Here is a 43,647-nt window from a genome sequence, read left to right as displayed (position 1 = left end):
GCGCCCTCTCGGAACTCTGGTCCCACTGCGCGCTCGCCAGGAAAGTCGCCTGAGGGCGGCACGCCGGAACACGCCATCCCGAACACGAAGGCCCGGATCGCACGATCCGGGCCTTCGTCGTCTGCGTCTCGGCGAGACGCCGCTCGATGAGCGAACGCTACTTCACGCCCGACTTTTCGGCGATCCAGTCGCGGACGCTGGAGACACGGGTGTAGACGCCATAGGCGTTCGCGTGGCCGCAGGCGATGTTGGAGTCCATCGGGCCCTCGCCCCAGCTGACGATGCCGACCTGAACCGGTCCGCCATCGCGCATGGTGAAGAGCGGGCCGCCCGAATCGCCGTTGCAGGCGTCGCGGGCACCGTCGGGAATACCCGCGCAGATCATGTTCGGCGTCAGCGGGTCGCCCATGGTCTGGGCGATCAGCTTCGTCGCCTCGTCGATGCCATTGTCGGAGATCCGCATGCGGCGGCCATAGTCGCTGAGAACGAGCTTCAGGTCGCGGGCATAGATCTCCTTGATGCCGGCATTGCAGGCATCGTTCGGGAAGAGTTCGAGATCGGCCTGCATCAGCGTGTCGGGAAAACCGCCATCGGCCATCTTGCCCCAGCCCGTGACCACGGCTGCGCCAGCCTCGACATCCTCGGCGGTCATGCCGATTGCCGGCTGGGTGGCCGGCCGCGAAAGGCGAATCAGGCCGACATCCTTGTCGAACCCGCGCGGATCGTAGCCCTCGTGCACGATGACCTCGGCGGCGGGAATGCGTTCGCCGTCGACCAGCGCCGTTGCGCCCACCAGAATGACGACGCTGGCGGGATCGATCGCCCGACCATAATCGTAGATGCAATGGGCGGCCGTCAGCACCCATTCGGGCGAAATCAGGCTGCCGCCGCAGAACTGGGCGTCAAGCTGCGTGAGCGGATCCTCGCTCAGATAGTCGGCCGTCAGCAGCGCCACCTGAAACGGCCAGGCACCGTCCTCGGCAGCCGTGCCGCCGATCACGCGCTGGTTCTCGCCACTTTCCCTCGCGGCCTTGCGAGACGCCGGCACGCGGCTCATCGGTGACGCCTCGGGCTTCGCCGGCTGCACCTCCTGCGCGCTGGCCGCGGTCAATGGCCCGACGCCGGCCGCGAGCGGCGCCACGCCGACGGCAAACACCGCCGCGACCGCGGCCGCGATCGTCCTGTTCATGAGCATCGAAAAAACCTCCTGAGACTGTTGTCGTGCGCGGGCTCCGACCAACGGCGCCCGCCATTCCGCCATCAAACCCCGGCCGGTGACGGAACGGAAGCGATTTGTCGAGACCAATAGTGGAAGATTTACGGCGTCAGGGGGCGCCCGTTCCTCTGCGGCACGGGCGACTCGACAACTCTTCGGCGACCAACCGCAACTTGGTATGCGTGTTCCGCGCATCACGAATTGGTCATGATTTGCCTGTTCTGTGCGCTCGCTCAATGGGCTTGGGAGAATTTTTTCATGAACAGACTGCATGCAACCTTGTTGACGGCCGCCTTCTTCTCGGCCAGTGCCTTTCCTGTGGTAGCCTTCGCGCAAAGCGCGGCGGGCAACACCGGCACTGGCGAAGCGCCGCGCGCGTCGATCGAGGCACCGGACCTGTCCAGTCGAAAGGTGATCGACCGCACGCCGAAGGTCGAGGCCGACGAAGCCAGCCGGAATCTGGCGATGCCCACCGAAGAGGAACTCACGAAGGGCTTCGCGACACGCGCGCGCTCCAAGGACGGCACCGTGCGGGAGATAGCGCCGGATCCGGAGCTGATCGAACAGATCAGGTCCTTCATCCAGGGAACGTCGACGATCATCGACAAGCCCGGCCTGGCTCCCGAGGAGGAGCTCGACGAGGCCTCGCGTCAGGTCTTCGGCGAGGACGACCGGGTCCAGATCACCGACACCAGGAAGTACCCGTTCAACACGATCGGGCAGATCTGGTCGAAGAACAGCAAGGGCGAATGGAGCATCTGCTCGGGCACGATGATCGGCAAGAGCGCCGTCCTCACCGCCGCGCATTGTCTCTACAGCCATGACGACGGCGGCTGGCTCGCGGATTACGAGTTCTATCCGGGGCTGAACGGCCAGAACGACGCGCCCTATGGCGGCTTCGGTTTCGTCGACGCCTACATTCTCGAGGGCTACATCACCAATTACCAGGGCTTCTACGGTTCGGTCGTGCCCTGGGATCTGGCGGTGCTGATCCTCGACAAGCCGGCGGGCGAGACGGTCGGCTGGATGGGTTATGCCACCTACGATCCGGCCTATCCCTTCACTGCCAACATCATCGGCTATCCCGGCGACAAGCCGGTCAGCACCATGTGGGGCACGGCCTGCCCGGTCGACCCCGCCACGGCGACGGAGAACAACTTCTCCTATCTGTGCGACACCTATCCCGGCTCGAGCGGCAGTTCCGTCTACGAACTCAACGGACAGACCAAGGATCGCTTCATCGTCGGCGTGAACATCGCCGAAACGCCGACCGAGAACATCGCGCTGCGTCTCAACAAGCCCTACTTCCAGTGGGTGAACAACATCGCCAAGGCGAACTGACCACCCAGGCGATTGCAAGCAACGCGGCGGCCGGAGCGATCCGGCCGCCGCTTTCGTTCTGGTTTCAGGTTGCACGGCGACCGCAGCTTTGGTTCACTGAGGCGAGCGATGCAGGCAGCGCGAAGGGGACGGGGATGCGGAACGGTGGCGCGGCACTCTTCGGGGCCTTGGTCGTTGCCGCGCTGTCCGTCACCCCGGTCGCCAAGCTCTGGGCGGACACCGGGGAAGCCGGGGCGTGGAACGAGCGCGTGCAGATCTTCCACGATGCCTCGAAGCGGTCCGTTTTTCGCCTGGCGGTGCGTGTCTGGGACGCCGAGCCCGCGAAGGGACTCGATTTCCTTTGGGAGCCGGACCAGGGCAGCCCGCTCGAAGTGGGCGCCGACGGCAAGCTCGGCGGGCACGGCACGTTGACTTGGCGGGTGCGTGGCTCGGCGAGCTACGATCCGGGCGCCGTCCATTCCGTCTATACAGGCCGAATGAGGGACGGGCGCCCCAACGGCGAAGGTCGATGGGAGAGGCGTTCCGGCGAAAGCTACGAAGGCTTCTGGCGCGATGGGGTGCTCGACGGGCCGGGCATCCATGTCGACGCGGCCGGCAACCGCTACGAAGGCCAGTTCCGGCACGGCAAGCCCGATGGCAAGGGCCGCCACCTGGCGGTCAATGGCGAAATCTTCGACGGTGATTTCGCCGGCGGACTGCGCCACGGCACGGGAACGACCATCCTGCCCGGCGGAACGCGCTATGTGTCGACTTGGGCGATGGGCGTCGAGACGAGCAAACGCCCGAGCCTGCTCGCCGACGCCGATGGCGGCGGGCTCATGCGGATCCAGACCAGCCAGGACGCCGCCGCGCGCACGGAGTTCACGGTGACGGTCGACCAGCGGATGAACCAGCTCAGCGAAACCCGCTACCAGCATCTGATGCGCGCGGAGGACATCGCGATCTACCCGCTCAGCGTCCAGGTCAACGCGGCGTGGAACGGCAATGGCGACATCAGCGAGGATGCGCTCGTGTTCATGGCGGCGGCAGAAGACACGTCGCCGGTGTTCCTGGAGAGCCGACTCGCGACCACGGACAATTCGCGCGTGCGGCTGGACGGCGTACAGATCGAAGTGGCGGGCAGCGAAACCTACCTAAAGCCGATGCTGTCCCTGCAACAGCATTTCGGCTGCGTCGGCTTCCGGCCGAGCTTCTCCTTCGTCAACCATGGCTGGGGCGAGGTCGAGGACGCGCGCGCGACCATCCGTTTTACCGGCGAGCGCAGCTACGAGGCCGATCCGCCGCCGCAACCCGAAACGAGGCCGTTCGAGGTTCCGGTCGGAGGGTTCGATCTGGGGATCGACGTGTCGGTGAGGAACGCCCTGATCGAGGCCGGCGTGGACGTGACGGCGCTGGAGACGAAGCGCTTTCCGTGCCCGTCCGACGACCAGTTGGGAATCTGCCGCGGACAGGTGTTCAACAACGTCGATTTCGGCGAGATCGCTGGGCTGGTTTTCGGTGAGGACATGATCGCGACCCGTGCGGTGGGCGAACTGTCCTATCGCTGGGCCGACGTCGGCGGCACGCGGTACGACGTGACGGAGCCGTTCTCGGTCGACATCAATCTCGCGCAGATCGAGATCGATCGCAGCATGGCGGAATGCGGCGACGCCTTTGGCCTTTCACCGGAAGCGTTGCGCTATATCGAGGTCGAGTTGCCGCTCGATCAGTCGAATTATGCGATCGACCTGCCGGTGCGCGGCAACAGGAACGTGCGCGATTACACCGCGCGCCTGAAAATGTTCGCCGAAAAGAGCTCCGTGCACCGGTTCCAGACCGCAGCCCGTTTCGAAGACGGCAGTGTGCGCCGGAGCAAGCCGGTAACGCTGTTCTATTTCCGGCCGCGGGAGAACTTCTATGCGCCGACGATGCGTCTCCCCGCCTGCTATCTGAGCGGCGGCGGTTGCTGAGCGGCGGCCTTGCCCGCTTCGAACAGGTTGGGGAGTGGGACGAGACGGGCAAAGAAGGTGCCCTGGGCAAAGGTTCGAATTTCGAGCAGCGCCCCGGATGCGCGGTCGGACGACTGGTCGAAGATGAAGTTGCCGAGCGAGTGGGCAAGCAGCGTGTCGCCACCGGCAAGCGCCTGCATCGTCGTGCTGGCGATATGGGAATGCCCGCCGACGAGCGCGGCGAAGGAACGGCGCGACATATCCTGGGCTAGGTCTAGTTCGCGCCGGCCGGGCGACGTCGCGTATTCGTCGCCCCAGTGGACGAAGCCGACGAGGGGGCGATCGGCCGGGCGATCGGCCAGGCCTACGAGCAGTTCCGGCGTGACCAGGTCGGCATCGCGCGTTCCGTTCTGGCCGATGTCCGTCAGCGCCACGATGTCGAGGCCGGCCAGTTGCAGCACGCCCCCCTGCCCGGCATGCGCGATGCCGGCCGCGTCGAGCGCCTGCCTCGTCTCGTCAAGGCCCGCCTCTCCGAGGTCGAGCGCGTGATTGTTGGCGAGGCTCGCCGCCACCACGTTCAGGCGCTGCAGCCAGGGAATGGCGAGGTCCTGCGGCATGGCGAGCGTCATGGGATCGAGCGAACCCGGAACGTTGGGCAGGATCACGCCTTCGAGGTTGACGAGCAGAGGCCGGCCGGCCGTGCGCGACAGGACGGCATCGGCGATGGCTTCGGCCGCCGCTTCGCGCAGGAACAGATCCTGCATGGCGCGGCCGAAACTGGTGTCACCGGCGAGATAGACCAGTTGCGAGCGCGGCCAGTCCGGCGCTGGCATGGCGTCCGGAAAGCGACCGTAGAGCACCACCATGTAGCTTGTCGTCTCCGCGACCGGGCGGAAATCATATTCCTGGCCGTTTTCGTTGGCGACGACGAGCGGCACGGCGCCGCGCGCACGTTGCAGACTTTCCTGCACCACGAGCGCCGCAATCGAATCGGCATGGCTCGACTGATGCAGGCCGGCGATCTGGTCGAGGTCGCGGGCGGCCAGAACGTTCAGCGTCTGCTGGTCGCGGCTGCGCGCTTCGTGATGCGGCAGGAAATGGGAGAAATCGGTCGACTGGACGACCAGCGTTCCCTCGCCCGCGAAGGGCGCCAGCAGTTTCGCCATCGCGTCCCAGTCGGCCCGCTTGCCACGCACGGAGGCCGCCACCGGCAGCACAGGCACGTCGGGAAACAGGGCATGGACGAAGGGCAGCAGCGCCTGCAGGCCATGGTCGCGGCCAAAGAGGCAGGAGGCGCCGTCGACGAGACCGGGGGCCGCCTCGACCAGCGCGGATGCCGACGCGCGGTCGGTCGGAACGGTTCCGAAGACCGTCTCGACATCGCGCAACGTGGTCGCGAAGGGCTTGCGCGTGCCGCGAAAATGATCGGGAAAGACCAGCAGGATGCGTTCGTATCGCGTGCCGGTCGCAGCCTTCAGTCCTTCCGCGATCAGATGTGGCGCCAGCAGGTGGTGCGGAACCGTGACGCCGGTGAGCGGCACGGCCAGGGGTTCGATCGGCTCGGCGGCCCGGAGAGCGTCGCGAAACAAGCCGTCTTCCGCGTAGATCGAGGGGAAAGCGGGACCTTCGCCCGCGCAATCCTGCGCCAGAGCCACCGCGGGAAGGACGAGCGCCGCCAGAACCGCGGCCAGGCGGCGCATCAGGCGGTGCCCGGTGGTCACGGCTTCGCCACCACGAAATTGTCGACCCTGGAGATGTAGTACTCGGGCGCCTGGCGCGACGCCGTGAGCCGGCGCACCTCGCGGTCGATGAAGTCGGCGAGCGCCAGAAGACGCACGCCCTCGCCGGTCGGATCGGCGCCGCCCTTCATTCCCTGGAGCAGCGAATAGGTGAAGACGCCGTGGCCCAGTTCCGGCAGTTCGGCCGCGGTGTTGTTGGCCGCGGTGGCGGAAAACACGATGATGCGTGCGTCCTCGGCGTCCTTCTCCAGACGCGGATTGAAGGAATTGGCGGCGTGGCAGGTGTCGACCAGCATCAGGCGACGGCCCTTGGCGCGTTCGACGGCGCGCTGGATCGTGTCCCAGCCGACCAGCGAGGAGCGTTGCCAGCGATCGGGCGCGCGCTGACGACCATCGGTCGGGATGAAATAATAGTCCTCGTCGATGTTGATGCCGTGTCCTGCCACGAAGATGATGGTGGTGTCGTCGGGACCGGCCTGGCCAAGGAAATCCTCGATCTCGTCGAGAATCACATCCGATTCCGGCTCCATCGCGTCAACGAACAAGGACGTCTCGCGCGCCGCCTTCGTCTCGGCAAGCGCGTCGGCATTGGCAAAGACCAGCGTCTTCATCTTCCTGAACAGCGGGCGCGTGCGCTGGTCGACGAGACGGACGAACTCGGCGGCATCGTCCACCGGATAGGACAGGTTGCAGGAGCGGCCGCCGCAGGCCTGCGGCAGGAAGGGATAGTCCTCGACGCCGATCGCGACGACGAAGAGCGTGCCGGCGGCGCGTTCGGTCTCGCGCAGGCGGCCGATGGCCTTGACGGATCGTTCGGTGAGATAGCCGAACTCGTTCAGCCCGGCGATGGAGAGCTCATTCTCGCCCGCCTGGACGGGAACCTCGATGATGATGCGGTCGGCCTCGCCGCCGGTGACGGCCCGCGTTTCGAAGCCGTCGATGCGACGGTCGTTGGACAGTACGGTGAACTCCGAGACGCTGGCGCCGGCTTCGCCCGCGCCGGTGATCTCCACCGAGACGAAGCCTTCGCGCGGGGTTTCGGCCTCGACGACGCGGACCTGGAACTCGGGCGGCTTGCGGCCGAGCAGCCGGTCGAGCTCGGTGTCGACGCCGCGCAGTTCGCGCACCGCGGTCTCTGCATCGGCGAGGATCAGGGCGCGGCGGACGATCTCGGGGCTGAACAGATACTGTTTCAGCTGGCGGGCGCGGACGAAGCGCGCCTCGCTGTCGCGGCCCTGGTTGACGTGCCAGCCGACCAGCGCGTCGCCGTCCGGAGAGGAATAGTAATAGCCCTGCGGCACCCAGATGATGAAATCGCCAGCGGCGAAGAACATGGTGGCGACGAGCTTGCGGGTCTTCAGGTTCCAGAGCTTCAACGTCTGGTCGTCGCTGCCGGTGACGAGCAGGCCTGCGCCCGGCGCCTCGGCCATGGCGTGGATTTCTCCCGAATGGCTGTCGTCGAGCGTGGTGGCAAAGCCGCCGGTCTCGCGGTCGTGGAGGGTCAGCGTTCCGTCGCTGCCGCCGGTGACAAGGCTGCGGCCATCCGACAGAAGCGTGAAAGCCGAATGCAGGAAGCCGCTGGAGGCGTCGGCGGCGATGCGTCCGATCATCCTGCCGCCGTCGCGAATCTCGAGCACATCGTTCGGGACGACGCTTCCCTCGCTTGCCGTCGCGGCCAGGGAAAAGCCTTCCCGGGCATGGACGGCACGCTGGAAGCCATCCACATCCGTCGTCGCGCGCGGGCGCTCGAAGAAGCGTCCCTCACCCGGAAGCGGCATGACGTTCGACAGCGAGCCCTGACGCTCGGGACATGCCGGCAGGGCTGGACAGGGATCCTCCTCCCCCCACGCGATGCTCGAGCCGTCCGGCAGGACGCCGACGGCCATCACCGGACCGCCAATCCCCTTCAGCTCGGCGACCGTGTCGCCGGTTGCTGGGTTCCAGACGCGGATTTCCTTGCGCGATCCGCCGGCGGTGGCGACGAGCGTCCCGTCAGGCGAGGCCGCACTGGCCCAAACGGTGTCGTCATGGCCGGCATAGGCCGCTTCTTCTCCTTCGCCGAGGCGCCAGAGCACCTGATCGAAGCGCCCCGCACACCGATAGCCGCAAGAGATGACGAGCAGGCCGCCGGCTTCGGCGAAGGTCAGCGAGCCGACCGAAAACCCGCGCGGGGGCAGCGTCTCGGCAAGGCTTCCGTCATCCGCGCGCCAGATCTGAACCTGCCCATCATCCGCTCCCGTTGCAAACAGCGAACCGTCTGGCGAAACGGCGAGCCCGCGCAGCGGCACGTCCTCCAGCATGCCGGACTCCGGCATCTCCATCGGGTTCATGCCTGCCAGGTCCCACAGGCGGAGGCCGTAGTCGGCGGTGATGGCGACGAGCCGCGTTCCGCCGGCCGCGAATGCGATTTTCTCGATCCGCAAGGAATCGCCGTCGAGCCGCGTCTCGGGCTGCCAGGCACCGGCCGCGTCCATCTGCCAGAGGTAGACGAAACCCTCCTGTCCGGCGGCGGCGATGCGCTGGCCGTCGGGGGAGAAGGCGACGTCGTAGACGACCCAGGGATTGCCCTTCAGCACCGCCACGAGACGTCCGCTGCGGACGTCGAAGAGCCGCACGTCGCCATAGGGCGGGCTGTCGCCGGCCGACGGGCCGAACCATCCGCCGGCCGCGATGGTCGTCCCGTCCGGCGAGACGTCAACGGCGAAGATCTTGCCTTCCTGCCCCGGACCGATCTGGCCGCGGATCGTGCGCAGCGACACGCCGGACTGCCAGTCCCACACGCGAATGGTCTTGTCGTCCGACGCGGAAACCAGAAACTGCCCGTCCGGCGTGAAAGCGATGTCCTTGACGAAGGCGCGGTGGCCGCCGGTGTCGAGATCGAGGTGGAAGTCCACCGCGTCCTGCGCACGCAGCGGCACAACGCCGGTCGCGGCGAAGACGAAGGCGAGAAAGACGACCGTCGCCGCGCGCAGCCCGAACCGCAAAAAAACGGAAACGGGCGACACGCTATCGTGCCGCCGAGACATAATCCTCGAGCGGCTTTGCCAGATTGGGGGAGCCACGACGCCGCTCCTGCCGGATATGGCCGGCGAAGTAGCCCCAGAAGGACTGGGCGAAATCGCGGAAATAGGCTTCGGCGACGTCCTTCGAGCAGAGCCCGCCATCGACGCAGAAGGACACGCGGTTGAGGAAATAGACGATGCGGTCGAAGGATTCCAGGAACTCGTCTGACGACATGGTTCCGCCTTCCGCCTTCATCGCCTCGATGCCGATGCGTTCCTGGAAGATCGCCAGTTCCTTCGGCGTGGTCGACCTCCCGAGATCGGCGGAAAAGCGTGCGTTCAGCTCCGTCAGCCGACGCTTCAGCGAACGCTGGGCGGCCTGATATTCGGGCTGGTCCCAAAGCTCGACGAGTTCGAGCGTACGTTCGATCCGCTTTTCCTCGCGCGCCTGCATGTACTGGTAAACGGAGAAGATGGTGCCCAGAACGAGAAGTATCCTGAGGGCGAAGCCGCTCCAGGCGTAGGAGAGCATGCGCCAGTCGCCGTCGGTGAACGGATTGTTCTCGCGCTTCTCGACGTCCTCGACCTCGGGAAACGCCTCCGTTCGCTCCGCCAGCCGTGTCGCGGTGGCCGCGACCTTGCCGGGGGCCGCGCTCACTGGCAGCTTCTCAGGTCGACGGTCGAAACCGGCGCCTGGATCGCGCCTGGGGTCTCGAGCCGGGTCTTCAGGCAGTCGAGTTGTCGCCTCGAGACGAAGAACTGAAGGTCCGGTTCCGGCGGCGCGGCGGTGAGCGACGGCAACGCCGCGATGATGCCGCGCTCCTGCTCGCAGCCCGTCAGATCGATCGCGATCGCCCCGCCATCGTCGCCGGTGGCAAGGATCTCGTACTGGGAGAGAAGACAGGCCGCCAGGGGAGGACTGATGACGACCTCGCTGGCGCAGAGACCGCAGGTCCCTTGCGCCGCTGCCGAGCCGAGCGCGATGGTCCCCGCAACCAGACCGGCGGCAATTCGAACGAGACGCGTCATCGACGATGTTCTCCGCCCTTGCGATCGCCACGCACATCATTATGTGCCATCGCCAATGTTTCCGCCAAAGGGACCACGAGCGCAAGGGCGCCCGTGGTCAAGTGTGCTTCAAGGACGCGGCGCCGTCTGTACGGGATAGATCGTAACGGAACCGCGCTGCTTGTTCTGGCGGTCGGAAAGCGATTTTCCCGCGCGTGTCGCCATGCCGGAATCCATCTCACCAATCAGATCTGCGATGCTTTCGGGTAACGGCCCTCGTGTCATCGCCCGCACCCCAGGCTGCCCCAGGTAGGAGAGATCGAGTGTCGCCTTCAGCGGCACCACCTCGGATGCCACGGCCACGATCAGTTCCTTGCCATAGCTATCTTCGGTGAACTCGATGAACTCGTCGTCCATGGTCGCCGAAGGCTGCAACCGTTCCTTGCCCATGAAGCCAATGGAGTAGTCGCTGCCGATGTAGAGCACGTTGATGTCGACCGCCGAGCCGGTGTTGTTGGTGGCCCGAAGATGCACACGATCGCCGGGCAGGCCGACCGGGAGATTGGTCGTTTCGATCGGTACCTCCTCCCCGGTTCCCTGGCGACGCAGCGTGAAGGTTATCTCGACGTCCTGCGGGCCATAGTCCGACCCTTGGCCGATCCGGGCCAAGTTGGTCGCGCGGTAGATGCGGGCGAGATACTGCGCGATGGCGTCGCCGATGGCCGCGGTGTCGTCGCTCTCCATCGTGATCGAGGGCGGGCGGCGTCCTTCCTCCAGCGACAGCTCGCCAGACTCTGGCAGGAACCAGAGTGTCGGGAGCGTGCTGGCTCCAAGGCCGGCGTCATCCAGACTGGCTTCGGCCATCACGGCCAGCCGAAGATCCGCCGGCTCGCCGGGCGCGACAAGGGCAATCCGCATCGGCCGGTTCTGGTCCTCCGCCAAGGCTTCGAGCAATTCGTTGACCATGGCGACCCGCTCCGGATGCGCGTCCGAAGCAACCGGCCTCGCAACGGTGAGCGTGAATTCGAAAGTGGCCTCCACCATGCGTGCATAGGCGCCAGCGGGGATGTCGCCCAGGGTCTTGACCGTCAGGCTGGTCGCTTCCAGTTCGTCCTCGGTCAACGCGATATCGACTTCGTCCGCTTCGTCCTGCACCGGCGGCGACGCCATCACGAGACGGCTGGTGAAGTTGTCGGCGCGATCGACCTGAAGATACCCGATCGCCTTGTCGATCGTGTCGCCCGCCTTCTCCAACAGGGCGAGCCGCGTTCCGGGCACCAGCCCGTTGAGCAGGCCGCCGGAGATGGTGACGCCGCTGTCAGCCACACGGACGGGCCACTGCGGAATGAACTCTTCCATCTCCATGCCGAAGACCGGTGCGTCGAGATCGCCCTCGAAAAGCGGCGTGGTGGAGGTGCGATTGATCGACGTGTAGTGCTGGAGCACGCCCTCGGCCAGTTGCCGATATGTGACCGACGGGTTTTCGGCCAGGCGCGAGAAGATGGTGTGCGTGAACAGCCCGTATTTCGTCGCGCCTTCCGCACCCTTCGGCAGAGGCATTTCCGGCGTCGTCTCGTTGGTCTGCGCGGCGAAGAAGGCGACCATGCCGCCCTTGCGGGTGGATGCCGCTCCAGTTGGTTCGATCCGCACCGGGGCTTCGCGCGCCATGACGTCGCGCGACGTCGCCGCCTCGTAGAGAACCTCCGGCGGCATGCCGACCGATTCGGGGTCGATCTTGCGCTCCTGGACATCGTCGCCAGGGGCCGCGCGGGTGGCAGTGCCCGAGTGGCAGGAATCGAAGACCACCCAGACGAAGGCGCCCTTCTCGCGAATGCGATCGAGGGCGTCGCCGACCATGTCGTCCACCAGGACGTTCGGCATGCCCTGGGTGCGGTCGACCCAGCGCCCGGTATCCTTGGGCAGGAAGATCTCGTCGAGGCCGTCCAGCTCGCTGGAGGGATCGGCCGCCGTCTGCTGGAAGCCGTGGCCGGAAAACTGAAGGTAGAGGAAATCGCCCGGCTCAGCCTTCTGCGCCATGTCGTCCAGGGTTTCGACGATCGACGCCAGCGTCGGTTCGCGACCGCCATCGACGTCGTCGGCCAGGATGGCGACGTTGGCCGGATCGAACGGAACCGGCGACTGGTTGAGCAGGTAGTCCCGAACCAGCAGCGCGTCGTTGCGCGGGCCCACGAGCCAGGTGTTTCGCGGCAGGTGCGGATACTCCGTCACGCCCACCACCACCGCGTAATTGGTGCGCGCCAACGCGCTGCTCGCCATCGGTCCCACGAGTGACGCAGCAAAGGCCACGCTCGCCATGAGCGCCTTCGCGCCAGGTCCAAAAATCATGCCGTCATTCTCCCAAGCCACTTCAACTGCCCCAACGTTAACATTGGTGTTGGCGAAATGGGGCTGTTTTTAGGAGCGGAGACCAAACGGACAGCAATGCGAGCCGCCGAGCAGCCCGGAACCTTGCGATCGGCAGCGCGTGGGAGGTCAGCTTTCCGGCTTGTAGCCCATGCGCAAGCCGCCCCAATGACGGCCGCGCACGAAGATTGGCGCGGAGATGTCCTTCATCAGGACGTAGTTTCCGCCGCCCATGTCGCGCCGATAGGTCTGCAGCAGGAAAGGCCGCGTGTTGCGCCCGGCGCCGAGGCCCGTACGGTCGTTGAAGATGCGATGGTTGCGGCAGTTCGCGGCGTTCCACACCGGGTCGTCGCCCGGCGGCTGCGAATAGACGAGATTGTGGGTCGGCAGGTAACCGTTGCGATCGATCGCCGCGCAGAAGACGATTCGGTCGTTGAGCTTCAGCACCGGCTCTTGCACGGCCGGCAGCACCCGATCGGTAAACGCGGTGAACCGCGTCAACACCTGCTCGGGGTTGGTGCCAGGGACCGGGCGGTAGTCCTCGTCGAAAAGATCGCCAAGGCCGATCTGGCCGGAACCGACAGCCGCCTCGAACAGATCGGCCACCTCGGACGCCTTTTCCCGCACCAGGTCGATGAAGAAGGTGTCGGGCGTCTCGATGCCGGATTCGGCGATGAAGAGGATCAGGTTTTCCGAAATGTCGAGGATCGCCTTCGAGCTTTCGCCCGCGTCGTCGAGCTTGACGTGACAGTCCCTGGCCATGCCCACCAGCTTTCTCAGTTCGTCGCGGACATTCTCGCTGGAACGGATGTTGAGCTGAACCGGATCAGACATGCCGACGATGCGGTCGGTCAGCGTCTCGACGCTGGCGACCAGCGACTTGATGGTTTGCGTCGTGTCGGCCGCCTGGCCGGACGATTCCATTGCCGCCTCGGCGGTGACGGCGCTTCGCCGCGATTGGGCGAAGAGGTCCTCGAGCGTGCCTTCCAGCGACGCGAGGCTGACTTCGTTCTGCTTGGCGAACATGCCGATCTGGTCGGCCAGCGCCTTGACCGCCGCGCCGATCACGGCAAACCCCTTGCCGGCGTCGCCGAGGCGGGCGGCCTCGATCGAAGCGTTGAGCGCGACGAGCTGGGTTTCACGCGAGATTTCGTTGATCGACGCGCTCGCCGCGCTCACCTGGCGGATGGTGTCGGAAACGCGTGCCAGCGATTCGGTGAAGGTCAGCACACCCTTGCTCAGCGACTGAAGCTGCTCGACGGAGCTGCCAATCGTCTTGGCCACGGTGTCGGCGCTTTCCGCCAGGACGGCACGGGTCGCCTCGGCGGAAGATTTCGCCTCGTTCATGCTTTCGGCAAGCCGACGGTTCGTGTCCCCCGTCTGGCGGGCGGATGCGACGACGGCACGCAGTGATTCTTCCTGAATGCGGCCGAGGCCGACCATGTCCTCGACGAGGCCGGCGATGCCGGCGATTTCCAATCCGAGCCGGCTGGCGCGCGGGCCGATGGCGGAAATGTCGGTCGCCAATGGCGACGCGATGGCCCGCTCGGGCATGATCGAAGAATTGACGACGTTCATGGTAGCTCCCCACCCTTGTCTACAGGTTGTAGCAAGTTGGGTGTTTCGAAACTGTTAACCCTGGTTGCAGCGGGCCGATGCGCAGCCTTGACGCGAGGCATGGCCCGTGTCGGCGCCCACGGGACGGCCCCCTGGCAGGCTTGCAGAGCGCGGACCGGTGGCGCACATAAGGGAAATGTCGGCGCGCCCCGTGGGCGGGCATGGGCCGAAACCAGGATGGGCGGATGAACGACCGGACGACGTTGACCCGAAACCAGTTGCTGGTGCTGGAAAAACTCGAAGCGGCCCGAGGGCCGGTCAGCGCCTATGCACTGCTCGACGGGCTGCGCGAGGAGGGTTTCCGCGCGCCGCTTCAGGTCTATCGCGCGCTCGACCGGCTGACGAAGGCCGGAATGGTTCACCGGCTCGAGAGCATCAACTCGTTCGTCGCCTGTTCGGAGCATCACCACCACGCCGACGCCCTGACCGCGTTCGCCATCTGCGAGAACTGCGGACAGGTCGCCGAGCTTTCCGATCCCTCGATCGGCAAGCGGCTCGGCGACTGGGTGTCGGCCACCGGCTTCAAGGCCGACAGGGCCGTGATCGAGTTTCGCGGGCTGTGCAAGGATTGCGCCGCCGCAAAGGGCTGAGCAAGCCAGTCCGCGACGTCAGACCGTCGCCTTCAGCAGGCGACGGCAAGCCCCTTGTCGTCGTTCGGGATCTGGATGTCGATCTCGAGGGTCGAGGTGGTCTTGCCCCGATCCATGGTGATCTGAACCTGATCCTGGTCGATCTGGATGTGCCTGCCGATCACCGCCATGATCTCCTCGCGCAGCACGGCGACGAGGTCGGGCTTGTTGCGGTTGTTGCGCTCGTAGGCGAGCAGCAACTGCAGGCGTTCGCGCGCGACAGGCGCGCTGGCGCGGCGCTTGAAGAGCGATAGGAGTGTCATGCCGCCTTCCTTCTGAACAGCCGGTCGAAGATTCCCCGCTTGTCGAACGGGAGCACGACAGGGAGGTTCTCACCCTCGAGCCGGCGTGCAGCGTCCTTGTAGGCCTTGGCGGCCGGGTTGGTCGGCTCGTTGAGCGTCACCGGGGCGCCGACATTCGAGGCACGCAACACGCCCTGGCTTTCGGGAATGATGCCCAGCAGCGGAACGGACAGGATCTCCAGCACGTCGTCGATGGCCAGCATCTCGCCGCGCGCGGCGCGTTCGGCATCGTAGCGCGTGACCAGCACGTGCTTCTTCAGTTCCTCGCCCCGCTCCGCCTTCATGGTCTTGGAATCGAGCAGGCCGATGATGCGATCGGAATCGCGCACCGAACTGACTTCCGGGTTGGTGATGATGACCGCCTCGTCGGCGAAGCGCATGGCGAGCTGCGCGCCACGCTCGATGCCGGCCGGGCTGTCGCACAGCACGTAGTCGAACACCTGGTTCAGCCGCGCGATGACCTCGGACACACCTTCCTCGGTCAGGGCATCCTTGTCGCGGGTCTGCGAGGCCGCGAGCAGGAACAGCGTATCGATGCGCTTGTCGCGGATCAGCGCCTGCGAAAGCTTCGCGTGCCCCTGAATGACGTTGACGAGGTCGAACACCACCCGCCGTTCTGCGCCCATGACGAGATCGAGATTGCGCAGACCCACGTCGAAATCGACGAGGGCCACGCGCTTGCCGGTCTGTGCGAGCGCGGCGCCCAGAGCAGCCGTCGAGGTCGTCTTCCCGACGCCCCCCTTGCCCGACGTGACTACGACTACCTTGCCCATTTCGGAGTTTCTCCAATCCTTATCACTTGAGGGGTGCGATGACGAGCGCGCCGCCGTCGAGGCAGGCCTGGACCGCCGCGCCGCGATGGCCGGGTTCCATGTCTTCGGCAGTGCGGTACCAGCCATTGACGGCCATCAGTTCGGCTTCGTTGCGGCGGCAGAAGATGCGGGCCTTGTCGTTGCCGTCGGCTCCAGCCAGAGCCCGCCCGCGCAATGCGCCATAGACGTGGATCGAGCCCGAAGCGACGATTTCCGATCCCCAGGCAACGTCGCCGAGTACGATCACGTCGCCCTCCATGTGGACGATGGACGAGCCGGAGCGTACCGGCGTGTCGATCGTCAAAGTCTGGCCGGACCGTGCGACGACCGGTTTGATGTCTGCGACCGGGGCAGCTTCCGCCGTCGGCGCGGCGCCTCGGGCGAGCAGTCCGTCAAGGGTGGCTTCGCGCGCTCCCGTCAGCAGGGGCGGCAAGTCGATGGTCGCGGCTTCGGCCTCCATGCCCTCGATCGCATAGACACGGATGTTGCGGGCGGCGAGCGCGGCAACCAGACCGGCCACATCGTCTGCGGCCGGCTTCAGGGCGCCGAGATCGAGGACCACGGGCCGCCCGGTGAAGAAGCCGGGCGAGTTCTCGATCCAGCGGTCCAGACCCTCGATCCATTCGCCGAGCGGCGCCTCGGGCGCCAATGCGAAAGCCACGAAGGAGCGGGCGCGAAAACGGATCGCTTTCTTGTCGATGGGGGCGGCACTGGTCACCGAGTCGATTCCTTACTTCTGCGTTAAGGATTGGGGCCCCGATGGTTAACAACTGGTTAACGCGAAGCCGGAAAGGCGAACGGAAACAGCATGCGCAGCCACGACCAGCCGCCGCAGCAAGGACTGCGTAAACGCGGCCAGATCCGGGGATTGCAAGCGGCCCACGCGCATGCGGCGTCGACAGCGTCGGCCTCCGGCGGCCAGACAAACAGGGCAGAACATCGCCCTTGATAATATACCAACTGGTTGGTATATATCTCGGTAATCAACCTTTTGGAGCACCCGATTTGGCAAGGCCCGCCAACCCACAAACCCGCACGCGGCTGCTCGACGCCGCCCTTGGCGTCATCCGAGCCAAGGGCTACGCGGCAACCACGGTCGACGACATCTGCCAGGCGGCGGGGCTATCAAAGGGATCCTTCTTCCACCATTTCGCGTCCAAGGACGATCTGGCCGTGGCGTCCGCCGGGCACTGGTCTGAAGTGACCGGTGCGCTTTTCGCGGGCTCGGATTACCACCGGCATGAGGATCCGCTCGACCGGCTGCTGGCCTATGTCGACCTGCGGCGGCAGCTGATCCGGGGGACACTGCCCGAATTCACCTGTCTCGTCGGCACCATGGCGCAGGAAGCCTACGAGACCAGCCCGGACATCCGCGACGCGTGCTGGGCCAGCATCCATGGCCATGCCGAAACGCTGGTCCCCGACATCCAGGCGGCAATGGACGCGCAGGGCATCGACGCGGGGTGGACCGCCGAGAGCCTGGCGCTGCACACGCAGGCCGTGATTCAGGGTGGCTTCATCCTTGCAAAGGCGAGCGGCGATGCGCGTCACGCCGTCGAGGCGATCGATCATCTTCGGCGCTACATCGAGAGCCTCTTTCACGCCGAAGGCCGACCGGAATCCGCTTCGGCATCCAGAAGCATCATGGGAGCATCAGCATGACCACCCCCCAGCCCGAACACGTCCTCACCCTGCAACGGGTCATCGACGCACCTGCCGCCGCGCTTTGGCGCTGCTGGACCGAACCTGAACTCCTGAACCAGTGGTTCTGCCCCAAGCCCTGGTACGTCACCGACAGCCGGGTGGACCTGAGGCCCGGCGGCGAAAGCTTCAACGTGATGAACGGTCCCGACGGGGAGCGCTTCGAGAACATCGGCGTCTATCTGGAAATCGTCCCCGGCAAGCGGCTGGTCTTCACCGACGCCTTCCTGCCGGGATGGGTGCCGTCAGGCAGGCCCTTCATGGTCGGCGACGTGACGTTCGAGGATAGGGGCGACAGCCGGACCAACTACACCGCCCGCGCCATGCACTGGAGCGCGGAGACGATGAAGGAACACGAGGCAATGGGGTTCCACGAGGGCTGGGGCAAGGCCGCCGACCAGCTCGAGGAACTGGCAAAGACACTCTGAAACCGGGAGAACGACCCATGGAACCGACGATCTACTTGAACTTCAAGGGCAATTGCCGCGAGGCGATGACCCTCTATGCCGAGACGCTGGGCGGGACCGTCCTCGGCGTCTTCACCAATGCCGACGCGCCCTCGCCGGAGGATCGGATGCCGGGCGGCGACCATCTGGTGATGAACATGTCGATACGACTCGGCAGCGCCACGGTGATGGCATCCGATGCGCCCGAGGAGTGGTACTCCAAGCCGCAGGGTTTCTCGGTTTCCATCACACCGACCTCGATGGACGAATTCGACCGCATCTACGCGATCCTGTCGAAGGATGCCGAACGGGTGATGATGGCGCCGGCAGAAACCTTCTGGGCCGACCGCTTTGCCATGTTCGTCGACCGCTTCGGCACGCCGTGGATGCTGATCATCGAAGGGTCGAAGCGCGTCGGCTGAGGAGGACGGCATGGCCAACACCCCGAAGGTGCGCACCTGCCTGTGGTTCGACGACCAGGCGCTGCCGGCAGCCGAGTTCTACTGCTCGCTCCTGCCCGGCAGCCGCATCGACCGGGTCGGCCGCTATCCGGATGGCCAGGACATGGCCGAGCCGGGGAAGGTGCTGATGGTCGAGTTCACGCTTGCCGGTACGCCCTATCAGGCCCTGAACGGCGGGCCACACTTCACGCTCGACGAGGCCGTGTCGATCTCCGTCTCGACACAGGACCAGGCCGAGACCGACCAGTTGTGGGAGGCTCTGACCGCCGATGGCGGCGCGGAGAGCCAGTGCGGCTGGCTGAAGGACCGCTTCGGCCTGTCCTGGCAGATCGTGCCGAAACGCTCGGTCGAGCTGCTGACCGGCCCGCAAGCAGCCAAGGTGTGGCCGGCGCTGATGCGCATGAGGAAAATCGACATCGCGACGCTGGAGGCCGCAGCCGCGAGCTGACCGCCGACGATCCATTGCGGATATGCAAACCAAGCCGGCGGCCCCATGACCGCCGGCGTTCTCAATGCGCTTCGTCCCAGTTGTCGGCGGCGCGGGCGTCGACGTGGAGGGGCACGCGCATGGCGACGGCTGGCATCGCCGCGTTCTCCATCACGGAGCGGATCAGCGGGATGGCCTTGTCGACCAGGCTCTCGGGCGCCTCGAAGATCAGTTCGTCGTGCACCTGGAGCAGCATCTCGACGTCCGAAAGCCCCGCCTTCTCCAGCTCGGCCTCCATCCGCACCATGGCGCGGCGAATGACGTCGGCGGCCGAACCCTGGATCGGCGCGTTGATGGCTGCGCGCTCGTTGAAGGCCCGCACCTGCGGGTTGGACGCCCGGATCTCGGGGTAGTGCGCGCGGCGGCCGAAGATGGTCTCCACATAGCCCTTGTCACGCGCGGTCGCCTTGGTCTCGTCCATATAGTCGCGGATACCTGGAAAACGCTCGAAATACTTCTTGATGTAGGCGCCTGCCTCCTCGCGCGGGATCGAGAGCTGGTTGGCCAGGCCGAAGGCCGAGATACCGTAGATGATGCCGAAGTTGATCGCCTTGGCGCGACGGCGCACCTCGCCCGGCATGCCCTCGACCGGCACGCCGAACATTTCCGATGCCGTCATGGCATGGATGTCGATGCCGTCGGCGAAGGCCTGGCGCAGTTGCGGGATGTCGGCGACGTGGGCGAGCACGCGCAACTCGATCTGGGAGTAGTCGGCCGAGATCAGCTTGCGGCCCGGCTCGGCGACGAAGGCGGTGCGGATCTTGCGGCCTTCGGTGGTGCGGATCGGGATGTTCTGCAGGTTCGGCTCGGAGGACGAAAGCCGGCCCGTCGAGGTCGAGGCCATCGAATAGCAGGTGTGGACGCGCCTGGTGTCGCGATTGATGAAGCCCGGCAGCGCGTCGGTGTAGGTGGATTTGAGCTTGGTGAGCTGGCGCCAGTCGACGATCCGGCGCGGCAGGTCGTGACCCTCGGCAGCGAGGTCCTCCAGGATCCGCGCGGATGTCGACCATTGCCCGGTCGCGGTCTTTGTGGCGCCGGCGAGCCCCATCTTGCCGAACAGGATGTCGCCCAGCTGCTTGGGCGATCCGATGTTGAAGCGTTCGCCGGCCAATTGGTAGATGTCGTCCTCGAGCGCCGCCGCGGCCTGCGCGAAATCGCCGGACAGTCGCGACAGGATCTGCCGGTCGACGGCGATGCCGCGCCGCTCCATGCGGCCAAGGACGTCGATCAGCGGCCGCTCCAGCCGTTCGTAGACGGAGGTCAGCCCATCGGCGACGAGGCGCGGCTTGAGCAGCCGCCAGAGCCTGAGCGTGACGTCGGCGTCCTCCGCCGCGTAGGCGGTGGCACGCTCGATGTCGACCATGTCGAAGGTAACCTGCGACTTACCACTTCCCGCGACATCCTTGTAGGCGATGCAGGTGTGGCCGAGCCACCGCTCCGCCAGGCGGTCCATGCCGTGGCCGCCGGTGTTGCCGCTCGAGGAACCGCCGTCGAGCACGTAGGAGATCAGCATCGTGTCGTCGAGCGGCGCCATGGTGAGGCCGAGCCGGTCGAGCAGCACCCAGTCGTACTTGATGTTCTGGCCGATCTTGAGCACCGACCGGTCGGCCAAGACGGGCTTCAGCACCGCCAGCGCTTCAGCGAACGGGATCTGGCCGGGCAGCAGTTCGCCGCCGCCGAGCAGGTCGCCGGTGCCGTTGCGGTGGGCGAGCGGCACGTAGGCCGCCTTGCCGGGGCGGGTTGCGATGGAAAAGCCGACGAGCTCGGCCTCCATCGGGTAGAGCGACGTCGTCTCGGTGTCGATCGACAGGACGCCCGTCTCGCGCGCATCGGCCAGCCACTCGTTCAGCGTGTCGAGATCGCGGATCGTGACATAGGCGGTGCGGTCGATCGACGCCGCGAGGGCCTCGGCGGCACGGGTCGCCACGAGGTTGGCCGGGGTCGGTGTGCCTGCCATAGCCGCAGCGGATGCCCCCTTGCTCGCGACTGGTCCGGCGCTGCCTGCGCCCTTGCCTGCCAGATCGCTTGTGGGAACCTGTTCACCAGCTCCGACATCCGGACCGTGAGCCTCTTCGCCGCGCTCCACGACGATGTCGGCCGGATCGATGACTGCCGCATCCGCGCCCGTCGCCTCCGCCACGCGGCGGGTCAGCGAGGTGAACTCCATCGCCTTGAGGAAGCCGATCAGCTTCGGCCCGTTGGGCGGCTGCAAGGTCAGCACATCGAGCCCGTCGACGAGCGGCACGTCGTCGCGCAACCGCACGAGTTCGCGGGAAATGCGCGCCTTGTCGGCGTTCTCGATGATGCTTTCGCGACGCTTGTTCTGCTTGATCTCCGACGCCCGGGCGAGCAGCGTGTCGAGATCGCCGAACTGTTCGAGAAGCTGCGCGGCGGTCTTGGGGCCGATGCCCGGGACGCCCGGCACGTTGTCGACGGAATCGCCGGTCAATGCCTGCAGGTCGATCATCTTTTCAGGCGGCACGCCCCATTTCTCGATGACCTCGGGAACCCTGATCTCGCGGTCCTTCATCGGGTCGTACATGGATACCGTCTCACCGACGAGCTGCATCAGGTCCTTGTCGGAGGAGATGATGGTGGTGTCGGCTCCGGCCTCGCAGGCGAGCCGCGCATAGGTGGCGATGATGTCGTCGGCCTCGAAGCCTTCCATCTCGATGCAGGGCAGGTCGAAGGCGCGTGTCGCCTGCCGGATCAGCCCGAACTGCGGCACGAGGTCTTCCGGCGGCGCCGAGCGGTTGGCCTTGTACTCGGGATAGAGCTCGTTGCGGAAGGTCTTGGAGGAATAGTCGAAGATGACGGCGAAATGGGTCGGCACCACGCCGACATCGGTGTCGCGGGCACTCACCATCAGCTTCCACAACATGTTGCAGAAGCCCGAAACCGCGCCGACCGGCAGCCCGTCGGACTTGCGCGTCAGCGGCGGCAGCGCGTGGTAAGCCCGGAAAATGTAACCCGAGCCGTCGACGAGGAAGAGGTGATCACCCTTTTTCATGGGGGAGAGGCTTAGCGCGGGACGGCGTCGAAATCCACGCCAAACGACGCCGCGCCTCGCGCTCCCGCCAGGCTGTGACGCGCATCTTGCGACCGGCACCGCCACGATGGGCGCAGGCCGTGGCTCCGTCCATCACGAAAGGCCCGGGCACGCGCGCGTGGGCGACACCTCCAAGCCCCGAAAGCCCGGCGCGCCAAGGGCTCCAGCCTTCACGGGTTCGTTACGAAGATGTAATCTCCACGCCCTTGAAACGCCACGATCGAAATCCAATTTTCCAGTCATCGGAAGTTGTTTCCGAGTTCGGTCAAAGGCCCGTCCCCCGCCTCGCCGAACAAAGCGGCGGCCTCATCCCCCCCTCTCCGGGCCGCCGCGAATTAAAGTACGGCCACCGTGGTATCCCCCCTCCACCACGGTGGCCGATTTTCGTTTCTGCAGCCCCTCATGACGGCCACGGCGCGCACCATGCTCGCCTGTCATCGTGTTGGCCCATGAATACGTTCCTCGAAAAGTCGGGCCTGTTCTCGGGTCGCGGCCGGCACCCCCTCCCCTTTCGATCACCCATGCGTTAGGCTTGTGCTTCCTTCCCGTAGCGCATCCGCGAGTTTTCCAGCATGTCCGTTCCCGCTTCCGTTCTCTCCACTCTCGATTCCGGCCTCGACGCCAGTCTCGACCGGCTGTTCGAGCTGATGCGGATTCCGTCGATCTCGACCGATCCGGCCTATACCGCCGACTGCCGCCGCGCCGCGGAATGGCTGGTGAAGGACCTGACCTCGATCGGTTTCACGGCCAGCGTGCGGGACACGACCGGCCATCCGATGGTGGTGGCGCATCATGCGGGCCCGTCGGCCGACGCACCGCACTACCTGTTCTACGGACACTACGACGTACAGCCGGTCGACCCCCTGGAACTGTGGGAAAACGATCCCTTCACGCCGAAGATCAAGACCGGCACGTCCGGGCGCAAGGTCATATCCGGACGCGGCGCTGCGGACGACAAGGGCCAGCTGATGACGTTCGTCGAGGCCTGTCGCGCCTGGAAGGCGGCCACCGGCGCCCTGCCCTGCGCGCTGACGATCCTGTTCGAGGGCGAAGAAGAATCGGGCTCGCCTTCGCTGAAGCCCTTCCTCGCAGCCAACGCGGCGGAACTGAAGGCGGACTTCGCGCTGGTCTGCGACACCGGCATGCTCGATCACGAGACGCCGGCGATCTGCACAGGCCTGCGCGGGCTGGTCGGCGAGGAGATCGTCGTCCATGCGGCGAACCGCGACCTGCATTCGGGGCTCTACGGCGGTGCGGCGGCCAACCCGATCCACATCCTGTCGCGCGTGCTGGCCGACCTGCACGATGCCGACGGCCGTGTGACCATTCCCGGCTTCTACGACGGCGTCGACGAAACGCCCCGGGATGTTCTGGCCAGCTGGGACAAGCTCGGGCGAACGGCCGACACCTTCCTCGCAGAGATCGGGCTGGCGATCCCCGCTGGCGAGAAGGGTCGCTCGGTGCTGGAACTGACCTGGGCGCGGCCGACGGTGGAGGTGAACGGCATCTCGGGCGGGTATGCGGGCAAGGGCTTCAAGACCGTGATCGCCGCGCAAGCCTCCGCAAAGGTCTCGTTCCGGCTCGTCCATCGCCAGAACCCCGAGGCTCTTCGCGCCGCATTCCGCGACTTCGTGCGCGCCCGCATCCCGGCCGATTGTTCCGTTTCCTTCCAGGAGCATGGCGGCTCGCCGGCGATCCAGTTGCCCTATGACTCGCCGCTGCTGGCAAAGGGCAAGGCGGCGCTCGCCGCGGAGTGGCCGAAAGCGCCGGTGATGGTCGCCATGGGCGGCTCGATTCCCATCGTCGGCGATTTCCAGTCGATGCTCGGCATGGACTCGCTGCTGGTCGGCTTCGGCCTGCCGGATGACCGCGCCCATTCGCCGAACGAAAAATATGAACTGTCATCCTTCCAGAAGGGCCAGCGATCGTGGGCGCGCATCCTCGGCGCACTGGCAGCGTGAGGAGAACACCATGACCATCCGTTTTCACAGACAAGATCTGCCCGACCTATCGCACTACGATGTCGAGGCGGTCGCCATCGACACCGAGACACTGGGCCTGAAGCCGCATCGCGACCGGCTCTGCGTCGTGCAGATTTCTCCGGGCGACGGCTCGGCCGACGTCATCCAGATCGACCGCGGCCAGACCGACGCGCCGAACCTGGTCAAGCTGATCGAAGACGCGAGCATCACCAAGATCTTCCATTTCGGCCGGTTCGATCTCGCCGTGCTCTTCCACAACCTCGGGGCCATGCCGCAGCCGGTGTTCTGCACCAAGATCGCCTCGCGCCTGACCCGCACCTACACCGACCGCCATGGGCTGAAGGACGTCTGCCAGGAATTCCTCGGCATCAGCCTGTCCAAGCAGCAGCAGTCGTCCGACTGGGCCGCGGAAATCCTTTCGCCCGAGCAGCTCGAATACGCGGCCTCCGACGTGCTGCACCTGCACCGGCTGCGCGAAGCCCTGACGGCGCGGCTCGTCCGCGACGGGCGCGAGGCCGTGGCGAAGGCCTGCTTCGACTTCCTGCCGACGCGAGCCAGGCTCGACCTGATGGGCTGGGACGAAGAGGACATCTTCGCCCATTCGTGACGCACACGTCGCCGCGGTCGTACGCCGCGCACGGCCAATGGGTCGGCCGCACCCCTCGCCAGAGGGCGGAAGGCCCGCGTTCGGGCGGGCTGCGAAAGATTGTGGCCACGGACCAGGCGATGTGTCTTGTCTTTGGCGCGCGGACGGGTAAGTCGTCCTGAGCAACCAAGCCGCTCGTCTCAGATATTCACGAGTGCCATGCGAAGCCGGATGACGACGCACCCTGGGAGTGGACGAGATGGATCCTGTCGGCCTAGTCGTTCTGGAGCCGCGCAGGTTCTCGGACGAACGAGGTTACTTCGAGGAGACCTGGAACCGGCGACACTTCGACGATGCCGGCATCGGCGTCGACTTCGTTCAGGACAACGCCTCGATGTCGATCCAGTCCGGGACCTTGCGGGGATTGCACTTCCAGGCCCCGCCGCATGCCCAGGACAAGCTGGTTCGATGCACGCGGGGCGCGATCTTCGACGTCGCGGTCGACATCCGTCGGGGATCGCCGACCTATGGGCGCTGGTCGGGCATCGAACTGACGCCCGAGAACGGCCGGCAATTCTTCATCCCCAAAGGCTTCCTGCACGGCTTCGTCACGCTGCTGCCACGCAGCGAAGTCCAGTACAAGTGCTCCGACTACTACGCGCCGGCCTGCGACGGCTCGGTGCGCTGGGACAGCCTCGACATAGACTGGCCATTGGAAGGCGCTCCGGTCCTTTCGGCCAAGGATGCGGATGCGCCAGCCTTCGCCGGGTTCCAAAGCCCCTTCGTTTTCGGTGACAACGCATGAAGATCCTGGTGACGGGCGGCGCCGGCTTCATCGGCTCGGCCGTGGTCCGGCTCGCGGTAGCGAAAGGGCACGCGGTCGTGAACCTCGACGCCCTGACCTATGCCGCCTCGCTGGAGAACGTCGCCACGGTCTCCAACAACACGCTCTACGCCTTCGAACACGCGGACATCCGCGACCGGTCCGCCATCGATACCATCTTCGAACGCCACCAGCCCGACGCCGTCATGCATCTTGCAGCGGAATCGCATGTGGACCGGTCGATCGACGGCCCGGCTGATTTCATCGAGACCAATGTCAACGGCACCTTCAACATGCTCGAGGCCGCGCGCAGCTACTGGATACGCTGCGGCTCGCCGGACGGGTTCCGATTCCACCATGTCTCGACCGACGAGGTGTACGGTTCCCTGCCCGCCGATCCGCAGATCCGGTTCACCGAGGCGACGGCCTATGACCCCCGCTCGCCCTATTCGGCGTCCAAGGCCGCGTCCGACATGCTGGTGCGTGCCTGGTTCGAGACCTACGGGCTGCCGGTCGTCCTGACCAATTGCTCGAACAATTACGGCCCCTACCATTTCCCCGAAAAGCTGGTTCCGGTGGTGATCCTGAACGCGATCGCCGGCAAGCCGATCCCGGTTTACGGCACCGGCGAGAACGTGCGCGACTGGCTTTACGTCGAGGATCATGCCGAAGCACTGCTTCTCGTTCTCGAGAAAGGGCGCACCGGCCGCAGCTACAACATCGGCGGTGGCAACGAGCGGCGCAACATCGACCTCGTCCGGACGATCTGCGCGGTTCTCGATCGCCGGAGACCGAAGGCCGACGGCTCCTATGCCGACCAGATCAGCTTCGTTGCGGACAGGCCGGGCCACGATGCCCGCTATGCCATCGACCCGGGCCGCATCCGCGACGAACTCGGCTGGCGGCCGTCGGTCACCGTCGAGGAGGGGCTGGAGCGCACGGTGCAATGGTATCTCGACAACGAAGCCTGGTGGCGTCCCTTGCAGGACCGCAAGGGCGTCGGCGAACGGATGGGCATCAAGGCATGAGACTGCTCGTCTTCGGACAGACCGGCCAGGTGGCGCGCGAACTCGCGCGGCGCTGCCCGCCGGGCGTCGAGGCCGCGTTCCTCGATCGAAACCAGGCGGATCTCGAAGCTCCCGAACGCTGCGCCGCCGCGATCCTGTCGACACCGGTCGATGCCGTCATCAACGCGGCCGCCTGGACGGCGGTGGACCGCGCCGAGGCCGAGGAGCCGCGCGCCACGATCGTGAACGGGACAGCGCCGGGCGCGATGGCCCGTGCCTGCGCCGAGCGCGGCCTGCCTTTGCTGCATCTTTCGACCGACTACGTGTTCGCGGGCGCAGGCACCCGCGCTCACCATCCCACCGACCGGCCCGCGCCGCTCGGCGCCTATGGCCGGTCGAAGCTCGCGGGGGAGACCGCAATCCGCGCAAGCGGAGCCCGGCACCTCATTTTGCGCACCAGCTGGATCGTGTCCGCGCATGGCGCGAATTTCGTCAAGACGATGCTGCGACTGGGCCGCGAGCGGGAAACGGTCAAGGTGGTCGCCGACCAGATCGGCGCACCGACACCGGCCGCAGCCATCGCCGACGCCCTCTTTTCCGCGGCCCGAACCATGCTGGCGGGGGCCGATGGCGGCACGCATCATTTCGCCGGCACGCCCGACACGAGCTGGGCCGACTTTGCCCGTGCCATCATGGACGCCGCCGGCCTGCCTTGCCTGGTCGAGGACATCGAGACCCACGCCTATCCGACACCGGCGCAGCGTCCGCTGAATTCTCGCCTCAACTGCGGGAGCTTCGCCACGGCCTTCGGCCTCGAACGACCGGACTGGCGCAAGGGCCTGACAGACATCGTCGACGACCTGAGAGGGGCCGGATGAACAGGAAGGGGATCATTCTCGCAGGCGGATCGGGGACACGCCTCTGGCCCGTCACCATGGCCGTATCGAAGCAGCTTCTGCCGGTCTACGACAAGCCGATGATCTATTATCCGCTCTCGATCCTGATGCTTGCCGGCATTCGCGAGATCGCGATCATCACCACGCCGGAGGACCAGCCGCAGTTCAAACGCCTTCTCGGCGACGGCGACCAATGGGGTCTCTCGTTCACCTATGTCGTCCAGCATTCGCCCGACGGGCTGGCCCAGGCCTATCTGCTCACGCGGAATTTCCTCGGCGGCGCTCCATCGGCCATGGTGCTCGGCGACAACATCTTCTTCGGCCACGGCCTGCCCGACATGCTGGCCGCGGCCAGGGAGAGGCCGCATGGCGGGACGGTGTTCGGCTATCATGTCGTCGATCCCGAGCGCTATGGCGTGGTGGACTTCGACGAGAACGGCCATGTGCGCGCGATCGTCGAGAAGCCGCAGGCTCCTCCCTCCCGCTACGCCGTGACCGGCCTCTATTTCCTCGATGGCCGCGCGCCCGATCTCGCCGAGCAGGTGAAGCCGTCTCCGCGCGGCGAACTGGAGATCGTCGATCTCCTCGAGCTCTACCGCGCCGAAGGCTCTCTGAGGGTGGAGAAGATGGGCCGCGGCTTTGCCTGGCTCGACACCGGAACCCACGACAGTCTCCTCGACGCGGGCAATTTCGTGCGTACCATCACCGAGCGGCAAGGTCTCCAGGTGGGCTCACCGGACGAGATTGCCTATCACGCCGGCTGGATCGATGCCGATCAGCTCGCCGCGCGCGGACGATTGTTCAACAAGAGCCAGTATGGCGCCTATGTCCGCGACCTCCTGGGCTGAGCCCGTTGCCAGGATCCTGTCCGTGGCGCCGCACCACGGCAATCCACTTCCGTTTTCGCGGACAGGCAGGTGCGGCCCATGAAAGTCACGTCCATTGTTCCGCGCACGGCCGCCGACTGGCGAGCCGTCCTCTCGAGGCTTCTCGGACGGGACGGCGCATCCATGTCGATCTGGACCCTGTTGCGAATCGGCATCCTCGTCATCGCGGTCGTTGGAAGCGCCGTGACCGTGGCGCTGTCGGTGCAAGTCGCCTTTCGCGACATGCATGTCTTCCCCTTCTGGGACATGGCGTCGCTTCACAACGTCTATTTCGAAAGACCGAAGAGCAACTTTTTCCTGTTCCGTGACAACGAGCATCTTCCGTTCGCCGTCATGCCGCTGTTCCTGGCCGACAGCGTCCTGTTTCGCGCGCAGGGCGTTTCCCTCGTCGCCGGGATCCTGCTCTTCAACGCGCTGATCGCAGTCCTTCTCATCGACGAGTACCGGCGCCACGCGACGCGCTCCACGGTAACCCTCGTGATGGTGTCGGCACTGTTCTTTGCCAACATGTTCTGGCTGATCCATCATGAGAACCTGATCTGGCCGAAGCAGATCCACATGTACATGTCGGCTGGGTTCACACTCCTCGCATTCCGATCGCTCGTGAGCGTCGCGGACCACGCGGACGATGCCGTGGAACATCGTCTCGGGCATGTCGTCTCGGCGTGCGTCCTGATGACGATTGCGACCTTTTCATTCGCCTATGGCGCGGTCGGCTGGATTGCCGCGATCCTTCTGGCCGTCAGCCGGCGCTGGCCACGCAAGGCGCTGACCGTCCTGGTCGCGGCCTTTCTCGTAAACATCACGATATATGCGATCTTCTACAACACGCGGACACTTGATAACCACACCAACCCGCTGCACGCGCTGGGGCGGCCTCTGGAAGTCGCCGAGTACCTCGTCTACTATTTTTCCGCGCCTGTGCTGGCCCTCATGCGCACGGTGGTCGCGGAACCGATCGCCCGAGCCATCGCACTCGTCGCATCGAGTCTGGCGTGCATGGCTGCGATCGCTGGACTTGTCATGGTCGGCATTGGCCATCGCCGGCAGCACGGACGGCTGGCGCAATTCGCGGCCCTCGTGCTCTTGTTTACGCTGGGGGCAGCCATGATGACGGCGCTCTCGCGGCTCGACTTCGGCGTTTACCAGTCGCAAGCGCCCCGCTACGCGATCGTACAGGTTCTGTTCTGGAATGGCCTGACCTTGCTTTTCGCAGCTTTGTTCGGCCACTGGGCTCGCCTCCATGCGTCGGGACTTTCGGCGCTCGCCCTCCTCGTCAGTCTCCTCTTGCTCCCCTCGCAGGTCGGCCTCGCGCGCTGGAGCAGGGACCATGCCGACGGACACTGGACCGCGGTCCTCGCCCTCATCAACGGCGTCGATGACGAACAGATGCTGACGACGACGATCTTCCCGGCGGCCGGCACTCTGAAATCGGTCGCTCGTGGCCTGGCGGTTCGCGGCTGGTCGGTCTACGCGCGGCCTCAACCGTGGTGGATCGGTCGCCCCGCCGCCGGGCTTTTTCGAAACGCGCCAGCCGATCGCTGTATGGGCTTCTTCGACGCGGCCAGCGACCTCGGGCGGCTTGCCAACGCAACCTATGTCCAAGGTTGGGCATGGGACGCGGCGGCGCGCCGGGTTCCCGAATGGGTGGTCCTCCTCGATGATGACGGAATCATCCGCTCGCTGGCGCGGAGCGGATTGCCGCGTGAGGATGTGGGGGCCGTTCATCCGCACCTTGCCGGTAGCCGCCCGGGTTGGCGCGGGTATGCAGCCAATGCCGATCCGATCGCGGCGTACCAAGCCCATGCCGTGCTTTCGGACGGCGCGACGCTCTGCCCCCTGGGTGCACACACCGATGTTCCGGCGGATTGATCCGATACGCCGCCCTGCGCGCCGGACATGGAGCGTGCGGCTCCACCGGGGCAGTCCAGACGCATTCACCTTCCGGGGGAGTGCCATGGCGATCGAAACGACGTCTGCTCTAAACGAAACAGGTGGGGTGGGGGTGTGATGAACATCAATGCAGAAGCCAGCCAGAAGGCAGGCGCGGGCATCGCGATCGTGGTCCCCGTCTTCAACGACTGGGACTCGCTGCGGATCCTGATTGCGGAGCTTGCGCGATCACTCGCCGACGAAACCGGGCCGGTTCATCTCCTCGTGGTCGACGACGGGTCCACCGAAGCGGATACGGGGTTCGCAGAAGCCCTGGCCGAAACGGGCATTGAGGGAACGCTCGTGCGCCTGGTCCGCAACGTCGGACATCAGCGAGCGATCGCGATCGGGCTTTGCCACGCCGTGCGGACGCCGGCCGAGGCCATCGTCATCATGGATGGCGATGGCGAGGATCGGCCACAGGACGTGCCCTTGCTTCTGCGGGCACTGAGGGTCAACGCCGGCAGCATCGTCGTCGCCGAGCGAGGGCGCCGCAGCGAAGGGTTGCGCTTCACCCTGTTCTATCGTCTCTACCGCCAGATCTTCTCGCTCCTCACCGGAACACAGATTACCTTCGGCAACTTCAGTGCGATGGACCGCGCGGTGGCGCGTCGCCTCACGGCAATGCACGAGTTGCTGCTGCACGTGCCGGCCACGATGCTCCGTTCGCGATGCCCCATCATTCGTGTCGCCGCAGACCGCGGGCATCGATTTGCCGGCCTTTCGAAGATGAACCTCGTGTCTTTGGTGGTTCACGGATTGAGTTCGGTGGCGGTCTTCAGCGAGCGAACGTTCACGCGCATCCTGCTCTTCTCGGCCGGCATGTTCGGCCTGTCAGCCCTTGCAACGGCGGTCGCCGTGATCATGAAACTTGCAGGCCTGGCAACGCCGGGCTGGGCCACGACCGTTGCGGGCATCCTGATGATCGTCCTCGTCCAGAATGCCGCGGTCGCCCTTGGCGGGCTGTTCGTCGTGTTGAACAACAATCGCGACTTTGCGCTGATCCCCAGCGAAATGGCAGACGTCTTCGTCGCGGAGACGAGAACTATCGGAGCGAGCCTCGAAAGACGTATCTCTCGTTCAGAATGAAGGTCAACGCGGGCGATATGGTCAAAGCGATTGCCAGGGGAATGAGGTAGTTGAGACCGACAATCTGCTCGAGGAGGAACATCGTCAGCGCATTGAAGGACATGATGACCCCGTAGACGAGAAGGAAACGCGGAAGATGGTCGACGTGACGGCCCGTCGCGCCAAACGTCCACAAGGCGTTGCCGAGATAGGATGTCGCCACCCCGACAACGGTGCCGATGACCATCGCCAGTGTCGGATTTCCCGCCAGGAAGCTCACCAGGACGATGGTCGTCAGCGCATGCGATGACGTCGCGGCGATTCCCACTGCCGCAAACCGGGCAATTCGGCCGAGGCGGCTCGCCGGGAAGGTGTTGTTTCCAAGGGTGCCAAACAAGCGGAACCTGCACTTTCCTGACGACCCGGTGGGGGTGATCCAACGCCATCGTGATTAGGCTTGGACCCACGCGAATGCAACGCGGCATTCGCGTTCACTTCGCGATGCTGAAATCCTCGGCGTGGGTCGTCAGGTTGGGAGAATAATAGGGATCGGCCGCCAGTTCGGGGCCCCATAACTCTTTCATCGCCCGTATCTCACGATCGAATCGGGCGCGCTTCTCCGGCGTGACGTCCGCGCCGCGCGACGGGCTCTCGTGATGATAGAGCTCAGCGAAGGGCGTCCAGACGTTTTCGTAGCCTGCGGCCCGGACCCGAAGGCAGAAGTCGACATCGTTGAACGCGACCTTGAACCGGATTTCGTCGAGCCCTCCCACCTCGTCGAATATGACGCGACGAACGAGGAGGCAGGCGCCAGTCACAGCCGACAGGTTCTGGACGACCTTCGCGCGCGAAAAATAGCCACTTTCGCCCCGGCGCCAATGCTTGTGCGAATGGCCGGCCACACCGCCTAGGCCCACAATCACACCGGCGTGCTGGATGGTGTCGTTCGGGTAGTAGAGCATGGCTCCGACACAGCCGACCCGTTCAAGCTGTGCCCACGAGACCATTTCGCCCAGCCAGTCCGGCGTAATGACCTCGATGTCGTTGTTGATCAGGCCGATGATCGCGCCGCGCGCATGCCGCACGGCCTCGTTGTTGATGGCCGAGTAGTTGAACGGATGGGGATAGGCGATCACGCGAACGTTCGCATGGCGCTTGATCTCGTCGAAGAAGGCGAAGGTTTCCGCCTGCTGCGAGTCGTTGTCCATGACGATAATCTCGAAGTTCCGGTATGTCGTCTTCTGCAGGATCGACTCGACGGCCACCCGGAGGAGATCGACGCGGTCGCGCGTCGGGATGATCAGGCTGACGAGAGGCTCCGGCTGCCGGATCGTGTGCTGCACGCGGAAGCAACCCTGCGCCGCAACCTCGACCGCACGCGCATCCTGTCCGGTCCGCGCCAGATGTTCGACGAGCGCGCGCAAGCCGGCTTTGCTGGCGTAGCTCTTTTCGGTTCCAGAAAGCGCGGTCGATCCGGCGATGGCCCGCCAATGGTATAGAACCTTCGGTACATGGACCACCTGGGCGGGAGCGACACGTTCGAGGATCCGCAGCGCAATGTCGTAGTCCTGGCTGCCTTCGAAACCCGGGCGCCAGCCTCCGACGGCACGAACGAGGTCGGCGCGGTGAACCGTGAGATGATTGAAATAGTTCATCGAACGCAGCAGTTCGGGCGAATAGTCCGGCTTGAAATGCGGATCGAAGCGTCGCCCCTTTTCATCGACCTTGTCTTCGTCGCTGTAGACGAGCGCCGCATCGGGATGCGCATCGAGCGCCAGCACGACCTCGGCGAGAGCATTCGGTGCAAAGAGATCGTCGTGGTCGAGAAGAGCGACCCATTCACCCGCGGCAAGCGCGAAAGCCGCGTTCGTGGCATGGGAGATGTGGCCGTTCTCCGTCTGGTGCACGACCTTGATGCGCTGGTCCCGCGCGGCCCAGCGGTCGAGCTGCGGGCGGACATGAGGCGCACGAGAGCCGTCGTTGGCGATGCAGAGTTCCCAATCCGGGTAGACCTGATCGACGACCGACCGGATGGCCTCGTCCAGAAGCTCCGGCTGCGTGTCGTAGACCGGCATGACGACGCTGATCCGCGGTCTTGACGGAAGAGCGGCGACGCGAGCGGCCAGTCGAGCGCGATCGAAGTCGTCATCATAGTCGTATCGCTCGATCCAGGCATCGTAGGCGCCAGATTTCTCCCCATCCGGCCAGAAGCGGGACAGGTCGATAAAATCTCGCGATCGCTTCAGCCTGGGATAGGCCTTCCACATCGAAACGAAGGATGTGGGGCGCCACGCCGCCTTGCGCAGCGAAGACGCGATCAGGCCCGAGAAGCGTTGGCGGAGCCCCAGCCGGCCGATGGTGGCTGACGTCCATCGAACAGGCGCAATGCCGCTGGCCGCCTCGAGCCGGACGGAGTCGAACGGCAATCGCGCCAGGAAGCGGCCCTCATAGAGGTCGGTGCCGGCGATCCGGGCCAGCGCGGCCGACCGATCCCGTGCAAAGGAACGCCCCTGCGCCACATAGATGCGCGGGCGAATGGTCGCTTCGGCCTGTATCTCGGCGACGATACGGTACCAGCCCGATTCGAGCGGTTCGAACTCGAAGTCCGACCAGATCCCTTCGCCCCCCTGAACTGGCGCGGACAAGTTCCTGGCCGCGCCGAGATTCCCTGGGCTCGGCCCGGGCGAGACGTCCAGCACGACGCCGAAGCTCGTCCGCGCCGCATAGGTAGCTGGCATGAGATCGGCCTCGGGGCCGGTCACGCCTGTCTCGTCAGGCGCCGATGCGTCAGGACGCACCGCCGCAAGTCCCCGACGAAGCGCGTCCCCATATTCTCCTGCGATACGATCGAGTTCAGTATGCGCGGCCGCGACATCTCTGCCGTTTTCGAGATCGCGGAAGGCGTCATAGGCATCCGCGACCCATCGGGAGGTCCGAGGATCGCGGCGAACCTGCTCCGCCCCGGCGTCATGGTGACGCAATGTCGGGCTCAGAAAGGCACGCATCGCGTCTGCCGCGGCCGTGTCTGCTCTCGGCAAGGGCAGGCCATGTCGCTCTTGAGCCCGATCGAGCGTTGCGGCCGGGTCTTCCATCAGAGCCTCGTAGGAAACGATGGCATGCGGACGGTCGCGCACGGCCCTTTCGGCGCTCAGCATGTGGCTCAGCCACAGCAGTTCGGCGTCGATGCGGCCGTGGGTTTCGGGCCAGTCCTGATCCCGAGCGATCAGCGATTCGATCACGTCCAGCGGGTTGCGCAACGCGACAAGGGTGACGACGTCGTATCCGGCGGCTTCAACCACCTCGATGAAGAAGCGGGCGAAGCGAGAGATGCGGGGATCCTTGAGGCAGATCAGCGCGCTCTCTCCAAACTCATCGGCGATGATCCCGGCCACTTCGCTCGCGATATGACCGCGCTGCTCTGCCGGGAGGCCATCGATGTCGAGCGGCGCCCAGTCGTGCCACGCCGATCCGAGGGCCGACAGCATGCGCTCGTGACAACCGACGAGGTGTTCCGGTTCCCAGTGGCCTGCTGCGTTGCTCATGCTCGGGCCGAGCGGATTTCGGGGGAGATCGGCACCCAGCAGATTGACCAGGCGGGCAAGGGCGCTCGTTCCCGATCGGTGCATACCGATCACCAGGATGCAGGTTTTCCGCGGAGCAGGATCGGTGTGCGAGACGGGGACCTCCGGAGAGGCCTTTGCGCCATCATCTCCGTCGGTGGTCTTTTCTTGCGGCAAAGCCTCACGGATATCGACCGTGTCAGTCACCGTCGTCGACCCTCATGCCTGCCAAGCCAGCGTCCCTTCGAGTCGGCACCATCTTCGATGCCGGAGCCCATATCCACGCGCCGGATGTTCCACAAGATGGATGACAGTCGAAATCGCCCGTCACGAAAAATCCGTCGTGCCCAAGCGGCAAACCCGACATCGGACAGTCCCGAATTTGAAAACAATATGAGCCGGCGGGCGACGGCGGGATGGCCTCTCGGTCTGCCGTTGGTCCGATGCCCCGGAGGGGAAACAGGGAACCAGGCGGCCTCCACGAGCCCATGTCGGCATAAAAACGGAAGGCACCATGCGGCAGACGTTGCCTTCCGCTCCCCGATTTGCGAATGGCATGGGGCAGGTCTCCGCTAGACTCCAGTTTTCCGCCTGGGGCGCGACATGCGTGATGACATCGCCGCTCGCTTCGGAGACGGGACAGTTGTTCGACATTCTTCAACGTCTGTTCAAAGTCGAGAACACCTTGCTGGTGCGGCTGTTCAAGGACAGTTTCCGCAAACAGCTCAACTGGTACGCGCTCGCCATGATCGGCATGGTGGTGACCGCCGGCATGACGGCCGCGACGGCCTACATCATGCGCGAAATCGTCAATGGCGTGGTGGTCGATCGTGACGTCGCGAAGACCATGATGGTGGCCGGCATGGTCGCCGCGATCTTCATCGTCAAGGGCACCAGCACCTACTTCCAGTCCGTGTTCCTCAGCCGGGCCGGAAACCGGATCATCGCGGACAACCAGCGGGAGGTGTTCGACCGCATCATTCGCGCCGACCTGACCTTCATCCAGAGCCGGGCGACCTCGGACCTGCTCCTGCGCGTCACGCACGCCGCACAGGCTGCGCGCAACGTCATCGACACGGTCGTGTTGTCGTTCGTTCGCGACAGCCTCACCATCGTCGGGCTGGTCATCGTGATGATCGTCCAGCAGCCACTCCTGTCGATGGTCGCGCTGATCCTCGGCCCACTCGCCCTCGCTGGTACTCGGTTCCTGATTTCCAGGGTCCGCAAGATCATGGAAATGGAGATGGCATCGCTCGGCGAGATCATTCGCGTCGTGCAGGAGGCCACCACCGGGTTCAGGGTCGTGAAATCCTATGGACTGGAGCCGATGCTGAAGCGCGACATGGACCGGTCGATCGGTTCGGTCGAGCAGCGGGCCAACGCCATCGCCCGGATCGAAGCCGCGACATCGCCGCTGATGGAAACGCTCGCCGGCATCGCGATCGCCGGCGCCATCGCCCTGAGCGCGATCGCGGTCATCCAGAACGGAAACACGCCCGGCGAGCTGGTCTCGTTCATGACCGCGCTTCTCTTGACCTACGAACCCGCCAAGCGGTTGGCCCGCATGCGCGTGCAGATCGAGGCGAACATGGTCGGCGTCAGGATGCTGTTCGAGATTCTCGATCATCCGATCGAGCTGAAGGAAGCGCCCGATGCGGTGGACCTGCCTGCGGGACCCGGTCTCATCCGCCTGGAGCAGGTCGGGTTCTCGTATCGCAACGGACCCAAGGTGCTGAAGGATATGGACCTCAGCTTCGAACCCGGAAAGGTGACGGCGCTGGTCGGCCCGTCCGGCGCCGGCAAATCGACGATCCTCAACCTGATCATGCGTCTCTACGACCCGGAGAGCGGCCGTGTGACGATCGACGGTCACGACATCTCGAAAGTGACCTTCAAGTCGCTACGCCGGCGCATTTCCTATGTCGGCCAGGATCCCTTCCTGTTTGCCGGTACGATCCGCCACAACATCGCAATCGGCAATGAAGAGGCGAGCGAAAGCGAGATCGTCGAAGCCGCGAAGGCTGCGAGCGCCCACGGCTTCATCATGTCCCTTCCCAACGGCTACGACACGGATGTCGGCGAGAACGGACGCAACCTGTCGGGCGGACAGAAGCAACGGATCACGGTCGCCCGCGCCTTTTTGCGCAACAGCGAAATCCTGATCCTCGACGAGGCGACGAGCTCGCTCGATTCCGAATCGGAAGCCGGGATCCGCAAGGCCATCGAAAGGCTCGCCCACGGCCGCACGACGATCACGATCGCCCACCGCCTTTCCACCGTCGCCGGTGCGGACCAGATCGTGGTCATCGAGGACGGCCAGGTCGTCGAACAGGGCCCGCCGGCGGAGCTGCTGCGCAATGACGGCGCCTATCGACGCCTGTACACTTACCAGTTGCTGCCTGACGCGGGGCCCTTGGAGAGCCTGGCCCGCGCGGCAGGGGAGTGAGCGATGCGGCGTCGCACAATACCGAACGATCGGTCATGATGACTGGTCGTCGCGCGCATCGCGGACGGTCGGGCCGGGACGGTCCGGAATGAGAGTGCCCAGTTCCATGGCCGCGAGCCGCGTATCCATCGTTTGCGTCACCCACGAAAGCAGCGACGTGGTCGGCGATCTGCTGGCCAGCGTGGCCGGCCGCTGTCCTGTCGTCATCGTGGACAATGCGGCCTCCGACGTCGCCACGATCGCCGAACTGGCCGATCGGTTCGGCGCGCAGTTCATCGCCAACGAACGCAACATCGGTTTCGGCGCGGCTTGCAACCAAGGAAGCGCGGTCACCTCGACCGAGTTCGTGTTCTTCGTGAATCCCGACGCCCGGCTTGCGGAAGGCACGCTGGACGGCATGCTCGCCGCCTTCGATCGATACGCCGGTTGCGTCGCGGCCAGTCCCCGGCTCGTCGACGAGCGGGGGCGATCGGTCTTCAAGGGGCGGAGCGTGCTCCTTCCACGATCCCAATGGATCAAGGAACCGCTTCACGACAGCGTGGTCCCGGTTCTCAGCGGCGCTGCGCTCTGGGTGCGGCGCGAAGCCTTCGAAGCATGTGGCGGCTTCGACAGGCACATCTTTCTCTACCATGAGGACGACGATCTCAGCATCCGCCTGCGCAAGGCCGGCGCGGAACTGAGGTATGTCCGCGATGCGCTCGTCGTGCATGCCGGCGGCATAGGATCGACGCGCTCGGTCGAAATTGCCCAGCGCAAGGGTTGGTGGATGGGCCGATCCAGGATCTATGCCGCTCGCAAGCACAAGGTGCCCTTCGCGGCGCCCCTGGCGATCACGGCGGCGATGGTCCAGTTCCTGAACCCGGGCCTGCTGTGGTCGCCCGCCAAGCGCGCCAAGCAGCGGGCTTTCCTGCGAGGACTGGTCAGCGAGGCCTTCCACGCCATGGAGGAGCCAACGACCGAGCGCGCGGTCCCATGACGCTCGACAGGCGCAAGCTCAAGCGGGAGACGGCCCGGGTATGCCGCCAGATCTCCGCCTTTCCGGCCATGGTGGGCGAATACCTGACCGCGACGCCGTGGCACGACCGCGTGCTGCGCCCGCAGCAGGCTCGAACCGCCGGCCACGTGCCGCAAACCGACAAGGTGGCGATCTACGTCGTGTTCCCCCGCCATGGCGTGCAGGCGAGCCACGTGGAGAGCCTGCGATACATCGCCTCCCGGGGGTACTCGCCCGTGACGATCTGCAACCTTCCCCTCACGGAGCCTGGTCGCGCGATGCTCGCGCAGTCGAGCACGCTTCTGATCGAGCGCGCGAATTTCGGCTATGATTTCGGCGCCTATCGCGAGGGGATCCTCGCGGTGGAGGAGCAGTTGCCCCGGCTTCGGCGCCTCGTCCTTCTCAACGACTCCTGCTGGTTTCCGCTTCCGGGCTCGCGCGACTGGCTGAGCCTGGCCGAGGCTGGCGACCTGGATTATGCCGGGGCGGCAAGCAACTATGGGATCGACCCGCCCGACGTCGATCGCTTCGAGAGCCTCGAATGGAGCTACGACGACAGCAGGCGCAGCTTCCATTACTGCTCCTTCGCAATCTCCATGTCGCGGGCGCTGATTTCGGATCCGGGCTTCGTCAGGTTCTGGCGCGGCTTTCGCCTGTCGAACGCCAAGTCGCGAACCGTCAGGCGCGGTGAAATCGGCCTCACCCAATGGGCGATCAAGCACGGTTTTCGCCATGGCTCGGTGTTCGAGATCGGCGGCATCGATCGTGAGATCGCGAAGCTCGACGACAGCGCGCTGCGGCGCCATGTCGAACAGATCATCATCCCCGAACATCCCGCTCTGCGCGATCGTCTCGCCATCATTCTGGCCGCCGACGCGCAGCGGGGGGTGCCGCGCAGGACGCTGGAAAAGCTGTTCCTGACGGCGATCGCGCGCCAGGGGATGGCCTACACCATTCCCGCCTATCTGCACGAGACGGCCGGCTATCCCTTTCTCAAGAAATCCCCGATCTGGCTGGATCCTGTCGCACGCGAGAAGACGACCCGGATGGTCGCGGGGTTCGGCGCCGGCGGCGAAAGCATGGCGGCGGAAATCAGGGCGATATGCCGGGACCGCGGCCTTCCCACCGTCCAGACGGCGGACGTCGTCTGAAGGCGCGCATCGGCGCTGGCCTCCTCAGGTTCAGCCGTCGATTGCCGAACGATAGGTCCGCCCTTCGAAACGGCCATACGTCAGATAGTGTTCGGCTGGATCGACTTTGGCTGCTGCGACGTCGGGATTGCGCAGCAGATACTCATACGGATCGAAATCCCCCGGCAGTCCTTCCTGCCGCGCCCGGTCAACGCTCGGCCTGAGTTCGGGGCCGTCGAGGACAAGTCGAACGGTCTGCATGAAGCGCGTCATGTCCTCGGCGGAGAAGCCGACGTCGCCAAGGGCCATGCCTTCTCGCGGGGTCCGCCGCAATTCATGGCCTTCGGGCAGAAGTCTGTTGATCCTGGAAACGATCTCTCGATGCGCTTCCAGCAAGCGCCGGTCGACGTCGCCGATGACGGGGTCCTTGCGCGGGTCTTTCTCGGATCGGAAGCGGTCGAGCAGCAGCGCGGCAAGTCGGGACGAACCGGTGTGGCGCACGGCCATCCCCACCTGTGTCGCCTGCCAGTAGGAGATCGAGGGGTTGTCGAGGCGATCCGCCTCGAGCAGAAGCTCCGGTGCGTCCGGATCGGCCCCGATGACGTGCAGAAAGGCTCTGATGAGAGCCTGCTTGTGGTGATCGTAGTTCAGCAGCCGGCAGTCGAGCCCACTGTCGAGAAACTGCGGCAGGCGTCGCAGCACCCCGCCACCCCCCTCGATGACGGCTTCGACGTATTCGGAAAGATCACGCGTTTCGCCATTGGCCTTCACCCTCTGCTTCCAGCCGGAGACTTGCCAGTCGTAAAGGTCACGGACAAAGGCAACGATTAGGACTTCATGGCGTCTCGAAAGCGCCTGCAGAGCCGCGATTCGCCCGGGCGTGACCCAAGCGCCCAGGAACTCGCCCGACAGGAGCACCGTATCCGTGCCGCTGGTCGAAATGCTCTCCTCGATCGTGACATCCAGGTAGGCATCGACGCGCTCGGGGACGGTGCCGGAGAAATGGTCCGCGGTGGCGCGACGCTGCATCACGTGAAGAAGGTTGCCCGTGCAGGCGCCCGCTCCCAACACCTGGGCGCTTTCGGGGGAGGGATAGGAAATGCCCTGCAAAGCCAAAGCCTCGACGTTGCGCGACAGAAAGGCCTGGATCGCCGAGGAGCCGGTCTTCGGCAGTCCGATGTGGATGATGATCTTCTTGCCCATCGCGACGCTGTCTGCTTCCTCACCCAAAACCCTGTGAACCTCGCCAGACCCCAGCGCACGGCCAACGCATCCGCCCGTCGGTTGCGGCGGCAACTCCGTCGGGACATTGACTTCTGCCTTAGCCGACTTCGGCGAGCTTATCGCCCGCCTCGAACATGGTGCAACATGGAACCGGAGGCGCGATACCACGGCGCCGACGCGATCCGGAAACTGACGGACCGGAGCCGCCCCAAAACGACGAAAGCCGCGGTGGACCGCGGCTTTCGTCGTCGTAAAACTGGAGCGGGTGAAGCGATTCGAACGCTCGACCCCAACCTTGGCAAGGTTGTGCTCTACCCCTGAGCTACACCCGCTCACGCAGCTTGTGGCCGCGAGTGACGGCTATATGGCCGAACTGACCGGGGATTGCAACAGGGAAAAATAGCCGCCTGGCGGGTTGCCTGCACATTTTTTCGGGAAGCCTGAACGACCCGCGGGAAGTGCCCGCCCGCCGTCTTCGCGTCGTTCCGGAGCACCCGGCGGGCGCGTGGCATCCCGCCGCGCGAACCCAACTCGCGGCCGCATCGGCATGCCGAAGCGTGCCTGCTTCCCCGACGCGGGTACGCTTTCGGTGAGGCGATCGAAGTCGGCCGGCTACGTTGCCGCCGGCGGCCAAGCTTGCGCCCCGCCGCCGGCCGGCCGCAGCGGCTCAGAACACCGGCGGATAGGGCCGGCCGCCGCGGTCGAGCGTGAGCCACCGGGTTTCGGTGAAGGTCTCCAGCGACCAGCGACCGCCATGCTTGCCGACGCCCGAGGCCTTGAAGCCGCCGAAGGGAACGTGTGGCTCGTCGTTCACCGAGGAGCAGTTGATGTGGCAGTTGCCCGTGTCGAGCTGGCCGACGATGGCGAGCCCCCTGCCCTCGTCGCGGGTCATGACGCCCGCCGACAGGCCGTATTCCGAGTCGTTGGCGATCTGGACGGCCTCTTCGTCGGTCCGGAACGGGATCACCGGCACGACGGGGCCGAAGGTCTCGTCCTGGTAGAGCTTCATGTCGGGCGTCACGCCGGTCAGGATCGTCGGCTCCACGAAGCGGCCTTCGATCTTGCCGCCGAGAACCACCTTGGCGCCCTTGGCGATGGCGTCGTCGAGCTGCTCCTTCACCTTGGCGACCTGCTTGTCGTTGATGAGCGGGCCGATGACGTGCTCCTTGCTCCTGGTCGGATCGCCGACCTTGAGCTTGGCGGCGCGCTCGACGAAGCGCTTGAGGAAATCGTCGAAGATCTTCTCGTGGACGAGCACCTTCTCGACCGACATGCAGATCTGGCCCTGGTGCATGAAGGAGCCGAAATTCGCCGCCTGGGTGGCGCGCTCCATGTCCGCGTCCTCCAGCACGATCAGCGAGTCCTTGCCGCCGAGTTCCACGCAGCACTTCTTCAGGTGGGCGCCGGCCTTGGCCGCGATCTGGCGGCCGACGGCGGTCGACCCGGTGAACGAGATGCCCTTGACGTAAGGATGCTCGATCAGTTCGTCGCCGACCTCCTGGACATTGTCGCGCGAGCAGGTGACGACGTTGAGCACGCCCTTGGGCAGGCCAGCCTCCTCGAAGATTTCCGCAAACAGAAGACCGCCGAGATAAGGGGTTTCCTCGGACGGCTTGAGCACGACCGTGTTGCCGGCGACCAGCGGGAAGAGGAAGCCGCGGGCGGTGAGGATGCAGGGAAAGTTCCACGGGCTGATCACAGAGACGACGCCCATCGGGCGGCGCACCGCCATCGACACCTTGCCGTATTCGGACGGCATCACCTCGCCGGTCGAGTTCCAGACCGAGGCGGCAGCCGCATGGAAGATCTCGGTGACGTAGCCGGTCTCGAACATGCCCTTGCCGAACCAGCCGCCGCCTTCCGCCTGGATCGCGTCGACGATCTCCATGCGACGCCGCTCCCAGATTTCGGCCGCCTTGTGCAGCACGTGGGCGCGTTTGGAGAAGGGAAGCTGCGACCAGGCCGGGAACGCGGCATGCGCGGCCTCGATGGCCGCTGCCGCCTCGGCGCGGCCGGAATCGGGCACTTCGGCCCAGACCGATCCGTCCGACGGGTTCAAGTCCTTGAACGTCTTGCGGGTGGCGGACCAGCCGCCACCGATGTACATGCCCTCGAATACACGAGCCATTTTCAAGTCTCCTTGCGCTTCTTCCGCTTCCTGGTCGCGGAAGCATCCCTGTTTGTGTCCGACTTCCTGGGCCGGCCAGCCTTGGCCGGCTCCGCGAGCCGCGCGGCCGGAACGTCGTCGCCAGCCGTCATTTCCGCACCGGGCCCAGCCTCGATGCTGGAAGCGGCGGCTGGAATGGTGAAGGCGACCAGCGTCTTGCGCCGGGCGGCCACGTGCGCGGCCTGGATCGCGGCCGCCCTTGCGGCGAGGCCGGCCGGGTCCGGCAGGATCACGCGCGGCGTGGGCGCCTCGACCGGCCGCTCGCTCTCGTCATCGACCACGAAGCCGGCGCTGTTGTGGCCGATCAATCCGTGCCCGGTGCCATGCCCGGCCCCGTTCGCCGGTTTCGTGTCGATGGGTTGATGGGTCGCGACGCCGCCTTGACGCGGCTGGAAGGCCGACGGCATCGGCGCCGCCTTGCGGCGGGCCTCCACGTGGGCGGAAAGCCGCTCTCCGGCCCCTCTGGCAAGCGCGGCGGCGTCCTTGACCAGGCGACGAAGCTCGGTCGGCTGCGACCGGCCATCGGCCCCCCGCTCGAGTTCGTCGTTCAGCCGGTACCAGGCGTCCGCGCCGGACCCGGCATCGAAGCGGCCTTCGAAAGCACTCGGCTGGCGCATCCGCGCCCGTAGCGCGCCGACGTAGGCTGCCTGGATACGGGCGGCGCGAGCCGCGAAGAGATCGGCATCGAGGCCGAGGCGGCTGGCGTCGCGCGCCACGCGACGGGCGGGCGAAACGATGGGCTGCGGCTGGGCGAGGTCCGCCCACGGATCGGTCCCGGCCTTCGGATCGTAACGCCCGGCAAAGGCGCTCGGCACGGCGGCGTCGCGGCGCAGCGCGCGCACG

34 protein-coding genes and 1 tRNA gene are annotated in these 43,647 nt (G+C 65.6%); 18 read left to right on the top strand and 17 right to left on the bottom strand.

The window, feature by feature from the left end:
• Positions 1-157 precede the first annotated feature (157 nt).
• Entirely contained in the window at positions 158-1,195 is a 1,038-nt protein-coding gene (locus EJC49_RS11420; protein WP_245453372.1) for a S1 family serine peptidase, read from the bottom strand.
• A gap of 279 nt (positions 1,196-1,474) precedes the next feature.
• Here EJC49_RS11420 and EJC49_RS11415 point away from each other — a divergent pair, with 279 nt between their 5' ends.
• Together EJC49_RS11415 and EJC49_RS11410 are read left to right on the top strand one after the other, a co-directional pair.
• Positions 1,475-2,557 (top strand): trypsin-like serine peptidase, encoded by a 1,083-nt coding sequence (locus EJC49_RS11415; RefSeq protein ID WP_170314685.1) that lies wholly within the window; start codon positions 1,475-1,477, stop codon positions 2,555-2,557.
• 134 nt (positions 2,558-2,691) lie between these two features.
• Positions 2,692-4,506, top strand: a complete 1,815-nt coding sequence (locus tag EJC49_RS11410) for an MORN repeat-containing protein (protein ID WP_126700054.1) — start codon at positions 2,692-2,694, stop codon at positions 4,504-4,506.
• Here the strand turns inward: EJC49_RS11410 and amrB are convergent.
• From amrB to EJC49_RS11380, 6 genes are all read right to left on the bottom strand, one after another.
• Positions 4,482-6,206 (bottom strand): AmmeMemoRadiSam system protein B, encoded by a 1,725-nt coding sequence (amrB, locus tag EJC49_RS11405; protein ID WP_245453371.1) that lies wholly within the window; start codon positions 6,204-6,206, stop codon positions 4,482-4,484. The genes EJC49_RS11410 and amrB overlap by 25 nt on opposite strands.
• The gene (locus tag EJC49_RS11400) at positions 6,203-9,229 is read right to left on the bottom strand and encodes a caspase family protein (protein WP_245453370.1); all 3,027 of its coding nucleotides are present in this window, start codon (positions 9,227-9,229) and stop codon (positions 6,203-6,205) included. The genes amrB and EJC49_RS11400 overlap by 4 nt, the downstream gene beginning before the upstream one ends.
• A gap of 1 nt (position 9,230) precedes the next feature.
• The gene (locus EJC49_RS11395; RefSeq protein WP_245453369.1) at positions 9,231-9,884 is read right to left on the bottom strand and encodes a DUF4760 domain-containing protein; all 654 of its coding nucleotides are present in this window, start codon (positions 9,882-9,884) and stop codon (positions 9,231-9,233) included.
• The gene (locus EJC49_RS11390) at positions 9,881-10,255 is read right to left on the bottom strand and encodes a hypothetical protein (protein WP_126700058.1); all 375 of its coding nucleotides are present in this window, start codon (positions 10,253-10,255) and stop codon (positions 9,881-9,883) included. Before EJC49_RS11390 ends, EJC49_RS11395 begins: the two co-directional genes overlap by 4 nt.
• Before the next feature lie 108 nt (positions 10,256-10,363).
• Positions 10,364-12,580, bottom strand: coding sequence for a caspase family protein (locus tag EJC49_RS11385; RefSeq protein ID WP_126700052.1), 2,217 nt, complete (start codon positions 12,578-12,580; stop codon positions 10,364-10,366).
• Positions 12,581-12,727: 147 nt separating this feature from the next.
• Positions 12,728-14,176 (bottom strand): methyl-accepting chemotaxis protein, encoded by a 1,449-nt coding sequence (locus tag EJC49_RS11380; RefSeq protein WP_126700051.1) that lies wholly within the window; start codon positions 14,174-14,176, stop codon positions 12,728-12,730.
• Positions 14,177-14,400: 224 nt separating this feature from the next.
• Between EJC49_RS11380 and EJC49_RS11375 the strand changes: the two genes are divergently transcribed.
• Positions 14,401-14,805, top strand: a complete 405-nt coding sequence (locus EJC49_RS11375) for a Fur family transcriptional regulator (RefSeq protein ID WP_126700050.1) — start codon at positions 14,401-14,403, stop codon at positions 14,803-14,805.
• 32 nt (positions 14,806-14,837) lie between these two features.
• Here EJC49_RS11375 and minE read toward each other — a convergent pair whose 3' ends face one another.
• Genes minE through minC form a run of 3 tightly spaced genes read right to left on the bottom strand, consistent with a single transcriptional unit; the run spans position 14,838 to position 16,676 of the window.
• The gene (gene minE / locus EJC49_RS11370; RefSeq protein WP_126700049.1) at positions 14,838-15,107 is read right to left on the bottom strand and encodes a cell division topological specificity factor MinE; all 270 of its coding nucleotides are present in this window, start codon (positions 15,105-15,107) and stop codon (positions 14,838-14,840) included.
• The gene (gene minD, locus EJC49_RS11365; RefSeq protein WP_126700048.1) at positions 15,104-15,919 is read right to left on the bottom strand and encodes a septum site-determining protein MinD; all 816 of its coding nucleotides are present in this window, start codon (positions 15,917-15,919) and stop codon (positions 15,104-15,106) included. The genes minE and minD overlap by 4 nt, the downstream gene beginning before the upstream one ends.
• Before the next feature lie 22 nt (positions 15,920-15,941).
• Positions 15,942-16,676 (bottom strand): septum site-determining protein MinC, encoded by a 735-nt coding sequence (gene minC, locus EJC49_RS11360; RefSeq protein ID WP_126700047.1) that lies wholly within the window; start codon positions 16,674-16,676, stop codon positions 15,942-15,944.
• A 287-nt stretch (positions 16,677-16,963) separates the two neighbouring features.
• Between minC and EJC49_RS11355 the strand changes: the two genes are divergently transcribed.
• From EJC49_RS11355 to EJC49_RS11340, 4 genes are read left to right on the top strand one after another with little or no spacing between them, the layout of a single operon-like run.
• Positions 16,964-17,620 carry a TetR/AcrR family transcriptional regulator gene (locus EJC49_RS11355; RefSeq protein WP_126700057.1) on the top strand — a complete coding sequence of 219 codons (657 nt, stop codon included), beginning with the start codon at positions 16,964-16,966 and terminating at the stop codon, positions 17,618-17,620.
• Complete coding sequence (locus EJC49_RS11350; RefSeq protein WP_126700046.1) at positions 17,617-18,087, top strand: SRPBCC family protein; 471 nt, start codon at positions 17,617-17,619, stop codon at positions 18,085-18,087. The genes EJC49_RS11355 and EJC49_RS11350 overlap by 4 nt, the downstream gene beginning before the upstream one ends.
• A gap of 17 nt (positions 18,088-18,104) precedes the next feature.
• Entirely contained in the window at positions 18,105-18,527 is a 423-nt protein-coding gene (locus tag EJC49_RS11345) for a VOC family protein (RefSeq protein ID WP_126700045.1), read from the top strand.
• A 10-nt stretch (positions 18,528-18,537) separates the two neighbouring features.
• Positions 18,538-19,014, top strand: a complete 477-nt coding sequence (locus tag EJC49_RS11340) for a VOC family protein (RefSeq protein ID WP_126700044.1) — start codon at positions 18,538-18,540, stop codon at positions 19,012-19,014.
• A gap of 61 nt (positions 19,015-19,075) precedes the next feature.
• Here EJC49_RS11340 and polA read toward each other — a convergent pair whose 3' ends face one another.
• Positions 19,076-22,063 carry a DNA polymerase I gene (polA, locus tag EJC49_RS11335; RefSeq protein ID WP_126700043.1) on the bottom strand — a complete coding sequence of 996 codons (2,988 nt, stop codon included), beginning with the start codon at positions 22,061-22,063 and terminating at the stop codon, positions 19,076-19,078.
• A 611-nt stretch (positions 22,064-22,674) separates the two neighbouring features.
• Between polA and EJC49_RS11330 the strand changes: the two genes are divergently transcribed.
• The 8 genes from EJC49_RS11330 to EJC49_RS11295 all read left to right on the top strand — a co-directional run bounded on the left by EJC49_RS11330 (position 22,675) and on the right by EJC49_RS11295 (position 31,304).
• Positions 22,675-24,063 (top strand): M20/M25/M40 family metallo-hydrolase, encoded by a 1,389-nt coding sequence (locus EJC49_RS11330; protein ID WP_126700042.1) that lies wholly within the window; start codon positions 22,675-22,677, stop codon positions 24,061-24,063.
• A gap of 10 nt (positions 24,064-24,073) precedes the next feature.
• Positions 24,074-24,691: a ribonuclease D gene (locus EJC49_RS11325; RefSeq protein ID WP_126700041.1), complete on the top strand. Its 618-nt coding sequence runs from the start codon at positions 24,074-24,076 to the stop codon at positions 24,689-24,691.
• Between the two features lie 238 nt (positions 24,692-24,929).
• The gene (gene rfbC / locus EJC49_RS11320) at positions 24,930-25,475 is read left to right on the top strand and encodes a dTDP-4-dehydrorhamnose 3,5-epimerase (protein WP_126700040.1); all 546 of its coding nucleotides are present in this window, start codon (positions 24,930-24,932) and stop codon (positions 25,473-25,475) included.
• Positions 25,472-26,521 carry a dTDP-glucose 4,6-dehydratase gene (gene rfbB, locus EJC49_RS11315; RefSeq protein WP_126700039.1) on the top strand — a complete coding sequence of 350 codons (1,050 nt, stop codon included), beginning with the start codon at positions 25,472-25,474 and terminating at the stop codon, positions 26,519-26,521. The genes rfbC and rfbB overlap by 4 nt, the downstream gene beginning before the upstream one ends.
• Positions 26,518-27,378 (top strand): dTDP-4-dehydrorhamnose reductase, encoded by an 861-nt coding sequence (gene rfbD / locus EJC49_RS11310; protein ID WP_126700038.1) that lies wholly within the window; start codon positions 26,518-26,520, stop codon positions 27,376-27,378. Before rfbB ends, rfbD begins: the two co-directional genes overlap by 4 nt.
• Positions 27,375-28,244, top strand: a complete 870-nt coding sequence (gene rfbA / locus EJC49_RS11305; RefSeq protein WP_126700037.1) for a glucose-1-phosphate thymidylyltransferase RfbA — start codon at positions 27,375-27,377, stop codon at positions 28,242-28,244. The genes rfbD and rfbA overlap by 4 nt, the downstream gene beginning before the upstream one ends.
• A gap of 222 nt (positions 28,245-28,466) precedes the next feature.
• Positions 28,467-30,155: a hypothetical protein gene (locus EJC49_RS11300; protein WP_126700036.1), complete on the top strand. Its 1,689-nt coding sequence runs from the start codon at positions 28,467-28,469 to the stop codon at positions 30,153-30,155.
• 27 nt (positions 30,156-30,182) lie between these two features.
• Positions 30,183-31,304, top strand: coding sequence for a glycosyltransferase (locus EJC49_RS11295; protein ID WP_342635353.1), 1,122 nt, complete (start codon positions 30,183-30,185; stop codon positions 31,302-31,304).
• Here the strand turns inward: EJC49_RS11295 and EJC49_RS11290 are convergent.
• Together EJC49_RS11290 and EJC49_RS11285 are read right to left on the bottom strand one after the other, a co-directional pair.
• Entirely contained in the window at positions 31,261-31,680 is a 420-nt protein-coding gene (locus EJC49_RS11290; RefSeq protein ID WP_170314684.1) for a GtrA family protein, read from the bottom strand. The two genes, EJC49_RS11295 and EJC49_RS11290, sit on opposite strands and share 44 nt — an antisense overlap.
• 94 nt (positions 31,681-31,774) lie before the next feature.
• Entirely contained in the window at positions 31,775-34,825 is a 3,051-nt protein-coding gene (locus EJC49_RS11285; RefSeq protein WP_245453368.1) for a glycosyltransferase, read from the bottom strand.
• A gap of 628 nt (positions 34,826-35,453) precedes the next feature.
• Between EJC49_RS11285 and EJC49_RS11280 the strand changes: the two genes are divergently transcribed.
• From EJC49_RS11280 to EJC49_RS11270, 3 genes are all read left to right on the top strand, one after another.
• Positions 35,454-37,289, top strand: coding sequence for an ABC transporter ATP-binding protein (locus EJC49_RS11280; RefSeq protein WP_126700032.1), 1,836 nt, complete (start codon positions 35,454-35,456; stop codon positions 37,287-37,289).
• An 88-nt stretch (positions 37,290-37,377) separates the two neighbouring features.
• The gene (locus EJC49_RS11275) at positions 37,378-38,265 is read left to right on the top strand and encodes a glycosyltransferase family 2 protein (RefSeq protein ID WP_210211792.1); all 888 of its coding nucleotides are present in this window, start codon (positions 37,378-37,380) and stop codon (positions 38,263-38,265) included.
• The gene (locus EJC49_RS11270; RefSeq protein WP_126700031.1) at positions 38,262-39,434 is read left to right on the top strand and encodes a rhamnan synthesis F family protein; all 1,173 of its coding nucleotides are present in this window, start codon (positions 38,262-38,264) and stop codon (positions 39,432-39,434) included. Before EJC49_RS11275 ends, EJC49_RS11270 begins: the two co-directional genes overlap by 4 nt.
• A 30-nt stretch (positions 39,435-39,464) precedes the next feature.
• On the opposite strand, the gene EJC49_RS11265 is transcribed toward EJC49_RS11270, so the two are convergent.
• The 4 genes from EJC49_RS11265 to EJC49_RS25635 form a co-directional block, all read right to left on the bottom strand.
• Complete coding sequence (locus EJC49_RS11265) at positions 39,465-40,616, bottom strand: hypothetical protein (protein WP_126700030.1); 1,152 nt, start codon at positions 40,614-40,616, stop codon at positions 39,465-39,467.
• A 278-nt stretch (positions 40,617-40,894) separates the two neighbouring features.
• Positions 40,895-40,969, bottom strand: a tRNA-Gly gene (locus EJC49_RS11260).
• Positions 40,970-41,304: 335 nt separating this feature from the next.
• Positions 41,305-42,765, bottom strand: coding sequence for an aldehyde dehydrogenase family protein (locus tag EJC49_RS11255; RefSeq protein ID WP_126700029.1), 1,461 nt, complete (start codon positions 42,763-42,765; stop codon positions 41,305-41,307).
• 2 nt (positions 42,766-42,767) lie between these two features.
• A partial coding sequence (locus EJC49_RS25635; RefSeq protein ID WP_210211791.1) for a hypothetical protein occupies positions 42,768-43,647 on the bottom strand: 880 nt, incomplete at its 5' end.

The organism is Aquibium carbonis, assembly GCF_003970795.1.
GTDB classification, from domain to species: Bacteria; Pseudomonadota; Alphaproteobacteria; order Rhizobiales; family Rhizobiaceae; genus Aquibium; species Aquibium carbonis.
The sequence above is the reverse complement of the archived record's forward strand: the minus strand, read 5'-3'. Positions and strand labels throughout refer to the sequence as shown.

Bases quoted from the DNA above. Each gene is read 5' to 3' on its own strand.
- EJC49_RS11420 (WP_245453372.1), bottom strand. From the start codon at position 1,195: ATGCTCATGAACAGGACGATCGCGGCCGCGGTCGCGGCGGTGTTTGCC.
- EJC49_RS11415 (WP_170314685.1), top strand. From the start codon at position 1,475: ATGAACAGACTGCATGCAACCTTGTTGACGGCCGCCTTCTTCTCGGCC.
- EJC49_RS11410 (WP_126700054.1), top strand. From the start codon at position 2,692: ATGCGGAACGGTGGCGCGGCACTCTTCGGGGCCTTGGTCGTTGCCGCG.
- EJC49_RS11390 (WP_126700058.1), bottom strand. From the start codon at position 10,255: ATGACGCGTCTCGTTCGAATTGCCGCCGGTCTGGTTGCGGGGACCATC.
- EJC49_RS11385 (WP_126700052.1), bottom strand. From the start codon at position 12,580: ATGATTTTTGGACCTGGCGCGAAGGCGCTCATGGCGAGCGTGGCCTTT.
- EJC49_RS11380 (WP_126700051.1), bottom strand. From the start codon at position 14,176: ATGAACGTCGTCAATTCTTCGATCATGCCCGAGCGGGCCATCGCGTCG.
- EJC49_RS11375 (WP_126700050.1), top strand. From the start codon at position 14,401: ATGAACGACCGGACGACGTTGACCCGAAACCAGTTGCTGGTGCTGGAA.
- minE (WP_126700049.1), bottom strand. From the start codon at position 15,107: ATGACACTCCTATCGCTCTTCAAGCGCCGCGCCAGCGCGCCTGTCGCG.
- minD (WP_126700048.1), bottom strand. From the start codon at position 15,919: ATGGGCAAGGTAGTCGTAGTCACGTCGGGCAAGGGGGGCGTCGGGAAG.
- EJC49_RS11350 (WP_126700046.1), top strand. From the start codon at position 17,617: ATGACCACCCCCCAGCCCGAACACGTCCTCACCCTGCAACGGGTCATC.
- EJC49_RS11345 (WP_126700045.1), top strand. From the start codon at position 18,105: ATGGAACCGACGATCTACTTGAACTTCAAGGGCAATTGCCGCGAGGCG.
- EJC49_RS11340 (WP_126700044.1), top strand. From the start codon at position 18,538: ATGGCCAACACCCCGAAGGTGCGCACCTGCCTGTGGTTCGACGACCAG.
- polA (WP_126700043.1), bottom strand. From the start codon at position 22,063: ATGAAAAAGGGTGATCACCTCTTCCTCGTCGACGGCTCGGGTTACATT.
- EJC49_RS11330 (WP_126700042.1), top strand. From the start codon at position 22,675: ATGTCCGTTCCCGCTTCCGTTCTCTCCACTCTCGATTCCGGCCTCGAC.
- EJC49_RS11325 (WP_126700041.1), top strand. From the start codon at position 24,074: ATGACCATCCGTTTTCACAGACAAGATCTGCCCGACCTATCGCACTAC.
- rfbC (WP_126700040.1), top strand. From the start codon at position 24,930: ATGGATCCTGTCGGCCTAGTCGTTCTGGAGCCGCGCAGGTTCTCGGAC.
- rfbB (WP_126700039.1), top strand. From the start codon at position 25,472: ATGAAGATCCTGGTGACGGGCGGCGCCGGCTTCATCGGCTCGGCCGTG.
- rfbD (WP_126700038.1), top strand. From the start codon at position 26,518: ATGAGACTGCTCGTCTTCGGACAGACCGGCCAGGTGGCGCGCGAACTC.
- rfbA (WP_126700037.1), top strand. From the start codon at position 27,375: ATGAACAGGAAGGGGATCATTCTCGCAGGCGGATCGGGGACACGCCTC.
- EJC49_RS11295 (WP_342635353.1), top strand. From the start codon at position 30,183: ATGGAGCGTGCGGCTCCACCGGGGCAGTCCAGACGCATTCACCTTCCG.
- EJC49_RS11285 (WP_245453368.1), bottom strand. From the start codon at position 34,825: ATGAGCAACGCAGCAGGCCACTGGGAACCGGAACACCTCGTCGGTTGT.
- EJC49_RS11280 (WP_126700032.1), top strand. From the start codon at position 35,454: ATGACATCGCCGCTCGCTTCGGAGACGGGACAGTTGTTCGACATTCTT.
- EJC49_RS11275 (WP_210211792.1), top strand. From the start codon at position 37,378: ATGAGAGTGCCCAGTTCCATGGCCGCGAGCCGCGTATCCATCGTTTGC.
- EJC49_RS11270 (WP_126700031.1), top strand. From the start codon at position 38,262: ATGACGCTCGACAGGCGCAAGCTCAAGCGGGAGACGGCCCGGGTATGC.
- EJC49_RS11265 (WP_126700030.1), bottom strand. From the start codon at position 40,616: ATGGGCAAGAAGATCATCATCCACATCGGACTGCCGAAGACCGGCTCC.
- EJC49_RS11255 (WP_126700029.1), bottom strand. From the start codon at position 42,765: ATGGCTCGTGTATTCGAGGGCATGTACATCGGTGGCGGCTGGTCCGCC.